A 56,767-nucleotide genomic window follows, 5' to 3' on the forward strand; every position below is an offset into this window, starting at 1 on the left:
GCGGAAATGTTCCAGGCCCCAAAGGTTGGTCTGTCTTGGGGCTGTCGGGGGGGAACAACGGACAGCCATTGGCGACGACGGCCACCCAGGGGCCCCCGCCCCCTCCCCCCCCACCGTGGTCATCGTTAGCCGCCAGTGGCTGTCATTGGTCCCCCTCAGACGGCCCGAGGACGGCCCAGCTGTGAGGCCCGGCAGTTTTACAGCGGGCCACTCCCAGCCTGCCCGACCTGGCAAGAAGAGCAACGGGGTAGCCACCGGGGGACACCTGGGCAAATCACGCACCACGCAGCCCTCCCAACCTGTTACGTCGACCGACACGATTCGCCAGCTTTCGCCACCCCCGCGGGGCGCTGACCAGGCACTGAAGGCGAACGCCACCCCTCGCGCCATGCCTTCACCATGGGTTTTCGCCACGGTTTTGGATCATGAAGCTGGTTCCGATGCTTGAAGGTATTGAAGACTTGGGGTTTCCTCGTCATGGAGCCGAAAGGCGCCCACAACGCATGGATGCCTGGCTCCGGGCAGCTCCCCGGAGCCAGGCTCACATGCGGGTTACGGGCGGGCCCGGCCGACTAAGCACCGGTCGGGCTCGCCTACCGCCCAACCAACCGTCCGGGACTCCTCCGGTGCATCACACAAAGCGTTCGATGCACCCCGCGATGGCAGTGACCGCAGTCAGCAACAAGGCCACAAGCTGAACCCAGTCCGGTAACTGGCTGCGCCTGCGACATCGTGCTCGCCGTGTCGATCGCTCCATCTGATCCGATCTCCCATCTCTCAGTGAACCCAACAGAGTTGGGGCCCGCCTGGTGCAAGCGGGCGATCGAGGAGAGAGATGTCGAACCCTCAGCACGTTAACCGGCGCGCCAGTGGCGCAGGTGCCGGTTCAAGGGTGGCGAATGCTGGCGAACAGCTCCACACCAAGTGCCCGAGCCGGACGGCAACGACGACTTCGCTGCCAGTGCCGGGGCCTCCCCCTGAGTGGTGGACACGCTAATACTGGATCTGCTTGATCCGGAGGAAGCGAGAAGACCGCCGATGGCGATGAAGGACTACTCGGACGAGTTCAAGGCCGATGCCGTGGCCCTGTACGAGTCCACGCCCGGGGCGACATACAAGAGCATCGCCGCAGACCTGGGCATCAACCGGGCCACCCTGCGGGAGTGGGTGCTGCGGGACCGCGAACGCCGCGGTGTCACCGCAGCGGCTGCAAAGCCGGCCGTCCAGCCGGGGGCAGCGGTGCTGTCCGACGATCCGGACGCGCGGATCAGACAGCTCGAGGCGAGAGTGGCCGAGCTCGAGGCGAGCGAGCGGAAGCTCGCTACCGAGCGGGACATCCTCCGCAAGGCGGCCACGTATTTCGCCGGAGAGACGAACTGGTGAGGAGCCGCTTCCAGTTCGTCGACGACCACCGGGACACCTACGAGGTGAAGCGGCTCTGCCAGGTCCTGGACGTGAACCGGTCCGGCTACTACAAGTGGCTCGCCGGTGCCGAGGCACGGGCTGCCCGGGTGCCATGTAGGCCGGGGTGCCGATCAGGACGCCGCTGATGGTGATGTCATGCCGTTCGTCGCTGCTCTTGGTGATGTCGAAGTCGACCACCTAGCCTGGCCGTTGGGGCGGACGATGATGTTGAACGGCTTGATGTGGTGGGTCAGACCTGCCGCGTGCGCGGTGCCCAGGGCATCGGCGATGCAGACCGCCGTGCGAAGGGCATCAGGCAGAGGCAGCCAGCCGTCCTTCAGCACAACGCTGAGGGGCTTGCCGCGAAGCAACTCCATCACCAGGTGGCGTGTAACTGTCCGTCGTACATCGCGGAGCCGAAGTCGTGCACGGTGACGATGGGCGGATGGGACAGGCCGCCTGCGACTGCGGCTTCGCGGGCGAAGCGGGCCGCCGGTCGGTCGTGGTCCGCGCTGCCGTCGCCAGTGAGGACCTTGACCGCCACCAGCCGGTCGAACCTCGGGTCGTGTGCTCGTGTGCTTGCCAGACCTGCCCGAACCCGCCCGCACCGATCGGTTCGATCAGCGGGTAGCGGCCGTCCAGCACGGTCCCTGCCTGCACGACTCCCCCTCCTCGGCACGCACCGCGACGCACGGTGTACCAGGCGTGTACCCGTCACGCTACGCCGGGACAACCACCAGTAACAGGGGGAGCTGATCACCCAGTGGAAGCGGCGGCAGACGCGCGGACGGCTACATCGTGCCTCGCCTCACATCCGTACGGGTGCGGCACTTCCGGTTCCGCCGCAGGCGCCGGAACCTGTCGCGACCGGACCAACGAGGCCAATATGGACCACCTCGGTACATTCTCAACGATAAAAATCTGACCTACCGAACAAATGGAAAGTTGACGCTTTATGAACGTCGCTGATATTTTCGGCTCGGGTCTGCAGCCCCTTAGCTGCACGGGGGAGGGGGGTTGGGATAGATGTCTACTCATCGCAAGCACCTGTCTCGTGCTTACCAGAAAGAGGGACAGGGGAAAGATGAAGCGCACCGCACGCATTTCCATGGTTGCCGGTACGGCCGCAGTAATCACTCTGGCGTTGGCTCCTATCGCCGAGGCCAACTGGAGCAGCTCCATAACTGCCGCCAGCGTGGGCTTCGAGTCTCGCCGCTGGTCGGACGAGCTGTACTCGCAGGTTCTTTTCACCGGCTGCACCACGGACGGCTCGAAGAGCACCGACGTGCAGATGTGGAACGACATCTCGCTCCAGCCTGACGAGTCCTACGACAATAAGACCTTCACGGCTTGCTTCAACGGAAGCACCAGTAACGGCGAGTGGACGGACCTGCCGTCCGGCATGCGGGACTACTACTTCAAGATCATGAAGATCGGCGGTTCCACCTTCGGCCCACAGCTGAGCGTACGCTCGGTCTCGGTGGACACCACCAAGGCCGACGGCTGACATTCCAGCCCTGAGGGGTGCCCCGATGGGGCACCCCCTTTCGGTCGACAAGTGGTTCGGTGAAACTCAATGAAATTCAGTACCGCCCTGCGCAGCGGCAGTGTGCGGTGGGCTGCAGCTGTCGTTCTCCTACTGACATTCCTTTACTACGCGGTAGGAGAAACAGCTCCGCTCTCCAGTTACTACCATTACGCGCCGAGTATCGTCGCTGAGCCGCTGAAGACTTTGTACGCCTTGGCTTACGCGGTGGCCGCCGCGCTTTCCTGCTGGGAGAGCGGGCGTTTGAAAAGTGCACGAGTCTGGGCGCTGGCTCCGGCCCGTTCACGCTACCGGATAGCAGCCAATGTCCTGTGTCCGGTCATCGTCCTCTCCTGGCTGGTCATCCTTCTCCCGCCGGGGATCTCGCTGATACGGTCGGCGACGATGCCCACTCTCGACAGCCTGCGGCTGCCGATCTCCGCGATGGTGCTGTGTGTGGCACATGCGGTCCTGGGTTTCACCGTCGGCCACCGGGTGCCTCGCGTCATCGCCACACCGATCCTTGCCGTAGCGGACTGGATCCTCGTCGCATTCACCAGAGCTGTGCTGCCCTATTGGCCTCGTCATGTCTCAGGACAGTTCGGCAGCATCGGTTTCGGAGAGGTTCCCAGCCTCATCACGACGGTGGTGCCCGTACTGCTGGCGGGTGGCATCGCCGCAGGGTTACTCATCCTCTGGTTGCCGTACGGGTGGCGCGCAGTCCGGGTGGCCGTCGCGGCCGCGGTAGCCGTGAGCGGCGTTCTCGGGGCCTATCGCACCACCGCAGACTGGTCGGCCACGCCGCCTATCACAGCAGGCCACGTGAGGATGAAGTGCGCGGGCAGCGCGCCGCGTATGTGCGTACCGGAGTTCAACGCCCGCTATCTGGAGCAGACCCAGCGTGACACCGAGAAAGCTCTAGGCGTACTGCGTGCAGTCGGGGCCACGTCCGCACAGCCGAATCTGATCACTGACAGTTACGCGGATGGACGTCTGCAGAAGCCCTCCACAGACGCCGTATGGCGCATGGTGCTGACCCGGCCTATGCAGAGCGGTGACGCCGTATACCAAGTCGTGGTGCGCGCCCTGCATTTCCGCTGCAAGCAGGTCGACGCCCGCGCCGCCCACTCCGCCTGGCTGTGGGCGGCGACGAAGACCGGCCAGGAGAAGGCATACCAGAAGCGGCGGAATCTGGAGGGCCTGGACCCCGTGGCCCGGAAACTGGAGAAGCAGGTCCGGTCCGATGTCACCCGCGTCCTGGCCGAACCGCAGGACCAGCAAGCCCAGTGGATCAAGGGAACCCTCGATTCATGCGAGGCGAGGACATCGTGAGGTGGTGGTTCAAGGCCCGCCGGGGGCGCACACTGCTTCCCCTCGCCATGGCCGTTTTCGTCGCCGTGCTCTACGCGGTTCAGGACACTACGGTGCTCTTGCCTTCTGTCACCGGTAGTCCCAGGGTCGCGCTCTCCTTGTTCGTCCCAGTGCCCTTGCTCGCCCTCGTGATGGCGATGCTCGAATCACGGCTTCCTGCGGCCGAGGCCTCAGGAGTACGGTCCATGACACGGCTCGACAACCTCCTGGTCACCGCGACCATGGCCGCGGCGGTGCTGTGCAGCGCTCTCATCGCCGCGGTGCACGGGGCGGCCGCAGCCACGACCGGGGGCCGCAACGCCTTGTTCCTGACCGGTCTGATGCTGATCGGACGGTCGTGGGCCGGTCAAGCGGCGGTGATGGTCCCCGTGGGATGGCTGGTCACCGTCGTGGTCGTCGGGTTCCGCGGCAACGTTCCACGCCTCTGGACCGTCATCGCGCTCCCCGCTGACAGCCTGTTCGCGGCAGCGGCCTCCCTGGTGATGTTCGCCATCGGCCTCGCCGCCCAGATCCGCACGTCGAGGAAGACAGCGTGACACTCGAAATCAGCAACTGCACCTACGGTTACAGGCGCTGGAAGCAGCCCGTTCTACGGGACTTCTCCTACGTCCTGCCGGACGGTCTCACTGTCCTGCTGGGTCCCAACGGCGCCGGCAAGTCCACCCTGCTGAAACTCGCGGCCTCGGTAACCAGCCCCCAGAAGGGACACGTGGCGCTAGACGGTGCTCCGGCGGGCACCACGGCGTACCGGCGGGCCGTCGCCTGGATGCCTCAGGACATCGTGCCCATGCCGACGCTCACAGCCCGTGAGTACGTGGCATACATCGGCTGGCTCAAGGGCATGAACCGCACCGATGCCTGGAAGCAAGCCCGCAAGGCTCTGACGCGCGTCGATCTGGCCGACAAGACCGACACGCGCACAAACCGGCTCTCCGGCGGCCAGCTGCGGCGCGTCGGTGTCGCCGGGGCACTCGTGCACGGCGCGCGCGTTCTCCTCCTGGACGAGCCCACCGCCGGCATGGATCCCTACCAGCGCCGTGTCTTTCGTGACATCCTGCGCGGGCTGACCGGTGACGTACGGGTTCTGCTGTCCACGCACGACGTGGCCGACCTTGCCGAAGAGGCCGATCATGTCACGGTCATGTACAGCGGAAAGATCCTCCATCACGGGGACACGGGCACGTTCTTGTCCCACACCCCGCCCGGAACCCTTGAGGGCCGCGCCGCCGAAGCGGCGTACACCGCCCTGCTGACAAGCCGCGGCGTCACCGCCTGACTGCGGACGTGCTGTCGGGACCGCCTCGCTGCAACCGGAGTCCGTCGCTGCACCGGCCCGGCGGGCGGGGCCGTCTGCGGGATCGGATCGGCGGCCGCCGTGGCGGGACCGGCCTTCACGGGGGAGGGCGCCAGGACGTGCAGGGCGCGGACATTCGCGCCTTGCACCTTCGCGTTGGCGGCCGCGATCAGCTTCGGTGCGATCCAGCGCAGTTTCGTGCCGTACGCGGGAGCGTCGGGAGCGACGTCCAGGCGGGCCGGTGTCCGCGTCGAAGCCAACGGCCTGGACGTGCCCGGCGAGCGGCCCGAAATCGACTGTTAGCGTTCAACCAACGAGCGCTTGACCACTGTCTTGTAAACGCGGGCGTGATCGTCGGCATGTTCGCCAAGGTCACCACGCCTGTAGCAGCAGCCCAGGTGAACGTCCACTTTCCCGATCCGGCGTAACCCCCTACCAGAACTACGGTCGGCCCGTCGGTACTTACCCCTGCTGCGTGGCGACTCCATGCGTTGACCACACGATTGCGTAGAGCCTCGCTGTCCACGTCGTCTGTACCTTCGCGGATGCTGCTCAACGCTCTACTTACTGCGTCCGGCTGGTTGGGAAACTGTCGCTCACTCGAAGCGGGAGCCGGTACGGAATCCACAGGGGCATCCTCTCCGGGCAGAGCTTTACGGAAGCCAAGTTGGGCCTCATTGCGACGATACAGTCGGCAGTACGCCCGGCGGTAATGCGGACCGGGATACACCGAACCCTTTTCGTGGCCCCAGATCGTCTGGAAGTTCGCGGCGATATTGAAGCCGTGCCGCTCCGCGATTTCGCGGAGCTTCTCCCCCGTGTCTTCCAGAGTGAGCCCTATCTCCTCGCGGTGCATCCGCAGGAGATCCGGCTTCCAGTCTGGATGCTTCCGAGCCATCTGCCCCTCCTAGATAGCTAGTCGGAGCCGCGAGTGTAGCGGCCCGACTAGGGCTGTAGAAATTCGTGATAGCGCATGTGTAAGCGGATGTATAAAACTGCTTGGACTTTCTCAGGTAGCGGGACGTGATACCGATTTTCATGCCGTGGCGGTGAACTTGAGGCACATCTCCTCGCTGGCGGCCGCTGGCATCATCCCGGCGCGGAAGCCAGGCAAGCGGTACGCGTCGGCCCCCGAACACGGCATGCACGCGCTCAGGCACTTCTACGCCTCCGTGCTGCTGGACGCCGGCGAGAACATCCGGGCCCTGAGTCAGTACCTCGGTCACAGCGATCCGGGGTTCACGCTCCGGACGTACACGCACCTGATGCCCAGCAGCGAGGGACGGACCCGAAAGGCCGTCGACAGCCTCTTTCCGGCGTCCACGCCACAAGATCACGGCCCAGAGACGGCCCAAGCCGCCTGATCCGGCCCCGGCCAGAGGCAAACGCCCTGGTCGGGGGCAAGGCAGACTGGATTACGCGGACTTCATCTACTTCTGGCCCATCTACACCGGCACGGCGATCCCGATCGACGACTGGCGTTCACGGATGTGGCTGGATACCTGGGTCTGAGAAGCGGGAAACACCCTCCCCACCCGTCACTCCCCCGGCTTAGAGTGCAACCGCTCACGGGGAGGAGTGCGCCATGCGCAAGGGGGTCAAGGCTGCCGTCGTCGGCGGTGTGTTCGCGGTGATGGTGGGGGGCGCCGGGTACGGCGCCTACAACGTGGTGACCGCCGTCAGCGGGGACGGCGGTGTCGGCGGGCCCGCGCCCGTGAAGACCGGGAAGCCGAGCGGGGACGAGGTCGAGGAGACCACGGAGAAATTCTTCGCCGCCTGGGAGAAGGGCGACGCGTCCGAGGCGGCGAGGTACACGAACGACGCGGGCGGCGCCGAGCCGCTGCTGGCCGCCTACCGCGACGACGCCCACCTCACCAGGGTGCGGATCAGGCCGGGCACGCCGTCCGGGACCACCGTCCCGTACTCGGTCGAGGCGACGGTGTCGTACCGGGGCAGGAGCAAGCCCCTGTCGTACGACTCGGAGCTGACCGTCGTGCGCGGGGTGACGACCGGCAGGGCGCTGGTCGGCTGGAAGCCGTCCGTCGTCCACCCCGACCTGGTGGAGGGCGACACGCTGGTGACGGGAGAGGCGGCGAGCCCGCCGATCCAGGCCGTGGACCGGAACAACGTCGTCCTGACCAAGGCCCGGTACCCGTCCCTCGGCCCGATCCTGGACGCCCTGCGCGGCAGGTACGGCGACAAGGCGGGCGGCACGCCCGGCATCGAGCTGTCGGTCCGTCACGCGGACGGGAACGCGGGCGCCAAGACGCTGGTGACACTCGCCGAGGGCAGGGCGGGCAGACTGCGCACCACGCTCAGCGCGAGCGCGCAGGCGGCGGCCGAGCGGGCCGTCCAGCGGTACCCCGAGTCGTCCGTGGTCGCGGTGAAGCCCAGCACGGGTGAGGTGCTGGCGGTCGCGAACCACCGCAAGGACGCCTTCAACGCGGCGTTCGAGGGCCGCCTCGCCCCCGGCTCCACCATGAAGATCGTCACCGCGGCGATGCTCATCGACAACGGCGTCACCTCGATGAACGGCCCGGCGCCGTGCACGGACACCGCGGTCTGGCAGAGCCAGACCTTCCACAACCTCACGGGCATGGCACCCAACGAGAAGGCCACGCTCGCGAACAGCTTCATGCGGTCGTGCAACACCGCCTTCGTGAAGCTCGTCGACGAGGAGCCGCTCACCGACGCGTCGCTGACCGCCGAGGCCGAGGAACGGTTCGGACTCGGCCGGGACAACTGGAAGACGGGGATCACCTCCTTCGACGGCAGGATCCCCGCGTCCGGCGGCCCGGACCGCGCGGCCAACGCGATCGGCCAGGGCGACGTCCAGATGAGCCCGCTGGGCATGGCGTCGGTCACCGCGACCGCCGTCACGGGCACCTTCCGCCAGCCCTACCTGGTGTCGCCGAAGCTCGACGACCGCCCGATCGCCACCGCCCGCGGCCTGCGGAGCGGGACCGTGGCACAGCTGAAGCAGATGATGCGGCTCACCGCCACCCAGGGCACGGGCGCCCGCGCGATGGCGAACCTCGGCGGGGACATCGGGGCCAAGACCGGTTCCGCCGAGGTCGACGGCCAGTCGAGGGCCAACAGCTGGTTCACCGGCTTCCGGGGCGACATGGCGGCCGCCGCGATGACCGAGGGCGGCGGCCACGGAGGGGACGCGGCCGGTCCGATCGTCGCGGATGTGCTAAGAACGAGCGGCTGAAGTCACCCCGGCCGCCCCGGGAACCCGGGGTGGTGCCTTTCGTCGGGCACGCGTGGCACCGGGGCCAGGGGAACCAGCAAAGGATCTGCAGCTGTGGGCAAGAGAGGGCGCGCCGCCGAGCGCGGCAGGACGAGACCCGCCGTGATCGGCGGGCTGATCGCCGTGGTCGTCGCGGGCGGGGGGTTCGGCGCCTACAGCCTCTTCGGCCCGGACGGGGACGGCGGGTCCACGACCGCCGACCAGAAACCCGTGAGGACGGGTCCCCTGTCGGCGGCCGAAGTACGCACGGCCGCCACGCGGTTCCTCACCGCCTGGCAGCAGGGCCGGCCGGCGAAGGCCGCCGCCGTCACCGACGACACCGCCGCCGCGAAGGCCGCCCTCACCGGCTACCGGGCGGACGCCCGGATCACCGGCGTGACGCTGACGCCCGGCAGGCGGACGGGCACCACCGTCCCGTTCTCCGTCCGGGCCACCGTGACCTACCAGGGGAAGAGCAAACCGCTCGCGTACGACGCGAAGCTGACCGTCGTCCGGCGGGCCGAGGACGGCGTCCCGCTCGTCGGCTGGCGGCCCTCCGTCGTGCACCCGGATCTGCGGGACGGCGACCGGCTGGTCACCGGCGAGTCCGGCACGCCCCCCATCAGGGCGCTCGACGCGGACGGCGGCGAGCTGACCGCCGCGAAGTACCCGTCGCTCGGCTCGGTGCTGGACGGACTGCGCGAGAAGTACGGCAAGAAGGCCGGCGGCCGGGCGGGCGTCGAGCTGAGGGTGGTCCGCAAGGCAGCGAGGAAGGGCGCCGACAAGGACCCCGACAAGACGCTGCTGGCGCTGAGCGAGGGCACGCCGGGGACGGTGCGCACGACGCTCAGTCCGGCCCTCCAGGCCGTTGCCGAGCAGCAGGTGGCGACGAGGTCCCGGGCGTCGGCGGTGGTCGTGCGCCCCTCGACGGGTGAGATCCTGGCCGTCGCGAACTCGGGCCACGGCTTCAACACGGCCTTCCAGGGCTCGCTGGCCCCCGGCTCCACGATGAAGATCATCACGTCGTCGCTGCTGATCGACAAGGGCCTGGCGTCGGCCGAGAAGCGGCACCCGTGCCCCAAGTACGTGACGTACGGCGGCTGGAAGTTCCAGAACGACGACAAGTTCCAGATCAAGAACGGCACGTTCAAGGCGAGCTTCGCGCGGTCCTGCAACACCGCCTTCATCTCGCAGGCGAAGAAGCTGGACGCCGACGACCTGACCCGGCAGGCCCAGCAGGTCTTCGGGCTCGGCATGGACAACTGGTCCATCGGCGTACCGTCCTTCGACGGCTCGGTGCCGGTGCAGAGCGCCGCCTCCATGGCGGCCTCGCTGATCGGCCAGGGCGGGGTGCGCATGAACCCGCTCAACATGGCTTCCGTGGTCGCCACCGCCAGGACGGGCACCTTCCACCAGCCGTACCTGGTGTCCCCTTCGGTGGACGGCCGCACCCTGGCGAAGGCCTCCCGCTCGCTGTCCCCCGGCACCCGGGCCCAGCTGCGCGAGCTGCTGCGCTACACGGCCGCCGCCGGTACCGCCGCCGAGGCCATGTCCGGGCTCGGACCCGACTTCGGCGCCAAGACCGGCTCCGCGGAGGTCGACGGCCAGAAGAAGCCCAACGGCTGGTTCACGGCCTGGAAGGGCGACCTGGCGGCCGCGGGTGTGGTGCAGGCGGGCGGTCACGGCGGCGACTCCGCGGGACCGGTCGTGGCGGCCCTGCTGCGCGCCGGAAGCTGACGCCCGCTTCCCCGAGAGCGGGTCGCGCCGGCTGACGTCCGCTCCCCGGAAACGGGTCGCGTGTCCCGTACACCGACCACTACGGTGCCGTCCATGACTGCCGCCGGAGAGCACGCCGCCCACCCCCGATTCGCCGAGGCCCTGCGGGAGACGGGCCTCGGGGACCTGCTGCCGCGGGTCCGCCGGTTCCCGGAAGCGACCCGCACGGCGGCCGAGGCCGCCGCCGCGATCGGCTGCGACCTGAGCCAGATCTGCAAGTCGCTGATCTTCGCGGCGGACGGGGTCCCGGTCCTGGTGCTGATGGACGGCGCGTCCCGGGTGGACCTGGAACTCGTACGGCGGGAACTGGGCGCGCGGAAGGTCACCCGGGCGCGGGCGGACGCGGTGCGGGAGACGACGGGGTACGCGATCGGCGGGGTCCCGCCCTTCGGCCACCGTACGAGGACCCGGGTGCTGGCGGACCGTTCCCTGCTCGGCCACGACACGGTGTGGGCCGCGGCCGGTACGCCGTACGCCGTCTTCCCGATGTCCCCCGAGGACCTCGTCGCCCACGCGGGCGCCAGGCTGGTGGACGTGCGGGAGCAGGACGCGCAGGAGCAGGACGTGCCTGAACGGAGTACGGGCGGTGGTGACGCACCCGCGGCAGACGTGGGCGAGCGGGGTGCGGGCGGTGACGCACCCGCGGCGGGCGTGGGTGAGCGGGCTCTGTGACGCCGCTGGTCGCCGCGGCCGTCCTGCTCGCCGCCGTGACGCACGCCGGCTGGAACGCGCTCGCCCACCGCATCACGGACAAGCTGGTCGGCTTCACCCTGATCGCGGGCGGCGGGACGCTCCTCGGCCTGGCCGCGACCCCGTTCGTCCCGTTCCCGGCGGCCGGCGCCTGGCCGTGTCTGATCGCCTCGGCCGCCATCCACGTCGTGTACTACGTGCTGCTGATGCGCTCGTTCCGGCTCGGTGACTTCGGTCAGGCGTACCCGATCGCCCGCGGGACCGCCCCGCTCGTGGTGACCGTGCTGGCGGCCGTCTTCGCCCACGAGGTCCCGGACCGGTGGGCGGCGGCGGGCATCGCCCTGTCCTGCGCGGGGCTGATGGGCGTCGCCCTGTGGGGTCTGCACGGGCGGCGGCCCGACTGGGCGGCCATCGGGGCCGCGCTGGCCACCGGCCTGTCGATCGCCGCGTACAGCGTCGTCGACGGGCTCGGGGTCCGCGCCTCCGGCTCCTCCCTCGGCTACACCGCCTGGCTGATGGCCGTGGAGGGCTGGGCGATCCCGGCGTACGCGGTGTACCGCTGGCGGGGCGGGACGATAGCGCTGCTGCGTCCCTGCGCGGCCGTCGGCCTGCTCGGCGCCGCGCTGTCCGTCTCGGCGTACGGCCTGGTCCTGTGGGCCCAGACCCGGGCGGCCCTGGCACCGATCGCGGCGCTGCGGGAGTCCTCGGTCATCGTCGGCGCGGCCATCGGCGCGATCTTCTTCAAGGAGCGTTTCGGAGCGCCCCGCGTGGCGGCGGCGGGCCTGCTGGTGGCGGGCATCGGCCTGATGCTGCACGCGAGTTGAGGAGGCACCGCCCGGGAGGGGACACCGCCCGGGAGGGGAAGCAGCTTTCCGGCGTCAGCCGGAGATCGCCGCCCGCACCCCCCGTACCAGCGCCTGTGCCCGCGGATCCGCCGTCACCGTCTTGCGGAAGCCGTTCGTGACATAGCCGAAGGCGATGCCCGACTCGGGGTCGGCGAAGCCGAGGGGGCCGCCCCGGCCGGGGTGGCCGAAGGAACCGGCGCCGAGCAGTGGGGACGCCGTGCCGTGCAGCATGCAGCCGAGACCGAAACGGGTGTTGACCACCAGCACGCGGTCCGGCCCCGCGGACTCCTGCGCACGGGCCAGTTCGACGGTGGCCGGCGTGAACAGCCGCGCGCGGCCGTCCACTTCACCGATGAGGCAGGCGTAGAAGCGGGCCAGCGCCTCCGCCGTGGCGATCCCGTTGGAGGCGGGCAGCGCGGCCGCCCGGTACGCCGGGTCGTTGTCGTCGGGGTGCGGGCTGATCGCGGCGAAGGCGCGGCTGGTCAGGGAGGACGGGTCGGCGTACGCCTCGGTGACGGACCGCTTCGGGCGCAGCCGCAGACTGCTCGCCGTCTGCGGGGGTGTCACCTTCCCCGAGCGCCCCACGCGGTGCCGCTGCGCGTCCGGCAGCCCGACCCACAGGTCGGCGCCGAGCGGTCCTGCGATCTCGTCCGCGATCCACTCGCCGACGCCCCGCCCGGTGATCCTTCGCACCAGCTCGGCGACCAGCCAGCCGTAGGTGTGGGCGTGATAGCCGTGGTCCGTCCCGGGCTCCCACGCGGGGGCCTGCGCGGCGACCGCCGCGGCCGTACGCCTCGGATCCGCGGCCTCCGCGGGCGTCAGCGGGCGGTCGACCACCGGCACGCCCGCCCGGTGCGACAGCACGTGCCGGACGAGCACCGCCTCCTTGCCCCGGGCCTTGAACCCGGGCCAGTACGCGCCGACCGGAGCGTCCAGGTCCAGCTGCCCGCGCTGGTGCAGCAGCAGGAGCACGGCGGCGGCGACGCCCTTCGTCGCGGAGTGCACGACGTGCGCGGTGCCCTGCTCCCAGGGCTCGGTGCCGTCCACGTCCCGCGTGCCGCCCCACAGGTCGACGACCTTGCGCCCGTGGCGGTACACGGCCACCGCGGCGCCCCGCTCGCCGAGCACGTCGAAGTTGCGTACGAACGCCTCCCTGACCGGCTCGAAACCGTCGGCCACTGTGCCGTTCACGTCCACGCCCGCCACTCCCGTCCGTTCACCGAGCAGACACCAGAACACCCTCCGAGGGAACAGTTGTTGACTGCCCCCGATTCCGGTGCCCGCGCTATCCGAGCAGGATCGTGACCTCGATGTTGCCCCGGGTGGCGTTGGAGTACGGGCAGACCTGGTGGGCCTCGTCCACGAGACGCGCGGCGAGTTCCCGGTCGACGACGGGCAGGGAGACGCTCAGGGCGACGGCGAGGCCGTAACCCTGGTGCGCGTTGGGGCCGATGCCGACCTTCGCGGCGACCGTGGAGCCGGTCAGGTCGTATCCCGCGCGCCGGCCGACGAGCACGAGCGCGTTGTGGAAGCAGGCGCTGTACCCGGCCGCGAACAGCTGCTCCGGGTTGGTGCCGGCGCCGTCCCCGCCGAGCGCGGGCGGCATCGCCACCCGCAGCTCCAGCCGGCCGTCCTGACTGGTCACCCAGCCGTCCCGGCCGCCGTGCGCGGTGGCCTCGGCGACGTACATGATCTTCGTCGGACGTGTGTCGACAGCGGCCCCGTCCGTCATGGCCGGCCCTCCAGGGAAACAGGTGTGCGCAAGTACATCGCGCACAAGGTATCCACCCGGGGTGGAGTCCCGGTCACCCGGGGGTGGCGACCGCCGGTAACCCGGACGCGGGTCACGACCGGAGTCCCGGGGCGGGGTCCCGGCGCAGTCCCCACCGCGGTTCCCGGCCGCAGCCCCCACCGGAACCACGGACCGGAACTCCGGTCCGCCGGCATTCGCGCCCCGGCTCGATCACCCGGCTTCGATCCCCCGGCTCGGATCTACCCCGGCTTCGATCGCCCGGCACCTGGCGCCCCCTCAGCACGCGCGCTTCCCCGCGCCCTGCGCCCCCTCAGCGCCCGCGCTCCCCCGCGCCCTCCGCCCGCTCGGCGAGCCGCCACAGCTCCTCCCGCAGCCGGGCCACCTCGTCCCCGCTCAGCCCGGTCGCCGCCAGCAGCGCCTGCGGCACGCTCTCCGCACGCTCGCGCAGTTCCTCGCCCCGCCCGGTCGGCGCGACGAGCACGGTCCGCTCGTCGCGGGCCGAGCGCTCACGGCGCAGCAGCCCGGCCGCCTCCAGGCGCTTGAGGAGCGGTGACACCGTGCCGTAGTCGAGCCGCAGGGCGCCCGCGAGTTCCTTCACGGTCGTCTCGCCGCGCTCCCAGAGGACCAGCATGACCAGGTACTGCGGATAGGTGAGGCCGAGAGCCTCCAGGAGCGGGCGGTACGCGGCGGTCACCGCGCGCTGGGCCGCGTACAGCGCGAAGCACAACTGCTCGTCGAGCAGCAGCGACCCCGTCCGCGTGTCCGGGGTGCGCGGGACGTCCGGCACGTCCGGGGTGTGCGGAGCGTCCGGGAGGCCCGTCTCGTCGTTCGTCACGCGCCCATTGTCACGGAGCGGGGGTCGAAGCCGAAGGGGAGCTCCAGCCGGTGGCCCCGCATCAGTTCGTCGTCGGAGAGCAGCTCACCGGTCTTCCCGTCGGCCGCGATGACACCGTCGCTGAGGATCAGGGCCCGGGGGCACAGCTCCAGGGCGTAGGGCAGGTCGTGCGTGACCATGAACACGGTCACGTCCAACGACCGCAGGATGTCGGCGAGTTCGCGCCGGGAGGCCGGGTCCAGGTTGGACGAGGGCTCGTCCAGGACGAGGATCTCCGGCTCCATCGCGAGGACCGTCGCCACGGCCACCCGGCGGCGCTGGCCGAAGGAGAGGTGGTGCGGCGGGCGCTCGGCGAAGGACTCCATGCCGACCCGCTCCAGCGCCGTACGCACCCGTGCCTCCAGCTCCTCCCCGCGCAGCCCCGCCGCGGCGGGCCCGAAGGCCACGTCCTCGCGCACGGTCGGCATGAACAGCTGGTCGTCGGGGTCCTGGAAGACGATGCCCACCTTGCGCCGGATCTCCGCCATGTGCTTCCTGCCGACCGGGAGTCCGGCGACCGTGACGGTCCCGGCACCGCCGGACAGGATGCCGTTGAGGTGCAGCACGAGGGTGGTCTTGCCGGCGCCGTTCGGCCCGAGCAGCGCCACGCGCTCACCGCGCCCGATGGTGAAGTCGACGCCGAAGAGGGCCTGGTGGCCGTCGGGGTAGGCGAAGGCCAGCCCGGCCACGTCCAGGGAGGGCGGCGTCACGGCGGAGGGGGTCACAGGGTCCATCCAGACAGGGTCACAGAGTCCATCCCAGCAGACAGACGACGAGGGCGGCGAGGGGGAGGGTGAGGGCGTACGTCCACTGGGCCCGGGACGCGGTCACCTCGTCGATCACCGGCATCGAGCCGGCGTATCCGCGGCTCACCATGGCGAGGTGGACGCGCTCCCCGCGTTCGTAGGAGCGGATGAAGAGCGCGCCCGCCGACTTGGCGAGGACGCCCCACTGCCGGACGCCTCGGGCCTCGAAGCCGCGCGACTCCCGCGCGATGCGCATCCGCCGCATCTCGTCGGTGATGACGTCGCCGTAGCGGATCATGAAGGACGCGATCTGCACGAGCAGCGGCGGCAGCTTCAGGCGCTGGAGTCCGAGGAGCAGTTCGCGCAGCTCGGTCGTGGAGGCGAGGAGTACGGAGGCGGCGACGCCGAGGGTGCCCTTGGCGAGGACGTTCCAGGCGCCCCAGAGGCCGTTGACGCTCAGGGACAGGCCGAGCACGTCCACGCGCTCGCCCTCCGCCACGAACGGCATGAGCACGGCGAAGGCGACGAACGGGACCTCGATCAGCAGCCGCTTCAGCAGGAAGGGGGCGGGCACGCGCGCCTGGTACGCGACGCCCGCGAGGAGCACGGCGTACAGCGCGAACGCCCACATCGCCTCGCGGGGAGTGGAGACCACGACGACCACGAAGCCGAAGGCCGCCGCGAGCTTGGTGTGCGGCGGCAGGGCGTGCACGGGCGAGTGCCCGTGCCGGTACAGCTTGTGAGCGTGCCCCGTGCCCATGTCACACGCCTTCGGGGAGGGAGACCGGCGAGGTGTCGTCCGTACGGCGCCTGCGGACCGCCCAGAAGACCCCGGTGCCCGCGACGACGGTGACGCCGACGCCGATCACGCCCGCGAGGCCGCCCGAGACGCGGGCGTCGGAGACGTCCTTGACGCCGTAGTCGGCCAGCGGCGAGTCGGACGCGGCGTGCTCCTCGGCCTTCTTGTCGATGCCCTGGTCGTGGGCGATCTTCTCCAGGCCGTCGGGGCTGGCGGAGGCGTAGAAGCTGACGAACCCGGCGAGCACGACGGAGGCGGCCAGGCCTGCGGCCCACACCGCGCGCCGGGAGGTCCGGGCGGCCACCGGGACGGGGGCGGTGCCGGGGGCGTCGACCAGCTCGCCGTTCACGCGCAGCTTGAGGCGCTGCTGAAGGCCGCGCGCCCCGTACACGAGGTCGGGCCGTACGGCGATGACGGCGCCGACGGTGAGCGCGGTGATCGCCGCCTCGCCGATGCCGATGAGGAGGTGGACGCCGATCATGGCGGTGGCGACCTTGGTGATCGACACGTCGGTGGTGCCGCCGAGGGCGTAGATGAAGGTGAAGGCGACGGCGGCGCCGGGGACGGACAGCAGCGCGGCGACGAAGGCGGAGACGGTGATGGAGCGCCGCCTGCGCGGGAGCACCTTCACCAGCCCCCGGAAGACGGCGTACGCCACCACCGTGGTGACGATGGCCATGTCGGTGATGTTCACGCCGAGCGCGGTCAGGCCGCCGTCCGCGAAGAGGATGCCCTGCATGAGCAGCACGACGGAGACGCACAGGACCCCGGTGAAGGGGCCGACGAGTATCGCCGCCAGTGCGCCGCCGAGCAGATGTCCGCTGGTCCCGGCGGCGACCGGGAAATTCAGCATCTGTACGGCGAAGATGAACGCGGCGACGAGACCGGCGAGCGGCGCCGTCTTCTCGTCCAGCTCGCGGCGGGCCCCCTTGAGACTCACGGCGATGGCACCGGCGGCGATGACGCCGGTGACCGCGGAGACCGGGGCGTTGATGAATCCGTCTGGCACATGCACCGTTCGAGGATAGCGCCTTGTTGCGAACCGCTTGCAAGAGCGAGTGCTTCATGAATAGTCCGGGCGGCGGGGAACCGCTCCCAGGCCGGGTTCCGGTAGGTATGCGACATTGGAGGGGAAGCGGATCCACGACGCGGGTTTGCCGTTTCCTGCTCGGGTCACGCAGCGTGAGGAGCCGTCCGATGTCCGTCGTCGAACAGTACGCGCGAGTCCACATCGTCACGGAGTCCCAGGAGGGCGAGAACGCCGTCCCGGTCGTCCTGCGCTACGACCCCGAGACCGACCCCCGTGTCGTCCGGATCGGCCTCCCCGGCCCCCACGAGTGGCAGTTCTCCCGCGAACTGCTGGAACGCGGCCTGCGCACCCCGGTCCGCAGCGGCGACGTGGAGATCTGGCCCTGCGGCCGGGTCCAGGCGATCATGGAGTTCCACTCAGCGCGGGGCACGGCGGTCGTCCAGTTCGACACGAAGACCCTCACGCGCTTCCTCCGCCGCACGTATGCGGCGACGGCCACGCCGGTGGCGCACTGACGTCGGATCGCCCCGGCGCCCACCCGACACGCGCCCCGAGCTGCCGCTCAGTCGGCGGCGGCGAAGGCGTAGTGGAGGGTGGGCCGGGCGGCGGGTCCCAGGTGCAGCGGACGGGAACCCGCGATCTGTTCCGCTGCGTTGCGGCCGGCCTTCTCCACCGCGTCGGGTCCCAGGGTGAAGGTCAGAGGCGTCGCGGGTCCCTCGCGGTGCGGCCGGGTGGTGAGGTCGGCGGGAGCCGCTCGCACGTGGGTGAGCATCGACGTGAGGCCGTGCCTGGTGACGAGCGTGTCGGCGAGTCCGGTGAGCGCCCCGATGGGCGGACCCTGGTCGGAGGCGTACCCGACGGCAAGGGTGATGTGCTCCTCGATCCCGGCGGGTGTGTGTGCGACGCGCAGAGTGGCGATCGCCGGGTGGTCCGGCCGGCCCACGACGACCAGCCAAGTGGCGGCCGCCTTTCGGGCCCTGGCCCGGGCCAGTTCGGTCAACTGCGCCGCCGACCACGGCAGGTTGACGGGCTCGGCGGTGGACCAGCCGGCCGGTGCGGAACCGGTGAGGGTCCTCCACGCGGCTTCCAACGCGCCGCCGAGCCGTAGGTGTTCGTCGGCGGCGTGGGTGGTGCGGACGGACAGGAGCAGCTGCCGTTCGCCCTCCTCCTCCGGCACGGGTGCCCGGTCGAAGGCCGACGCGATCGGCGCGCTGCCGTCGGCTGTCCGGGCCGGGGTGAACTGTCCTTCGTGCCAGTGCGTCACGGCGCCGGTGAGCCCGTCGTAGTAGCCGCACTCGGGGTCACGTACGACCCAGCGGGCGGCCCCTCCGTTCAGCAGCATGCGTGCGGGCAGGGTGAGCCGGGCACCGGGCTCCGTGACGATCTGCAGCTCGCGTCCCGCGGCGGTGGCGGTGCGCAGGGCGTCGGTGAGCCAGGTCGTGGCCGCGACGAGGGGGCGGTCCTGGAGGACGACGGCTGCGCGGGCGGTGACGATGTCGGGAGCGGCCGGAGGGGCTTTTTGGCCGGCCGGTCCGTGGGTGACGCCCGCGAGGGTGCTGCCCGACGGGACCGTCACGACGCCGGTGTGGGCGACGCCCCGCGGCCAGGTGGTGCCGCCCAGCACGGCGGTCAGCCGCCCGGCGACGGATCCGGCCAGCCGTGCGGCCTCCTCGACGGCCGTGACCGCCCGTACCTCGGTCCACCAGAACGGAGCCTCGACGGCCAGGTCCGCACCGAGCAGCCGGGCGGCCTCGCCCGGCACCTGCACGAGGCACGGCGCCTCGACGGCCACGAGCGCCCGCCCGTCCGCCGCACACAGCCGGACAGCGGCCCCGCCCGCCACGCTCTCCACCCGCAACTCCGGCCCACCGGCATGCAACCCGGCGAGCAGCGTACGCAGATCCGGCATGACGGGCGTGAGAGCGATGACGTCGTGTGTCACTGGATCACCGGTCCTGCATGTGGGAAGCGCTCATGACTCCAATACCGGTCGCTGATCATTCACAGCCCGGGCACCCCTCAGAGCCTGCCGCTCAGGTCCGGGCCCAAACCGTCTTCGTAGGCGTCCGGAATGGCGAGACCGTTGGCCGTGGCCACGCCGAAATACGTCGGGTCCCCCAGTTCCGGAGACACACCCAGTACTGCGGTGAGTTCCTTCAGGGCGGTCGCAAGGCGCGGTGCGTTGCGTTGATGGACGTCGGGATGCGGGCGGCCCGAGAAGTCGTACCAGGCCCAGATGTCGTGATGGACGGCCAGCTCGGCCGAGAGACCTGTGGGAGCAGGAGAGACGGACAGATCGAGCAGCCTGGGTTCCCCGCGCCTCTTCCCTGCCGCATCGATCCAGATGCCCGAGCCGACGACATGGACGGTGTCGATCTCTGCTTCGGGAAAGGCGACCGGGCGACTTCCGCGAAGCCGCTCCGCAAGGGTCGGATCGCTCAGGGGCGTCGGGAGTTCCAGAGTGCTCTTGACTCCGATGGCACCGACGTCCATGACGTACCACCGGTATTCGAGGCTGGTCGGGGCGAGCAGCTCCAGGCGGTCGAGCACTTCGCTCATGCGCGCGGCCGTCGCCAGCGCCGACTCCAGACCGGGTGCGGCGATCTCGTCGAGATCCCAGAACCAGGAACCGCACTCCCTCGGTGCACGCATCAAGATTGACAAGGTAGATCCTTACGGGAATGTGTGTCCGTCCGGCGGGACAGTGACCGAGCCATCGGTGAAGCGCAGAAGGAAGGTACCTCCACACTTCCGGGCCTGAAATTCTGCTTCATTGAACATCACGGGCGTGAGACTCCCCATCGGCTGATGCACGTCCAGAATGGCCACTCGATGACCAATGCCTTCGTGCACCAGTTGCGATGCCGCCTTCCTGGCAGCGCTCTTGATGCCCTTGATGTTGTCGACGTCCTTGAGCTGATAGCCGTAATCGACGGACCCGTCGGGATGCCGTGTGTAGACGTCGAGGTCGAAGGTCGCCGTGTCCAGCTCGACTCCTACACGGCCGACCCCTCGGCCCTGCAGGTCCGTGGCGAGCCGCATGGCCATGTGCGCGGCGGGAACCATGCCTTTGGGATCACCCTTGGACGGCCCCTTCTTGCACATGTCCAGCAGATGGTCGTAGCCCTCGATACCGCGCAGGTGCCCTTGGGAAAGCATCTTGGCGACACCGGCGCCGTAGGGATCCTTGCGCAGGGAACGCAGCACAGCGGCCTGATCCCGTGCGTCCATTTTCGCGCGGCCGAGTTCTGCGAGGACGGCCGATTCCTGCTCCGGCTGCATCTGGCCGGTATAGGAGTGGGCAACGTCTTCAGCGTTCCCGACGTACTTCGCCGGATCGATGTCAGGCGGACCGTCCGCATGCTCGCCGGGAGACGGTTGCCCCTCCCAAGGAAGGTCCGCACCGGCACCGCCCTGGTTGCCATGCGAGGCATCGTGCGGGGGCCTCTCGGGCGGACCGGCGTCGCCGTCGGCGGGTGAACTCCGCGAACCTCCGGGCTGCGAATTCTCCGAAGTTCCGTGCGTTCCCGCGTCCGATCGATGCGGCCCCGGGTCGCGGTTTTCCCCAGGACCGCTCCGAGGCACGTCATGCGCCGGCGGCCGATGATCGCCACCTCCGAGCGGTGTGTCGTGGGCAGCCCGTGGAGGCAGGTTCTCGCCCGCGTGGGCCTTGGCCTCCGGGGTCCGGGCTCCCGCGCCGACCAGGTCCCGAGGGTGCGCGGTCTCGACTCTCGGGGTGCGGGCCGCAGCCGACGGTTCGTGCGGGGCCGGGGTGGTGTCCGTGACACCCCTGCGACCGGGAATGAACTCGCCGTCCGAGACGCGCAGCTGCGAACCGTCGGACAGGTGGATGACGCTGTGCGCCGCGTCCGAGGCCCCGGCCACGTCCGTGGCGGCCCGGATGCCGGACGTCAGCTCGGAGACCCTGGGAAGGACACGTGCCGCCGCACCGACCGCCTTCGTCGCCGCGCCGATCGGGTCGAGGACCTCCCCACCTTGGCCAGACCACCCGCGATGCGCGCTCCCGCTCCCGCCCGTCCCGCCGCGCCACCCGCCCTCGACGCCATGCCCAAGGGTCCCGCCCCGAGCGTGAGACCGTTGAAGACAACCGTGCCGGCAGCCTTCGCCGGGTTCGTCGCCCAGTCGTCCCACCCGACGAAGGACTTGGCGAACTCCTTCGCGTACGGCCTGTTCTCGTCCAGCAGCCGGTCCATCCCCGGACTGATGTCGCCCCGTTCGTTCAGCGGGTCCAGCGCGTAGCCGCCGAGGCCGATGAAGACCCTTCCGAGACCGTCCCGCGTCGCGTCGCCCTCCTCCCCCGGGCTGAAGAGGTTCACCAGCCCCTCCACCGCGCCCACGGCGTTGTCGTAGATGCTGACGCCGAATTCCCTCAGGTGGTAGTCCATCCCGAAAGGCAGTGACGTGTGGTGGGCCGGGCTGCCCCAGGGGAGCGTGTCGGCATCCCCCAGCTGGTCCGCGCTGAAGCCGTAGGCGTGCTTCTGCTGGGGGCTTCCGTCATTGATGTGCCACCGCGTGCCGTCGACCGTGGCCGCGATCCGGTCCGCGCACGCCACCTCGGCCTTCTGGAAAGCCGCGACGGCCGCGTTCACGCCGTCCCAGATCGCCTGGTGCTCGTCGACCTTGTCCTGGTCGCTCGTCCAGTCCCGAAAGGCACCCTGATCGCCCTTGACCGACTCGACGAACACCGCCGCCTGCCCCCGCAGCGACTCCAGCCGCTTGACGATCTCGGCGACTTCGACCACGTAGTCGGTCAGCGCGCCCGCCACCGTCTCCAGGTCGTCGGCGAAGGAGCCCGCCGTCTCTTCCACGGCCTGTGTCGTCGCAAACAGCTGCCCGGCCTCGGGCGCCCTGTACGACGCATCGAGATGCTGAAAGCGTGCGTTCACGTCACTGCCGTGCTCGCGGATGGCATGAGCCGCCTGGCACATCAGGCCGATCTCGCGCTGGAGTTCGACCAGATCGCCGGTGAAGGTCGGTATCTTCTCGGGGCTGATCACTCGGCGCCGCCCGCCTTCTTGTGAGCCGCCTCCAGCAACGCGGTCACGTCCGGCGCCAGCATCGCCTGGCGCTGCGCGTTCCACGCCTGCTCCAGGTTCCCGGCTACGTAGGCGTTGGTCGCCTCCACCGCTCCGTTTGCCGAATTGCTCGCACGTAACGGCAAAAAGGCAACGTCCGCCTCGGTCCCTTCGACGAACTGCCCGAGCGCCACCGCCACCAGGCCGGCCGCCTGGTCGCCGGCCGCTTGCTCACCGCCGAACGCAAGGGTGCCCGCCGACTCCATGGCGCCTTGCAGGCTCTGCCCGTACAGCGCAATGCCCGCGTTCATGCCGTCGGCGGAGTCCCGCACCTTGGAGATCACCGACTGCACCCCCGCGGGCACGATGTCCCACCCCGTCACGCCAACCCCCGTGCGTCCCCCGTGCGTTCAGAAGCTTCATGTGTATCAGGGCGACATTGCACTCGCAATGCATATCCGGCCAACGCGGGACGGCCACCGGACTACGCGCCGGACACGTACCCCAAGAACTCCGCCCAGGCCGCCCGGTCCACGGTGACGCGGGGCCCCGGGGGGTTCTTCGAGTCGCGGATGTGGATCGTCCCCGGGGTCGCGGCTATCTCGACACACTCGCTACTGTTGCTGCTGTCGCTGTGACTGCTCTTGCTCCACGTCAGCTCGGGATCGTCCCCGGCAGTGAGCTCAAGGGTCATGTCTCTCCCAGTACTTGCTCGATGAGGGCCGCCGACTCTGGGGGAGTGAGAGCTTGCGCCCGGATCATGCCATGACGCAGCTCCAGGATCCGGAGCTGCCTCGGCTCGACAACCGGACGGCCGCTGAACGCCCCCTCGGAACGCCCCACCGCCGAGCCGTCCTCGAACTTCAGCACCTGGGTCTCCCCCTGCATCCCCGCGTGCTCCTCGCGGTCCGTCGGCATCACCTGAACGGTAACGTTCCTCAACTGCGCTACTTCCAGCAGGCGTTCGAGCTGGCGGCGCAGCACCATTCTCCCCCCGAGCGGGCGCCTGAGCGTCACTTCCTCCTGGACGAAGACGAGCGCGGGAGCCGGATCCCGGTCGAAGATTGACTGGCGTGCCATGCGGGCCGCGACCGCCCGCTCCACCTCGTCACGCGAGTAAGCGGGCTGCCGCATCTCGAAGAGGGCGCGAGCATAGTCCTGCGTCTGCAGCAGGCCGTGGAGGTTGTGGTCCCCGTAGGCCACGAGCTCGACCGCCCGCTCCTCCAGCATCTTCAGTTCCCGTACCTTCTTCGGGTACCGCGCCTTCTCCATGTCCTCGCGGAACGCCCTGATGCGGCCGCCCGCGTTCAGGACCTCGTCGGCGCGGTCCAGGAACTCCGGGCGGGGAATGCGCGCCCCGCGTTCCACCTTGCGGACCAGGTCCTCGCCGTATCCGACGGCCTCTCCCAACTCGGCCGCCCGCAGGCCCGCCGCCTCGCGCCAGAGTCTGATCTGGCGCCCCGTCGCCTCCACCACCGGGGCGATCTCGTCCTCCGGACCGACATCCCACCCGGGTTCGTCCACACCCTCGCCGCTCATGACCACCGCCCTTCCACGCGCAGCCGTACCCGTACATCCCCGGGACAGCCGGGACAGACCGGGACAGCGGCCGGACAGTCACCGTACGTACGGGCGCGATCACCGCTCAGCGTAGCCAGCGTCCGCCACGCTGAGTGACGTGAATCAAGAGACCAGCGGGCCCCGGCCGCAACTTGCCCGCCATTTCCGCACCTTCAGCGTGCTGCTGTCCCCCACACCCCGCGGCGCCCGCCTGGCCCGGCTGCTCGCGGTGGAGCAACTGCGGATCTGGGGGGTGCCTTTGGAGGCAGCGGGCCACATCGTCGCGGAGCTTGCGGCCAACGCGGTGCGCCACGGCCGAGTCCCGGGCCGTGACTTCCGGCTGACCCTCCTCGTGGTGGGCGGCACGCTCCGTATCGAGGTGACGGACACGCGCAGTGACCGTCTCCCCGTGCTCCCCCAAGAGGCCCCCGCGGACGCCGAGTCGGGCCGCGGCCTGCTGCTAGTGGACGCGCTCGCCGACCGCTGGGGCGTCACCCCGGGCCCGCCCCCGCGCAAGACCGTCTGGGCGGAGATCCCGCTCGCCGGGGCGGACGTGCTCCCCGGTCACGGCGACGGCCGTCGGTGAGGGCCCCCGAAGGGGACCTCACCGACGGCCGGTAGGCGGAGCGGCGGGCCGGGTCAGACCCGGACCAGCTCCCTGTCCTCGTCGCCGTCCTTCGGGCGGCCGGCGTCATGGGCGCGCAGCCCCTCGCCCTCGACGTCGACGTTCGGGAGCGCCCGGTCCAGCCACGTCGGCAGCCACCAGGCCCGCTTGCCGAGCAGGGCGAGCACGGCCGGGACGATCGCCATGCGGACCACGAACGCGTCGAAGAAGACGGCGATGGCGAGGCCGAAGCCGATCATCTTGATCATCGCCTCGCTGGAGCCGATGAAGCCGGAGAAGACGGCGATCATGATGACGGCGGCGGCGGTGACCACCCGGGCGCCGTGCCGGAACCCGGTCACGATCGCCTGGCCGGGCCGCTCCCCGTGGACGTACGCCTCACGCATCCGGGTCACGAGGAAGACCTCGTAGTCCATCGCGAGGCCGAAGACCACGCCGACCATGAAGATCGGCATCATCGACATGATCGGGCCGGTCTCCTCGACGCCGATCAGACCGGCCAGCCAGCCCCACTGGAAGACCGCGACGACGGCGCCGAGCGCGGCCATCACCGAGAGCAGGAAGCCGAGGGCGGCCTTCAGCGGGACCAGGATCGAGCGGAACACCACGATCAGCAGCAGGAAGGCCAGGCCGACCACCAGGGCCAGGTACGGGACCAGCGCGTCGTTGAGTTTCTGCGAGAAGTCGATGTTCATGGCCGTGGAGCCGGTGACCAGGACGGTCGCGCCGGAGTCGGCCTTGATGGAACCGCCCGCGTCGCGGATCTCGTGGACCAGGTCCTCGGTGCGCACGGAGGACGGTTTGGAGTCCGGGACGACGCTGATCATGGCCGTGTCGCCGGCCTTGTTGAAGGTCGCCGGGGTGACGGAGACGACGTCGTCGAGCTTCTTCACGGTGCCGGACACCGTGCTGACGGCGCCCTTGGGGTCGTCGCTCGACCTGGCGTCGACCACGACCATCAGCGGGCCGTTGAAGCCGGGGCCGAAGCCCTCGGACAGCAGGTCGTAGGCGCGGCGCTGCGTGGTGGACGTCGGCTGCGAGCCGTCGTCCGGCAGGCCCAGTTCCAGCGAGGCCGCGGGGACGGCGGCGGCACCCAGGCCGACGACGCCGAGGAGCAGGACGGCGAGGGGGCGGCGTACGACGAAGCGTGCCCAGCGGGTGCCCATGTTGGGCCGCTCGCCGGCCGCGGCGTCCCGGGCCTTCTGCCGGCCGCCGCCCAGCAGCCTGCTCTTCCGTCCGGCGGGCTGCACCTTTCGGCCCGCGTAGCCGAGCAGCGCCGGGATCATGGTGAGGGCGATGAGGACCGCGACGGCGACCGTGCCGGCCGCCGCGACGCCCATCTTGGTGAGCATCGGGATGTTGACGACGGCGAGGCCCACGAGGGCGATGACGACGGTCAGGCCGGCGAAGACGACGGCCGAGCCCGCGGTGCCGACGGCCCGTCCGGCGGCCTCCTCGCGTTCCCGGCCCTCGGCGAGTTCGGCGCGGTAGCGGGAGACGATGAAGAGGGCGTAGTCGATGCCGACGGCGAGGCCGATCATCATCGCGAGCGTGGAGGTGGTGGAACCGAGGTCGAGGGCCTTGGCGAGGGCGGCGATGGTGGAGACGCCGATGCCGACGCCGATGAGCGCGGTGAGCAGCGGCAGACCGGCCGCGATCAGCGACCCGAAGGTGATCACCAGGACGACCGCGGCGATCGCGATGCCGATGATCTCGGTGGATCCGGTCTCGGGCACGGCCTGGAGGGCGTCACCGCCGACCTCGACGGTGAGCCCGGATGCCCGGGCGTCCTTCGCGGCGTCCTTCAGGGCGTCCTTGGAGACGTCCTTCAGTTCCATGCCGGAGACCTCGTACGACACCTGGGTGTACGCGACGGTGCCGTCCTCGCTGACGGCCTTGGCCTTGAAGGGGTCGGTGACGGAGGTGACCTCGGAGCCGTCGCCGAGTTCCCGGACGGCCTTCTTGACGGCGGCCTTGTTCGCCGGGTCCGCCATCTTCTCGCCGTCGGGTGCCTTGAAGACGACGCGTGCGGTCGCCCCGTCGGCACTCATTCCGGGGAAACGATCCTCCAGCAGGTCGAAGGCCTTCTGCGCCTCCGTGCCCGGGATGGAGAAGGAACTGGAGCCCGCCGTGGGCGCCGAGGCGGCGCCGACACCGGCGAGCGTGAGCAGGGCCACCCAGATCAGGGCGACGAAGTGCCGTCGCCGGAAGGCGAGACGGCCGAGCTTGTAGAGGAACGTGGCCACGAAGGCGTACTCCCGGTCAGGTCGTGGACGACAGAGGGCTGGTGCGCTCGCCCGGTGGGGCACGGGGAACGGCGGGGCGGATCAGCCCGACGACGTGAGCGGTCGCGTCAGGTGGGACGGGTGGGACAGGTGTCGGGGAACAGCGGGGACTCGAGTGGGGGTCGAGGGGTCAGGCGCCGAGAGCGGGGAGGACCACGGCGTCGATGTACGAGGTGATGAAGGCCTGCGTGGGCGGCAGCTCGTCGATCATGGTGCGCGCCGCGAAGGCGCCGATCAGCATGTGCATCACGTAGTCCATCGCGGGGTTGTCCGGACGGACCTCGCCGCGGTCGACGGCGCGCCGCAGCACCCTGCGCATGTCTTCCATCTCGGGTTCGACGAGATACTCGCGGAACGCCTTGAGGAGTTCCGGGTTCCCGTGCGCCGCCATGGCCAGGCCCCGCATGAGCGCGGAGTCCTGCTCCATCCGGCAGTCGTCCTGCCGGTCGGCGAGCGCGTGGAAGTCACCGCGCAGGGAGCCGGTGTCCAGGCCGGCGGGCGCGAGCGGCGGCTTCTGGTGCCGCATCGCCTTCACGACCAGCTCGGCCTTGCCGCCCCACTGACGGTAGAGGGTGGCCTTGCTGGACCGGGTGCGGGCGGCGACGGCGTCCATGGTCAGGGCGTCGTAACCGACCTCCCGGAGCAGATCGAGCACGGCCGCGTACAGCTCGGCCTCGCGCTCGGGCGTGATCCGGCTGCGACGCGCCGTTGCGGCTTCGGCCATCCCGCTCACCTTCTCCTGCTGCGCTGTCGGACACCCGCTGCGGACGACACCGGTTCGTACGCCTCTGAAGATACCCCGGGACACAGCGAAACGAAACCGTTTCGTACGTGTCATCGGTCACCGTCTCGGACGCGCACCCGACTTGCCGGTGCCCCGGAGGCGGCAAAACATGGGGAGGTGAGCGACGCGTACGAGAAGGCGACCGCCGACGGGACCGCCCCCGGCTACCTGCGTTTCCCGCACCTCAGCGGTGGCCTGCTGTGCTTCGCCGCCGAGGACGACCTGTGGGTGGCCCCCCTCGAAGGGTCCGCACGCGCCTGGCGGCTCACCGTCGACCGCACCAAGGTCGGCCACCCGCGCTTCTCCCCCGACGGCCGCCACATCGCCTACACGAGCTGGCGCAGTCTCGTCCCCGAGATCCATCTGGCCCCGGTCGGCGGCGGCCCCGGCCGGCGGCTCACCTACTGGGGCAGCGCGGACACCCGGGTCTGCGGCTGGGCGCCGCCCGACAAGGACGGCAACTGCCACATCCTCGCCGTCGCCTCGCACGGCCAGCCCTTCTCGTACTTCACCTGGGCCTACAGCGTCGCCACCGACGGCGACCCGGGCGGGCGGCTGCCCTGGGGCCCGGTCTCCGACATCCAGGTCGCCGACCTCGACGGCGAGCGCAGGACCCTGCTGCTCACCGGCACCCCGCCGCACGAACCGGCCGCGTGGAAGCGCTACCGGGGCGGCGCGACCGGGCGGCTGTGGCTGCACGGGCAGCGGCTCCTCGCCGGCCTGGAGGGGCACCTGCACTCGCCGATGTTCGTCGGCGGACGCATCGCCTTCCTCTCCGACCACGAGGGCATCGGCAACCTCTACTCCTGCGCGTACGACGGCTCCGGCCTGCGCCGGCACACCGACCACGACGCGTTCTACGCCCGGCACGCGGCGAGCGACGGCACCCGGGTCGTCTACCAGTGCGCGGGCGACCTGTGGCTCGTCGACGACCTCGCCGCCGGCTCGGTGCCGCGCCGGCTCGACGTCCGCCTCGGCGGGCCGCGCGCGGGCCGGCGCAAGTACCAGGTGCCCGCGGCCCAGCACGTCGACGGCATCTCCGTGGACGAGACGGGCCGCGCCAGCGCCGTCGTCGTACGCGGCAGCCTGTACTGGCTCACCCACCGCGACGGCCCCGCGCGCACCATCGCGGACACCCCGGGGGTACGCGTCCGGCTCCCCGAGATGCTCGGCTCCGGCGGCCAGGTCGCCTACGTCACCGACGCGGACGGCGAGGACGCCGTCGAGATCGCCCACCTGCCGCGCGCCACCGGCGACCGGGCACCGCGCCGGCCCGCCGCCGGCGACCTGGGCCGCGTACTGGAACTGGTGTCGGACCCGCGGGGCGAGCGCCTCGCCGTCGCCTCGCACGACGGGCGGGTGCTGCTGATCGACGCGACGGAGGAGCCCGGGGACACCGCCGCGGCCGGGGCGGGCGGGGTCGTCGAGCTGATCAGGTCCGACAACGGACCCGTGCGGGACCTGGCGTTCTCGCCGGACGGGTGCTGGCTGACCTGGTCGCACCCGGGGATCGGCCGGTCGCTGCGGCAGATCAAGCTGGCGCGGATCAAGGACGGCCTGGTCGTCGACGTGACCAACGGCCGCTTCGAGGACGAGAACCCGGTGTTCACCCGGGACGGCCGCTATCTGGCGTTCCTGTCCTGGCGCGGCTTCGACCCGGTCTACGACGTGCACACCGGCGACCTGTCCTTCCCGCTGGGCTGCCGCCCCTACCTCGTGCCCCTCTCCTCCGCGACCCCCTCCCCCTTCGCCCTGAACCCGGACGGGCGACCGGTCGCCGGCGGTCTCGACCCGGTCGGGGACGGTCCCGACGACGGCGGCACGGCGACCGTGGAGATCGAGGGGCTGGAGAGCCGGGTCACCCCCTTCCCGGTCACCGCCTCCAAGTACTCGGCGCTGCACCCGGTCGCGGGCGGCGGCCTGGTCTGGCTGCGCTGGCCGATCTCCGGGGCGCTCGGCGAGACCTTCGCCAACCCGGACGACACCACCGGCCGGCCCACCCTGGAGTACTTCAGCATCGCCAAGGCGAAGAAGTCCGAACTCGTCGGCCACCTTGACTTCTTCGCGGTCAGCGGCGACGGCAGCCGCCTCGTCGTGGCCGACGAGGACGACCTTCGGGCCGTCCCCGCCACCGAGTCCGGCGACGCCGACTCCACGGTCTGGATCGACCTGCGCCGGATCCTGCACGAGGTGGACCCGCCCGCCGAATGGCGCCAGGCGTACGCGGAGGCGGGCCGCATCATCCGCGCGTACTTCTGGGACCCCGGCATGTGCGGCATCGACTGGGACGCGGTCCTCGCGCAGTACCGGCCCCTGGTCGAACGGGTCGCCTCCCCCGACGAGTTCGCCGACCTGCTGCGCGAGGTGCTCGGCGAGCTGGCCACCTCGCACGCCTACGTCACCGCCGCCCGCCGCAACGAGGGCCCGGCGCACTACCAGCGCCGGCAGGGCCTGCTGGGCGCCAACTTCGTCCGCCGGGAGGGCCGGTGGACCCTCAAGCGCATCCTGCCCGGTGACTCCTCCGACTCCAAGGCCCGCTCACCGCTGGCCGGTTCGGGCATCCGGGAGGGCGCGGTGCTCACCCACGTGGACGGCCGCCCGGTGGACCCGGTGGCGGGCCCGTATCCGCTGCTGGCGGGAGCGGGCGGTACGACGGTGGAGCTGACGTTCACCCCGGCGGAGGGCGGCGGGCGTCCGCGCCGGGTGGCGGTCGTCCCGCTCACCGACGAACGGCCGCTGCGCTACCAGGACTGGGTGGCCAAACGGCGCGAGGTGGTGCGGGAGGCCGGCGGCGGCCGCTGCGGCTATCTGCACATCCCGGACATGGGCGGCTCGGGCTGGGCCCAGTTCAACCGCGACCTGCGCATGGAGGTGTCGCGGCCCGCGCTCATCGTCGACGTGCGCGGCAACGCGGGCGGCCACATCAGTGAACTGGTCGTCGAGACGCTGACCCGCAGGATCCTCGGCTGGGACCTCACCCGCGACGCCAGGCCGGTCTCGTACGCGTCGAACGCGCCGCGGGGTCCGGTGGTCGCCCTCGCGGACGAGGCCACCTCCTCGGACGGCGACATGATCACGGCGGCGTTCAAGCTGCTGAAGCTGGGGCCGGTCGTCGGCCAGCGCACCTGGGGCGGAGTCGTCGGCATGACCGGCCGGCACCGTCTCGGCGACGGCACGGTCATCACGGTCCCGATGAACGCCGCCTGGTTCGACGCCTACGGCTGGTCGGTCGAGAACCACGGCGTCCGTCCCGACCTGGAGATCCCGCGGACGCCGCTGGACTGGGCCGAGGGCCGCCACGCCCAGCTGGACGACGCGGTGCAGCTGGCCCTGGAGCTGCTGGCCGGCCGCCCGGCCGCGTCCCCGCCCGACCTCTCGGACGTCCCGGACCGCGCACGGCCCCCACTGCCCCCGCGCAGCACGGGATGAGGTTCACGCCGAAAGGGTGCCCCCCTGTACGGAGGGCACCCCATTCCGGCCAAGGCCGGGCGCAGCGTCAGACGTCGTAGTCGTCGTCGAGGCGCTCCCGCGCGTCCTGCGGAGTGCGCTCACGCTCGGGACCCTGCGGGGCCCGGTCGCGCTCCTGCGGCGAACGCTCGCTCGCCTCGTCGCGCCGCTCGCCGAACTTCTTCTTCGCCTGCTGCTGCAGCTGCTCGGACTTGTCCTGGAACTGGTCCTTCATGCCCATGGAATTCACTCCCGTAGTGGGTGAGGGGATCGGGGCACGACCAGAGTTGCACGTGGGAACAGAGCGCGCATTTCGATCAGTTACTCACGGTGAGGTGGTCCGGCGTTCGTCCTCGTCCGCCGCGCCGCCCGCGCCCACGAGGCCCTTGGAGACGCTGGTCAGCCGCGGTTCGAAGCGCCGCATCTCCCGCTGCCCCACGGTCCCGATGACGGCCGGGAGATACCCGCGGATGCCCTGCATGCCCCGCAGCCACCACTGCGCGTACACATGGCTGGACCGCCGCTCGATACCGGAGACGAGCCGGTCCACCGCGGGGCCCAGCGGATACGTCTTGTTGGAGGGCCACGGCAGCCGCTGGCGCAGCTCGCGCATCACGTCGTCCTGGTCGGCGCCCCGCACCATGTCCGTGTCGGTCCACGAGAGGTAGCCCACCCCGACCCGGACACCCTTGTGGCCGACCTCGGCGCGCAGGCAGTGCGCGTACGCCTCCACACCCGACTTGGACGCGCAGTACGCGGACATCATGGGCGCGGGGGTGATCGCGGCCAGGGACGCTATCTGGAGCAGATAGCCGCGGCTCTGCGTCAGCACCGGCAGGAAGGCCCGCGCCGTCACCGCCGAGCCGATCAGGTTGACCTCGATGACGCGCCGCCAGGCGACGGGGTCGGAGTCCACGAAGGGGCCGCCGGTCGCGACACCGGCGTTGGCGACGACGATGTCGACCTTCCCGAAGCGCTGCTTGACCTCCTGGGCGACCCGCGCCATCGCCTCGTGGTCGGTGACGTCCGCGTACCAGTGGTCGCTGTCGCCGTGCAGCCGCTCCGAGACCTGCTTGAGCGCGTCCGCCTCCAGGCCGACGAGTGCGATCTTCGCGCCGCGTGCGGAGAGTTTGCGGGCGAGGAGTTCCCCGACGCCCCGCGCGGCTCCCGTGACGACCGCGACCTGTCCTTCCAGGCTCGTCCTGCTCATGCGCCCGCCTCCTTCAACTCGTCGTGACCGGGCACCTGTTCCCGCGTCTCGGGCTGCCCGTACGTGGTGACCAGCTCCCGGATCCGCGCGGTCACCAGATCCGGGGCCTCGATGGGGGTCATGTGCCCGAGCCCGGGAAGCTCCGTGACGCCGACGCACTCGGGCAGTGCGGCCACCAGGGCACGCGCGTGCACGGCGGGCGTCAGCCGGTCCGCCGTGCCGACCAGGACCGCGGTGGGCACCCGCAACTCCCGTACGCCGTGGTCCAGATCGAGCAGGTCGAGCACCTGCGACCAGGAGTGCCGCACCCGGCGCGGACACGCGTGCACGATCCGCGCGCACGCCTCGACCATCAGCGGCGACGAACCGGGGCCCATGGTCCCGTACTTCAGGATCCGCCTCGCGAGCGGCGAGACCGGGCCGAGCGGTGCCCGCGAGCCGAGCACCGACTTGGTGAGCCGGGTCCGCAGCCGTCCGGCGCGCATCGGGATCAGCAGCGACTCCGCGACCAGTCGCGAACTGCCCGTGCTGCACAGCAGGGCGGCCGCCGCGTGTGCCCGGAAGGCGGCGCGCCCGGACGCCGCCATCAGCGTCATCCCGCCCATGGAGTGACCCGCGAACATGGCCTTCTCGCCGGGTGCGAGCGTCGCCGCGATCACCGCCTCCAGGTCGTCGGCGAGCCCGTCGACGCTGCACGCGGGGCTCGCGGGGCTGCGCCCGTGGCCGCGTTGGTCGTAGGCGATGACCCGGTGGTCGACCGCGAGATCGCGTATCTGCGCGGCCCAGAAGGCGGTCGAGCAGGTCCAGCCGTGCACGAGGACGACGGCGGGCGCGCCCTCGGGTCCGTGCACCTCGACGTGCAGCCGGGCGCCGTCGGCGGAGTCCACGGTCAGCACCCGCGCGGGCACGGGCGGCGCGTAGGGCCCACTGGCCACGTGCATCAGTCGGCTCACGCCTGTACCTCGGTCTTCTCGTGTGCGGGAGACGTGCCGGGGGCCGGGGCCCGCAGCACCTCGTACTCGGCGAGGTCGACGCGCCGCGTGGCGCTGCGGAACTCGGTCGTCGTACCGGGCCAGATGGTGGTGTTGCGGCCGTTCGCGTCGAGGTACCAGCTGTTGCAGCCGCCGGTGTTCCAGACGGTGCGCCGCATGCGTTCCTGGACCCGGTGGTTCCAGGCGTCGACCGCGCCGGGGCGGGCTTCGAGCGCCACCCGGCCGCCGAGGACGTCCAACTGCCGTACGAAGTCGGCCAGGTAGTTCAGCTGGGACTCGATCATGAGGATCATGCTCGAGTTCCCGAGGCCGGTGTTGGGGCCGATGATCGTCATCCAGTTGGGGAAGCCGGCCGCGGTGGCGCCGCGCAGCGACTGCATGCCGCCCTTCCAGGTCTCGGCGAGCGTACGGCCGTCCGCGCCGACGACCCGCTCGGCGATCGGCATGTCCGTCACGTGGAACCCGGTGCCGAAGACGATGGCGTCCGCCTCGGCGGTGGTGCCGTCGGCGGCCACCAGGGTGGAGCCGTCGATGCGGGCCAGGCCGGAGGCCACCACGTCCACATTGGGCCGGGCGAGCGCCGGGTAGTAGGTGCTGGAGAGCAGGATGCGCTTGCAGCCGATGCGGTAGTCGGGGGTCAGTCTGGCCCGCAGCTCCGGGTCCTTGACGGCGCGGGCGATGTTCCGCTTGGCCAGCCGCTCGACCAGGCCCAGTTCCTCGGGCCGCTTGGTGAAGGCCTGGACCTGCAACTCCCGGATGCCCCACAGCAGTCCGCGCCGGGCCTTCGTGGTGAACGGCAGCTGCCGGTGCAGCCAGCGCTCGGCCCCGCTGATCGCCCGGTCCATCCGCGGCATCACCCACGGCGGGGTGCGCTGGAAGAGGGTCAGCCGTTCCACCTCGGGCTGGATGGACGGCACGATCTGGATGGCGGAGGCGCCCGTGCCGATCATGGCGACGCGCTTGCCGCGCAGGTCGTAGTCGTGGTCCCAGCGGGCGGAGTGGAAGACCTTGCCGGGGAAGGTGTCGATGCCGGGCACGTCCGGGATTTTGGGGTCGGACAGCGGCCCGGTGGCGGAGACCACGAGGTCGGCGGTGAGGGTCCCGCTCGCCGTCTCGATCTCCCAGTGCAGCTTCTCCGCGTCCCAGCGCATCACCTTCACCTCGGAGTCGAAGCGCAGGTGCGGGCGCAGGCCGAAGAGGTCGGTGACGTGCTCCAGATAGGCGCGGATGTGGTCCTGGCCGGAGAAGGTGCGCGGCCACTCGGGGTTGGGCGCGAAGGAGAACGAGTAGAGGTGGGACGGTACGTCGCACGCGCACCCGGGGTAGCTGTTGTCCCGCCAGGTGCCTCCGACGCTGCCGGCCCGCTCCAGGACGACGAAGTCGGTCACACCCTCACGGCGCAGCCGCACGGCGGCTCCGAGACCTCCGAACCCGGAGCCGACCACCGCCACCCGTACATGCTCGTGCTCGGTCATCCCGACGCCTCCCTGCTCCGCGCGACCATGCCAGTGAACACTGGCGCAATGGGGAGACTAGAGGAGCTTCGTACTCATGGGTAGGGGTCCGGGCCGGGAAAGTTACCGCGGGTACGACATAGGGTGCCGTCGTGGCTGACGGATCAGGGAAACGGGACCTCGGGACACCGGCACAGGCCGGCGCACCCGAACCGGGCCGGCGCGAGTACCGCATGGAGGAGCTGGCGGAGCGGGCCGGCATCACCGTGCGCACCCTGCGTTTCTACCGCGAGCGCAAGCTGATCCCGCCACCGCGCCGCGAGGGCCGCATCGCCTGGTACGACGAGTCCCACCTGGCCCGGCTGCGCACGATCTCGGCGCTGCTGGAGCGCGGTCACACCCTGAACGGCATCGCCGAGCTGGCCGAGGCCTTCGACAACGGCCGGGACGTCGGCGAGCTGCTGGGCCTCGGCGAACCCAGCGAGGAGACCCCGGTCCGCCTCTCCCCCGAGGAGCTGGCCGACGTCTTCGCCGGCCAGGCCACCCCGGAGAACCTCGCCGCCGCCCTGGACCTCGGCTATCTCGGCACCGACGGCACGGACATCGTGCACATCAGCCGGCGGCTCCTCGACGTGTCCGCGGCCCTGGTCCGCGAGGGCGTCCCGCTCGCGGACGTGCTGGCCGCCGGCCGCCGCGTACGGGAGCACACCGAGGCGCTGGCCCGCCTGTTCACCGAACTCGTCCTGACCGAGGACCGCACACCGGAGGACCTCCAGCGACTGCGCCCCCTGGCGAAGAGCGTGGTGGAGGCGGAACTGTCCATGGCCCTGGACCGCCGCCTGCGACACCCGGGCGACGCATCCTGACGCACCCCGGGCACGCCTACAGGTCGTAGACCACCGTCACGGGAGCGTGGTCCGACCAACGCTCCTCGTGGGTCGCCGCCCGCTCCACGAAGCCCTTGACGGCCTTGCCGGCGAGCCCCGGCGTCGCGACCTGGAGATCGATCCTCCACCCCGAGTCGTTGTCGAAGGCCCGCCCCCGGTACGACCACCACGTGTAGGGCCCCTCCACCCCGGGGTGCAGCGCGCGCACCACGTCGACGTACCCCGCACCCTCACTGAGGACCCGGCCGAGCCACTCCCGCTCCTCCGGCAGGAACCCGGAGTTCTTGCGGTTGCCGCGCCAGTTCTTCAGATCGGCCTCCTGGTGGGCGATGTTCCAGTCGCCGCAGACGACGACCTCGCGCCCGTCGGCGGCGGCCCGCTCGCGCAGCCCCGCCAGGTGGCCGAGGAACTCCCCCATGAACCGCGTCTTCTCGTCCTGCCGCTCGGTCCCGACCTCGCCGGAGGGCAGGTAGAGGCTGGCCACGGTGACACCGGGCAGGTCGGCCTCGACGTAGCGCCCGCTGGAGTCGAACTCCGCGGACCCGAACCCGGTCCTGACCCGGTCGGGCTCACGCCGCGTGTAGAGGGACACCCCGGCCCGCCCCTTGGCGGCGGCGGGCGCGTGCACGACGTGCCATCCCTCGGGCGCCCGTACGGCGTCGGGGAGCTGCGCAGGTTCGGCCCGCACCTCCTGGAGGCACACGACGTCGGCGGAGGTCCCGGCGAGCCACTCCACGAAGCCCTTCCTGGCGGCGGCGCGGAGCCCGTTCACGTTCACAGAGGTAACAGTCAGCACCCGGGCACGATACTTAATCCGTCAGCCCGTCCCGACGCATGAATGTACGATACTCCGCATGCATATCCGCACGGTCCCGTACGACCACCCCGACGCCGTGAAGCTCAACGACCAGGTGCAGCTCGAATACGCCGAGCGCTACGGCGACGGGGGCGACGTCACCCCGCTCGACCCGTCGATGTTCCAGCCGCCGTCCGGCCTGTACCTGGTCGCGTACGACGAGCGGGACCGGCCGGTGGCCACGGGTGGCTGGCGCACCCAGGACGAGAACGACGAGGGCTACTCGGACGGCGACGCCGAGCTGAAGCGGATGTACGTGGTCGCGGAGGCCCGCGGCCTCGGCCTCGCCCGGCGCATCCTGTCGGCCCTGGAGGACGACGCCCGCGCGGCGGGCCGCACCCGCATGGTCCTGGAGACCGGCACCAAGCAGCCGGAGGCCATCGCCCTGTACACCTCCAGCGGCTACGAGCCCTGCGCCAAGTTCGGCCTGTACCGCCACGAGCCCCTGAGCCGCTGCTTCGCCAAGCCGCTGTAGGACCGCGGAACGCGCGAGAACCCCGCCGGACGAATCCGACGGGGTTCTCAATTGCAGTGGACCTGAGGGGATTTGAACCCCTGGCCCCCTCGATGCGAACGAGGTGCGCTACCGGACTGCGCCACAGGCCCTTGCAACGAGTGAAACTCTAGCATCCCCGTCCGGGTGCTTGGAAATCCGTTCCTGGCTGGTCACCAGGGCCCCGGACGGCCGGCGCTCGTCACTCGTTGGCCGCCCGCGGCCGGTCGCCGTCCTCGTACTGGTCGAAGAGCGGGGTGCGCCCCCGCTCGCGGGCACGGCGGGCGGACGCGGCCCGGCGGGCGTCGCAGCGGCCGTCGTCGTCGGCCGCGTCGGGCCGCTCCTCGGCGGCGGGCTCCGCCTCCGGCGCGCTCGGCTCCGCGGCGCTGGACCGCGCCGAGCTCCACGCGTCCGGAGCGCCGAGGTCGACACTGGGCGTGGCCCGCGGGGCGACCGGCGCGGTGACGTACGTCGGGAGCGGGACCGGCACCGGATCCCAGCTGTCGCCGTGTCCGGGCCGCCGCTGCCGCTCGCGCTGCTGGTCGACCCACTCCGCGTGGTCGGTCTGCTCCACCAGGGCGCGGCGGTCGGCCGCGAGGGCGGACAGGCCGGGGTCGGCCTCCGGTTCGGGCGAGTCGTCCGGCTCGTCGGCGCCGGGGTCCACGGGAGTCCGCCCGCGGGGCTGCCGCTCGCGCAGCCGCCGCGCCGCCGCCTCGGCCAGCTGCCGGTCCATCGTGTACGTGAACCGCCGCCGCTCCTGGGCCCGCAGATAGGCGATGTATCCGCTCAGCAGGACCGCGGGCACTCCGGGCGCCCACAGGAAGGCCAGCCCGCCGACCGCCGCGACGATCGCGCCGAGAGTGAAGGCGAGGAAGAGCATGACGGTCGTACGCCGCCGGCGCGCGAGCACCTTCGTGCGCCGGGCACGCGCTGCGGCCTCCGCCGAGGCGGCCCGCCGCGCGGCCGTCCCGGACTGCTCCGGCTCTGCCGAAGCGGACGCGCCGGAGGAGGTGTGGGCGGGCCGGCCGGAGTGACCGGACCTGGCGGACTGCCGGGGCACGGGTCTGTCGGCGGGGCGGGACGCGGATCTGTCGGCCGCCTGGCCCGGGGATCTGTCGGCGGACGGCGCCGCCGTCTCGTGCCGGTCCTGGGACTCCGCCGGGACCTGTGCCTGTGCCTGTGCCTGTGCCTGGGGACGGTGCCGCTCCTGCGCCCGGGACCGCGGCTGCGCCGGAGCCTGCGGCTCGGTCGGCGGCACGGCGAAGGCCCGGACGTCCACCGATTCGGTGACACCGTCCGGTCCGGCGCTGGGCTCCTCCTCGTCGGCGGAGCGCGCCTGCAGGTCCTTGGCGTACCGGCGCTCCATCGCCGCCCGTCCGGACAGCAGCCGGATGGCGGTGCTGAAGCGTTCCGTCGGACGGGCCTCGTTCAGCTCGTCCTGCCTACGGAGCCACATCGGCACCAAGTAGGCGGCCCAGGCCCCGACAATGACTGCGTAGATGAGGCCGCTGCTGCTCACGCCTCACACGGTAGAGGGGTTTGCGTGAGGCCATCTGCCAATTGCGCCGGTGTGTCGCACGATCCGGCTGATATTTCGAGCTTTTTTTGTGACGGATCCGATCAGCAGCCCGCCGACAGCGCCGAATTAACGCTCTCAGGTGATCCCCGCCGATCAATTTCGAACACCTATTTCATTTTCCGGCGGCGCCGGGCTGTGAACCGGTCAGGCCCGCTTTCACAGCGTCACGCCGTGTTCCGCGGCGTGTGCGGGGACTGGTCCTCCGGGGTGTTCCGACGTGGCTGGTGCGCACGTCCGCGCTGCCAGCGGGCGAGCAGACCCTCGGACGCCTCCTCGGCAGTGAGGGCGAAGACGAGGTGGTCGCGCCAGGCGCCGTCGATGTGGAGATAACGCGGCCGGAGACCTTCCGCACGGAATCCGAGTTTCTCCACGACCCTGCGGCTCGGCCCGTTCTCGGGGCGAATACAGACTTCGATGCGGTGCAGTCCGACCGTTCGGAAGCAGTGGTCGGACGCCAGTGCGACGGCCGTCGGCATCACGCCGCGTCCCGCGACCGCCTCGTCCACCCAGTACCCCACATGCCCGGAACACATGGAGCCCCAGGTGATCCCCGCGACCGTCAACTGCCCGACGAGGCGTCCCTGGTACTCGATCACGAAGGGCAGCATCCGGCCCGCGTTGGCCTCGGCCCGCAGGTGCCGGACCATCTGCCGGTACGTCGGCCGGAGCGCCGTCGGACCGCTCGGCGTGGGCGGCGGGATCGTCGCCTCCCAGGGCCGCAGCCAGTCGCGGTTGCGCCGGTTGACCTCGCGCCAGGCCCGCTGGTCGCGCAGCTTTATCGGCCGCAGGACGACATCGCCGTCCCGCAGCTCGACGGGCCAGGATGGGCTGTTCAGCTCGCACCCCCACTGCCGCTGGGTCCCGGGTGGTCGCCGCCGCGGATCTGGTCGACGGCGTGGGCCAGAAGGGGCTCCAGTACGGCCAGGCCGTCCCGGACCCCGCCGGTGGAGCCCGGCAGGTTGACGATCAGCGTCCGTCCCGCGACTCCCGCGAGCCCCCGGGACAGCGCCGCCGTCGGCACCTTCTGTCTTCCGAACGCTCTGATGGCCTCCGGAATGCCCGGGATCTCGTGGTCGAGGACGCGCCGGGTGGCCTCGGGGGTCCGGTCGGTGGGCGAGATGCCCGTGCCGCCGGTGGTGACGACGAGGTCGTACCCGGCCTCGACGGCGCTGCGCAGGGCGGCCTCGACGGGGTCCCCGTCCGGGACGACCCGCGGACCGTCCGCCCGGAACCCGAACGAGGCGAGCGCCTCGGCGATCAGCGGGCCGCCCCGGTCCTCGTAGACCCCGGCGGCGGCCCGGTTGGAGGCGGTGACGACGAGCGCGCGGTACGGCTGAGAGGTCATGCCCGGCTCCAGTCGCCCGACTTGCCGCCCGTCTTCACCTCGACGCGCACGTCCGTGATGACGGCTCCCTTGTCGACCGCCTTGACCATGTCCACCACGGTGAGCGCCGCCACGCTGACCGCGGTCAGCGCTTCCATCTCGACGCCCGTACGGTCCGTGGTCCGCACCGTGGCGAGGATCTCCACGGCGTCGTCCGCGACGGACAGGTCGAGCTCGACCCCCGACACCGCCAGCGGGTGGCAGAGCGGGATCAGGTCCGGGGTGCGTTTGGCGCCCATGATGCCGGCGATGCGCGCGGTCGCGAGGGCGTCGCCCTTGGGGACCCCCTCGCCGCGCAGCAGCTCGACCACCCGGGGCGAGACCAGGACGCGGCCGCTGGCGCGGGCGGTGCGCGCGGTCACGTCCTTCCCGGATACGTCGACCATGCGGGCGGCGCCCGCCTCGTCGATGTGCGTCAGTCGGTCCTGCGTACTCATCTGCTGTGGCGCTCCCGGTCAGGGCCCTTCGCGGTGCGGCGCGTGGCCTGTTGTGCGCGACACGGTACCGCCAACTCGGGGTGCCGGGCGGAAGCGGACCTCCCGGGCCCGGCCGCCCGTGCGCGCGGGGCCCTCCCCGGTCCCGCCGCCGGTGCGCGCAGGACCCCCGCCGGCCCGGCCCGCCGGTGCGATGCGGGTCCCCCGGAGAGCCGGTCACGCGCGCGGGCGGATCCCCCGGCGGGCGGGCCCGGCGCTCAGCCCAGCAGGACGACCTCGACGTCGGCGCCGGGCTCGACCGAGGTGGTGTCCTCGGGGACCACGATCAGCGCGTCCGCGTGCGCGAGGGCGGCGACCAGGTGGGATCCGGCACCGCCGACGGGCTTCACCTTCCCGTCCGCGTACGCCCCGCGCAGGAACTGGCGGCGGCCCTTCGGGGAGGTGAGCGCCTTGTCCGTGTCGAGGACGGCCCTGGCGGTCGGGCGGTGGATGTCCTTCAGGCCCATCAGGGTGCGGATCGCGGGGCGGGCGAACACCTCGAAGGAGACGTACGACGACACGGGGTTGCCCGGCAGCGCGAGCAGCGGGGTGTGCTCGGGGCCGATGGAACCGAAGCCCTGCGGTTTGCCCGGCTGCATGGCGAGCTTGCGGAAGTCGATCCCGCCGCCCTCCTCGTCCTCGTCGCCGACCGAGGACAGGGCTTCCTTGACGACGTCGTACGCGCCGACGCTGACGCCGCCCGTCGTGACCACCAGGTCCGCCCGGATGAGCTGGTCCTCGATGGTGGTGCGGAGCGTCTCGGCGTCGTCGGCGACCGCGCCCACGCGGTAGGCGATCGCTCCGGCGTCCCGGGCCGCGGCGCACAGGGCGAAGCTGTTGGAGTCGTAGATCTGACCGCTGCCCAGTTCCTCGCCGGGCTGGACCAGTTCGCTTCCGGTGGACAGGACGACCACGCGGGGACGCGGGCGCACACGCACCGTGCCCCGGCCGATCGCGGCGAGCAGGGCGATCTGCGGCGGGCCCAGGATCGTGCCCGCCTCCAGGGCCCGGTCACCCGCCCGTACGTCACTGCCCTGGGCGCGCACGTGCGCGCGGGCCGGGGCCGGGCGGTGGACGTGCACCTGGCCGCCTGCGCCCTCGGGTGCCGAACTGTGGGCGCGCATCCCGGAGACGGCGCCCTCGCCGAGACCGCCGTCGGTCCACTCCACCGGGACGACAGTCTCGGCACCGGGCGGCAGCGGGGCGCCGGTCATGATGCGGGCGGCCTCACCGGGACCCACGTACAGCTGCCGGGCCTGGCCGGCGGCCACGTCACCGACGACCGTCAGCGCGGCCGGGAACTCCTCGCTCGCGCCCGCGACATCGGCGACCCGGACCGCGTACCCGTCCATCGAGCTGTTGTCGAAGGGCGGCAGCGAGACGGGCACCGTGACGTCCTCGACCAGGACACAGCCCTGGGCGTCGAGGAGTTGCAGCTCGATGGGCTCCAGCGGGCGGACGGTCGCGAGGATGTCCTCCAGGTGCTCCGTCACCGACCAGAGGTGGTCCTGGCCGGTGGCACGGGTCGCGGCGCTGCTCACGTCGTCACATCTCCTCGGCTACATAACTGCGAAGCCAGGCCCGGAAGTCCGGTCCCAGATCTTCACGTTCGCATGCGAGTCTGACAATGGCACGCAGATAGTCGCCGCGGTCCCCGGTGTCATAGCGGCGGCCCTTGAAGACCACGCCGTGCACCGGGCCGCCGACCTTCTCGTCCGTGGCCAGCTGCTGGAGGGCGTCGGTGAGCTGGATCTCGCCGCCGCGGCCCGGCTCGGTCTTGCGCAGTATGCCGAAGATGTGCGGGTCGAGGACGTAGCGGCCGATGACCGCGTAGTTGCTGGGGGCGTCCGCCCGGTCGGGCTTCTCGACCAGGCCGGTCACCTCGACCAGGTCGCTCTCACCGGTCGGCGCGACGGCGGCGCAGCCGTAGAGGTGGATCTGCTCGGGCGCGACCTCCATGAGCGCGATGACGCTGCCGCCGTGCTGCTCCTGGACCTCGACCATGCGCGCGAGGAGCGGGTCGCGCGGGTCGATCAGGTCGTCGCCGAGCAGGACGGCGAAGGGCTCGTGGCCGACGTGCGGGGCCGCGCACAGGACGGCGTGACCGAGTCCCTTGGGGTCGCCCTGGCGCACGTAGTGCATCGTCGCGAGGTCGCTGGACTCCTGGACCTTGGCGAGCCGTCCGGCGTCGCCCTTCTTCTGGAGGGCCGACTCCAGTTCGTAGTTGCGGTCGAAGTGGTCCTCGAGGGGGCGCTTGTTGCGGCCCGTGATCATGAGGACGTCGTCCAGCCCCGCCGACACGGCCTCTTCGACCACGTACTGGATCGCGGGCTTGTCGACGACCGGCAGCATCTCCTTGGGAGTGGCCTTCGTGGCCGGCAGGAACCGGGTGCCGAGGCCTGCTGCGGGGATGACAGCCTTGGTGATCCTGCGGTGCGACTCAGTCATGCCCGCAACCATATCCGGTGGCTATGTGCGCAATCTGTGGCTCCGGTTAATTCGTTCTCATATGAGCACATTACGAAGGGTACGGGAGCCACCTGTGAGTCACCTGGGACGCGAAGCCGAGCCTGCCAAGAGAAAGTTGCGGCAAGAGCTCCTCTCGGTGAGAAGCGGGTTGACGGCGGATGACGTGCGGGAGACAGCCGCGGCTCTCGCGGCGCGGGCGCTGGAACTGCCGGAGCTGGCGCGCGCCGGCACGGTGGCGGCGTACGTCTCCGTGGGGAGTGAGCCGGGCACTCCCGCACTCCTCGACGCGCTCCGCGCGCGCGGAGCGCGCGTGCTCCTGCCGGTCCTGCTGCCCGACAACGACCTCGACTGGGGGGAGTACACCGGACAGGACGCGCTCGTCCGCGTCCGGCACGGCGGACGGATGGCCCTCCTGGAACCGGCGGGCGAGCGGCTCGGCCCGGACGCCGTCCGCGAGGCGGGAGCCGTCCTGCTGCCCGGCCTGGCGGTCGACGGGCGCGGGATGCGCCTGGGGCGCGGCGGCGGCTCGTACGACCGCGTGCTGGCCCGCCTGGAGCGTGCGGGGGTTGATCCGGCGCTGGTGGTGCTCCTGTACGACACGGAGGTCGTCGAGCGGGTGCCCGAGGAGCCCCACGACCGGCCGGTGCACGCGGTGGTGACCCCGTCGGCGGTGCGGCGCTTCCGCTGACGCCTGCCACGGCCCGCCCCCGCCCGGGAGACGGAACGGCCCTCCACGCACGGGTGGAGGGCCGTTCCGGGATCTGCGACGGTGTCAGGGCTTGAGCAGCAGCGTGTCGCTCGTGCTCCTGCCGACCGCCTTGTCCGAGAAGGACCAGGGCAGCAGCTCACCCTTGGCCCACTTGCCCGTCTGGTCGGTGTAGTGGGCGCTGTAGGCGTGCCCCGAGGCACCGGACAGGTTGATCCACTTGGACTTGTCGAGGTCCCCGAGGTTCACCACCATCCGCATCGACGGGACCCAGACGACTCCGTAGCCGCCGGCCGCGTTCCAGCCGGTGGCGTTCACCGTCGCCTCGCCGCCGCTGAGCTTCCACGGGCCCCGGTTGAGCATGTACTGCACGACGCGGGGGCCCTCGGTGCCGAGGGTCTGGTTCTTCAGGAACAGGCGGTGCAGCCGGCCCCAGCTCCAGGTGTCGATGTCCTTGCCGAGCTTGGCGGTCAGCTCCCAGCGGGCGTCCTGAAGGGCCCGCGCGAACAGCTCGTCACGGGTGTCGGTCCCCTTGTCCAGGCGCGTCCTGGGCGCCGACCACCAGTCGTTGTCCTCGTCGTCGATGATCTTGCGGATCACCTCGAACCAGCGGTCGCCGCCGTCCGGCTGCGCCTGGTCCGCGTCGCGCTGGCCGCACTCGCGCACCGTCTGGTCCCCGTCGGCGGGGCCGGTCGTGTCGACCCGGTCGACGTACAGGCACTGGCCCTTGACCCGCAGTTCCTTGGGCAGCTTGTTGCCGAAGGCGAGCTTGAGGATGTTGCGCCACGTCGCGTTGAAGTAGGCGGCGGCCGCCGAGTCGGCGTCCTGGGTGTAGTCCCAGCCCTCCAGGAGCTTCTGGGCCTCGCGCACGTCCTTGTCCGCGACGTCGATCTTGAGCAGCCTGGGCACCAGCAGCTTGGCGATCTCACTGCTGTTGTCGAGCTGCATCTGGCGCATGTCGTCGGTCGAGATCTTGCCGCCGCCCTTGATCTTCGACTCGATCAGGTCGGTGATGCGCTGGCTGCGCGAGCCGTAGCCCCAGTCCGTGGTGAGCGTGTAGGGGTACTTGTCCTCGTCGACGACGGCCTGGTTCGCCGTCACGATGTAACCGCGCTTCGGGTTGTACTCGAAGGGCAGCTCGGACTGCTTGATGAAGCCCGTCCAGCGGTACTTGGCCTCCCAGCCCGGCGCGGGCAGCGAGCCGTCGCCCGCACCGCGCGTGGGGATCCTGCCGGGCAGCTGGTAGCCGATGTTGCCCTCGGTGTCGGCGTAGACCAGGTTCTGCGAGGGCACGTCGAAGGACTGCGACGCCTTGCGGAAGCTGCTCCAGTCGGCGGCCTTGTCCATCTCGAAGACGGCGTCCATGGAGTTGCCCGGCTGCAGCGCGGTCCAGCGCAGCGAGACGCCGTAGCCGTCACCGCGGTCGGGCGCCGCGCTGTCGACGGTGGCCTTCCTGCCGACCTTCACGAGTTCGTCGTTGCGGTCGGACAGCAGCGGGCCGTTGTTGGTCGACCGGACGACGATCGTCTTGTCCGCGCCGCCCGCCACCACGATCCGCTCCTTGCGGGTGGCGAAGGGCACCACCTTGCCGTCGTACTGGTAGCCGTCCCCGGTGAGCTTCTCCAGGTAGAGGTCGGTGACGTCCACGCCGGAGTTGGTCATGCCCCAGGCGATGTCCCGGTTGTGGCCGATGACGACGCCGGGCATCCCCGCGAACGTGTAGCCGGAGACGTCGTACTGGCACTTCTCGCCGACGCTGCGGCAGTGCAGGCCCATCTGGTACCAGACCGACGGCAGCGAGGCCGACAGGTGCGGGTCGTTGGCGAGCAGGGGCTTGCCGGTGATGGTGTGGTCCCCGTCGACGACCCACGAGTTGGAGCCGATGCCGTTGCCGTTCACCCCGACGGCCGTGGGGACGTCCTCCAGCACCTTGTAGAGCCCCGACAGCTGGCTCTGCAGACCGTCGGGCGCCGCGGTGTCCCCGGCCAGCCCGGAGCCCGCCGCGGTGCCCGCCGTGCCGGTGCCGGTGCCGGTGCCCGCAGCGCCCTGGCCGTACGTCTTGGTGATCGCGTCGTACTGGCCCTCCTGGACGATCGCCTTGTTCCGGCTGTACGGGTAGTCCGGGTACAGGTCGGCGATCTGCTTCGGACCGAGCCGGCTGGTCATCAGGGAGCGGTCGATCTCGTCCTGCATGTTGCCGCGCAGGTCCCAGGCCATCGCCTTGAGCCAGGCCACCGAGTCGACCGGCGTCCACTCCTGCGGCTTGTAGTCGTTCTCGAATCCCAGGGCCGCGTACTCCAGGGAGAGGTCCGCGCCGTCCTTGCCCTTCAGGTAGGCGTTGACCCCCTTGGCGTAGGCACGCAGGTACTTCTTCGTGGCGGCCGACAGCTTGGTGTCGTACTCCTTCTTCGCCACCCGGTCCCAGCCGAGGGTGCGCAGGAACTCGTCGTTCTCGACCTGGCCCTTGCCGAACATCTCGGACAGGCGCCCCGAGGTCATGTGACGGCGCACGTCCATCTCGTAGAACCGGTCCTGCGCCTGGACGTAGCCCTGCGCCATGAACAGGTCCTCGTCGGAGGAGGCGTAGACCTGCGGGATGCCGTAGCCGTCCCGCTTGACGTCCACGGGACCCGACAGTCCGTCGAGGTGGATCGATCCCTTGGTCTGCGGGAAGGAGGCCCGGACGGTGCTGATGCTCCAGTACGCGCCGTAGGCGACGCCTCCGACGAGGGCCAGAACCAGAACGATGAGCATCAGACGGGCTCTGCGCCCCTTCTTCCTGCCGGACTTGCCGGGCTTTTGGCCGGAAGAGGCGGTGGTGTTGGGGGGCATCGCTGTCCTTGCTGTCCTAACGCGAGCGGCAGGGCGGGCTGTGCTTTTGACTGAGCGCAGGAGCAACCATAGGCGCAGGGCCCACCGCGCCTTGACGCGGAGTCGGGAACCCGAGAGCACGGGCGTTCGATCTTGCCCCTAGAAGTGTCAAGAAAAAGTCAAGACTTAGGTAAGGTAATGAAGTACTTGGGTCCGTAGTACGTGAGCCCGCGCCCGAGCGCGCGGGCCAAAGAAGGGAACGGCCGCTGACTGTCCACCACCTCAACCAGCTCCTGCTCGTCTGCTCGCTCGTTCTGCTCATCGCGGTGGCAGCGGTCCGCATCTCGTCGCGCAGCGGGCTCCCCAGCCTGCTCGTCTACCTCGGCATCGGCGTCGCCATGGGCCAGGACGGCATCGGCGGCATCGGCTTCAACAACGCCGAACTGACCCAGGTCATCGGGTACGCGGCGCTCGTCGTGATCCTGGCCGAGGGCGGCCTCGGCACGAAGTGGAAGGAGGTCGGACCGGTTCTCCCGGCCGCCTCCTCACTGGCCCTTGGCGGCGTCGCGGTCAGTGTGGGGGTCACGGCCGCGGCCGCCCACTACCTGATCGACCTGGAGTGGCGGCAGGCGCTCATCGTCGGGGCGGTGGTGTCCTCGACGGACGCGGCGGCGGTCTTCTCGGTCCTGCGCAAAATCCCCCTCCCCGCGCGCGTGACGGGTGTTCTTGAGGCGGAGTCCGGGTTCAACGACGCCCCGGTGGTCATCCTGGTCGTCGCCTTCTCCACGGCCGGCCCGGTGGAGCACTGGTACGCGCTCCTCGGCGAGATAGCCCTCGAACTGACCATCGGCGCCGCCGTCGGTCTCGCGGTCGGCTGGCTGGGCGCCTGGGGCCTGCGGCACGTGGCCCTGCCGGCCTCCGGCCTGTACCCGATCGCCGTCATGGCGATCGCGGTCACGGCGTACGCGGCCGGCGCGCTCGCCCACGGCAGCGGCTTCCTCGCCGTGTACCTCGCGTCCGTGCTGCTCGGCAACGCCAAGCTGCCGCACTGGCCCGCCACGCGCGGCTTCGCCGAGGGGCTCGGCTGGATCGCCCAGATCGGCATGTTCGTCCTGCTCGGCCTGCTGGTCACCCCGCACGAGATGGGCGACGACATCTGGCCGGCGCTCGTCATAGGCCTGGTGCTCACCGCGGTCGCCCGCCCGCTCAGCGTCTTCGCCAGCCTGCTGCCGTTCCGCATGCCGTGGCAGGAACAGACGCTGATCGCCTGGGCCGGGCTGCGCGGCGCCGTGCCGATCATCCTGGCGACGATCCCGATGGTGAGCGGCATCGAGGAAAGCCGCCGGATCTTCAACATCGTCTTCGTCCTGGTCGTCGTCTACACCCTCATCCAGGGCCCCACGCTGCCGTGGCTGGCCCGGAAGCTGCGCCTGGGCGCCTCCACCGAGGCCGCCGACCTCGGGATCGAATCGGCCCCCCTGGAGCGGCTGCGCGGGCATCTGCTGTCCGTGGCGATCCCCCCGCGGTCCCGGATGCACGGCGTCGAGATCAACGAGCTGAGGCTGCCGCCGGGCGCCGCGGTCACCCTCGTGGTGCGCGAGGGCACCTCCTTCGTGCCGCTGCCCACGACCACCCTGCGGTACGGCGACGAGCTGCTCGTGGTGGCCACGGACCCGGTCCGCGACGCGGCCGAGCGGCGGCTGCGCGCGGTGGCGCAGGGCGGCAAGCTGGCGGGGTGGCTGGGCACGGCCGCCGAGGGAACGGAACACCGCGCGGGGCACTGAGGACGCCTACTCCCGTACGGCGGGAACGGGCAGTCTTCCACAAAGGGGACGTCTCGCATTCGCAGGCCGACGCCGGGACGGTGCTCGTTTTCACAGGCGCCACAGGACTGCACCCCTGTACGATGAAGGCACACCTTGATCGAACCAACTCTGCCTGACGCAGAGCTGGCGCGACCGTATGGCGGCCGTGACGTCCTTCAGCCGGGGACGCCGGTATCTACCGCAGTTCCGCGCAAGAGGACAGCTCTCGGCGCCCCCGCACGGGCGCGCTACCAGGCGGCAGAAAGGCACGGGCCGTGGCATCCACGGTCACCTCCCGCCCCGGATACGGACAGCTGCTGCGCACCCGCGGCGCCTGGACGTTCCTGCTCCCCGGCTTCGCCGCGCGCCAGCCGTTCGCGATGCTCACCCTCTCCATCGTGCTGCTCGTCCAGCACACCACCGGCTCGTACGGGGCGGCGGGCGCCGTCGCCGCGGCCACCGGCGTCTCCATGGCGCTGTTCGCGCCCTACAGCGGCCGCCTCGCCGACCGCTACGGCCAGCGCGCCGTGCTGCTGCCCGGCGTCCTCGTGCACACACTGTCGGGCCTGTCCCTCACGGCGCTCGCCCTGACGGACGCCCCCCTGTGGGCGCTGTTCGTGGCGGCCCTGCCGACCGGCGCCTCGGTGCCCCAGGTCGGCCCCATGGTGCGGGCCCGCTGGGGCGTGAAGCTCCAGGACTCCCCCCTGATGACGACCGCGGCGGCCTTCGAGTCCGTCACGGACGAGCTGACCTTCGTCCTCGGCCCGCTGCTCGCGACCGCCCTGTGCACCGCCGTGAACCCCGCTGCGGGCCTGCTGACCGAGGCCGCCCTCACCCTGATCGGCGGGCTGCTGTTCGCGGCGCAGAAGAGCACCCAGCCCGCCGTCGCCGCCCGCGGTGAGGGGCACCCGCGCGTGCAGCACGTCTCCGCGCTGGGCATCCCCGGAGTGCGCGTCCTGATCGTGGCCTTCCTCGGCATCGGCTCCGTCTTCGGCGGCATGCAGGTCTCACTCGCCGCGTTCAGCGAGTCGATCGGCGAGCCCGGCCTGAACGGCGTCCTGTACGGGGTCTTCGCCGCGGGCAACATGCTCTCCGGTGTCGTGTGCGGCGCCGTCGCCTGGAAGATCACTCCGCAACGGCGTCTCCTCCTCGGTTACGCGGCGCTCGCGCTGACCGCCTCCGGCCTGTGGGCCGCCCAGTCGGTGGTCGTCCTCGCCGGACTGGGTCTGCTGGTCGGCATGTGCATCGCGCCCGCCCTGATCACCGGCTACACGCTGGTCGAGGCACTGGTGCCGGCGGGTGCCCGCACCGAGGCGTTCACCTGGCTCACCGGCGCGGTCGCGCTCGGCCAGGCCGCGGCCGTCACGGTCGCCGGGCAGCTGGAGGACCGCCTCTGGGACGGCGCCGGTTTCCTGGTGCCGATGGCCGGAACCGTACTGGCTCTGGTGACCCTGCTGGCACTGCGTTCACGCCTGTCCCAGCGGCCCCGCAGCCGCACGGTCGCACGTGGCGTCGGTCACCGCACGCCGGTGACGGTGGACTGAACCCGAGGAATGCGTCACTATGGACCGTCGTTAGCACTCATTGAGTGAGAGTGCCAGGAGGAAGACAAGTGCCGACCTACCAGTACCAGTGCACCGAGTGCGGCGAGGGCCTCGAGGCGGTGCAGAAGTTCACCGACGACGCCCTGACCGTCTGCCCGAACTGCGATGGCCGCCTGAAGAAGGTGTTCTCCGCGGTCGGTATCGTCTTCAAGGGCTCCGGGTTCTACCGCAATGACAGCCGCGGTTCCTCGTCGAGCAGCAGCCCGGCGCCTGCGAAGACGTCGAGCTCGTCGTCCGACGCGAAGTCGACGTCCTCGTCGGACTCGAAGTCGTCGTCGAGCTCCTCGTCGTCCGGCTCCGCGTCGAGCTCCTCGTCGAGCGGTTCCTCGTCGGCCGGCAGCACCGCGGCCTGAGGCCTTTCCCGCAGGACCCTGTCGTCGTCGACGGCAGGGTCTTCGGCCTGTCCGGGCCCGGTTAGGGTGCCGTCATGGCGAACACGGAGAACGCACAAAACCCGGCGGCGGCGCAGCGCCCGGCACGGACACGGCCGCCCCGCACGGCCGAGATCGGCGTGATCGGCGGCTCGGGTCTCTACTCGTTCCTCGACGACGTGACCGAGATACAGGTCGACACCCCGTACGGGCCGCCCAGCGACTCGCTCTTCCTCGGCGAGGTGGCCGGCCGGCGGGTCGCGTTCCTCCCGCGTCACGGGCGCGGCCACCATCTGCCGCCGCACCGCATCAACTACCGCGCCAATCTCTGGGCCCTGCGCTCCGTCGGCGTGCGCCAGGTGCTCGGCCCCTGCGCGGTCGGCGGGCTGCGCCCCGAGTACGGGCCGGGGACCCTGCTCGTGCCCGATCAGCTGGCCGACCGCACGAAGACCCGGACGCAGACGTACTTCGACGGGCTGCCGCTGCCCGGGGGCGACATGCCGAACGTCGTGCACGTGTCGCTGGCCGACCCGTACTGCCCCGTCGGACGCCAGGCCGCGCTGGCCGCCGCACGCGGGCGGGACTGGGAGGCGGTGGACGGGGGCACGCTCGTGGTCGTCGAGGGGCCGCGGTTCTCGACCCGGGCCGAGTCCCTCTGGCACCGGGCGCAGGGCTGGTCGGTGGTGGGCATGACCGGCCACCCCGAGGCCGCGCTCGCCCGCGAACTGGAGCTCTGCTACACGTCGTTGACCCTCGTCACGGACCTGGACGCGGGCGCCGAGACCGGGGAGGGCGTCTCGCACGAGGACGTCCTGAAGGTCTTCGCGGCGAACGTGGACCGGCTGCGCGGTGTGCTCTTCGACGCGGTCGCGGCACTCCCGGCGAACGAGACGCGGGACTGCCTGTGCATGACGGCCCTGGGCGGGATGGACCCGGGGTTCGAGCTGCCCTGAGCGGGTGCGGGGCGGGCCACCACGATCCGTCCTTGCTCGGCCGCTTTGTCGGTTCCCCTGCGGGCGGGGCGCCCGCGGAACTGCTCGTTTTGCGGGGGCGCCTGCGGAACTGGTCGTTCGGGTGTGGGACGTCTGCGGAACTGCTCGTTCGAGTGTGGGACGCCTGCGGAACTGCTCGTTCGAGTGTGGGACGCCTGCGGAACTGCTCGTTCGAGTGTGGGACGCCTGCGGAACTGCTCGTTCGAGTGTGGGACGTCTGCGGAACTGGTCGTTCGGGTGAGGGAGTTGTCCACAACCCGTCGGTAGTCCACGGGCTCCGGCGGGCTTCGCCGTGAGGCCTCATCGTGGGGATCGCAAGCCGATCCCTCGTGGCAGGTGGTGGCACCCATGGCACAGCTCTCCCCTCTCTCCCGTCCGTCGGGCACGGACACGCCTCCCCGGTGCGAGGTGCCGCTCTTCGCTCCCGTGCGTGTCCGCGGCGTCCGCTCGCGGGTACGGCGTCTGTTCCGGCACCGGAAGCGGGCCGTGGCCGCGGGCCTCGCGGTCACGGCCGTCGCGCTCGTGACGACCGGCCCCCATGACGCCGAGCGCCCCCGGGGGCATCCGACGGCGGCCTCCCCACCTGCGCCGGCGTCCGCTCCCTTACACGTGCGGCCCGTGACCGCGAGGGTCACGGCCCCGGTTCGGATCGCCGACGGGGCCACGGTGCGGCTGCTGCGCCCGGGCGACCGCGTCGACGTGGTCGCGGCGGACAGCGGCGGCCGGGCGCGGGTCGTGGCGGCCGGGGCGCGGGTCACCGAGGTGCCGGACGCCGAGGCCACCGAGGCCGGGGCACTGGTCGTCCTGTCGGTCCCGCGGGCCACGGCCACCCGGCTGGCCGGTGCCGGCACGACCGCACGGCTGGCGGTGACGCTGTGCTGACCGGCGAGAAGGCGTTCGGCGGAGCAGGGGTTCCGACCTGCGCCACCGCGCCAGGTCCCACGATCGAGCTACCGCACTGGACAGGCCCGGCGCACCCTGACGTAGGTTGCGGAGCTGTTTGTTCCACACCATGTGCAGAGGGGCCTCTCGGTGAGCGAGAAGAAGAAGCCTGGCGTTCTGGAGGGCTTCAAGGCCTTTCTGATGCGGGGGAACGTCATCGACCTGGCCGTCGCGGTGGTCATCGGCGCCGCCTTCACCAACGTCGTCAATTCAGTGGTGAAGGGGATCATCAACCCGCTGGTGGGCGCCTTCGGCACGAAGGACCTCGACAGGTACCACTCGTGCCTGAAGTCGCCCTGCGCGACGGCCAAGGACGGCTCGGTCACGAGCGGCATCCCCATCCTGTGGGGCACGGTGCTCAGCGCGACGCTCAGCTTCGTGATCACCGGAGCCGTCGTGTACTTCCTGATGGTCCTGCCCATGTCCAAGTACCTGGCCCGGCAGGAGGCCCGCCGGAAGGCGAGGGAGGACACGCACGAGGTCATGGAGGTGACCGAGCTGGAGGTGCTCAAGGAGATCCGCGACGCCCTGGTGGCACAGCGCGGCTCGGGCCACGACCAGAACTAGGACCGGGGACGGGAGCAGGGGCAGAACGGGAGGCAGCACCAGGACCAGGCCCTGGGCCGGGACCGGGGGCGGGACCGGCGGCGGGCCCGGAGCGCGGGGCGGCGGCTCAGATGTGGTGCGGTGGCTTCTCGTCGAGGAAGCGCTTCAGGTCGGCCGCGCTGTCGCCGCCACTGGGCCGCTCGCCCCACCCTCGGTCCGTGTCGTCCGAGGACTGCCGGTCCAGCGGATCGTCGAAGACCAGCGCGGCCTTGGGGTCGCGCGGCTCGGGTGCGGGGCGGGTACTCATGCCTCCAGAGTACGTGCCTCGGGCACGCGGGTCCCTGGGTCGCACGGCTCGGGACGGCGACGGCCCGAACGCTCGTGAACGCTTTCACAAGAATTTGCGGCGCGTTTCTGCTGTGCTTGGCCTCATGAACACCAGTACCGCTTCCGCATCCGGCCGGGCGGCACGACCGGCCGCCCACCGGCCGCTGCGCAGAATGACCGCCCGGGGCCGCGACGAGTCGCACCGGGTCGCGTCGCCCCTGGAGCTCTTCTTCGACCTGTGCTTCGTGGTGGCCATCGCCCAGGCCGGCATCCAGTTGGTCCACGCGGTGGCCGAGGGGCACGCGGGCGAAGGCCTCCTGAACTACGCGATGATCTTCTTCGCGATCTGGTGGGCCTGGATGAACTTCTCCTGGTTCGCCTCGGCGTACGACAACGACGACGTGCTCTACCGGGTCGTCACGCTGGTCCAGATCGCCGGTGTCCTGGTGCTCGCGGCCGGGGTGTCCAAGGCGTTCGACGACCACGACTTCCTGCTCGTCTGGCTCGGTTACGCGATCATGCGGGTCGCGATGACCACGCAGTGGCTGCGCGCTGCACGCTCGGCCCGGGGCCCCGAGAGAACCATGGCGCTGCGGTACGCGGCCGGTGTGCTGCTGTGCCAGGTCGGCTGGCTGGGGCTGCTGCTCCTGCCGGAGCCGGCCCGGCCCTGGGTGTTCCTGGTGATGGCGATCGCCGAACTGTGCGTCCCGCTGTACGCGGAGAGGGAAGTCAGCACGTCCTGGCATCCGCGCCACATCTCCGAGCGGTACGGCCTGTTCACCATCATCGTGCTCGGCGAGACGATCGCCGCGGCCACAATCGCCGTGAAGTCGGGCGTCGACGAGCACGAGGCCCTGGGTGAGCTGCTGCCGATCGCGGTGGGCGGACTGCTGGTGGTGTTCTCGGCGTGGTGGGTCTACTTCGTGGTGCCGATCCACGGCCATCTGCGGACCAGCGCCCAGGCGTTCGTGTGGGGATACGGCCACTACCTCATCTTCGCGTCCGCCGCCGCGATCGGTGCCGGTCTTGAGGTCGCCGTCGAGCAGGCGGTCGGCGAGGCGCACATCTCGACGCTGGCCGCGTCCGCGGCGGTGACGCTGCCCACGGCGCTGTTCCTCCTGACGGTGTGGGCGCTGCACGCCCGCTACTTCAAGGTGGGCATCGCCCAGCAACTCGTCCTGCCCGTCTCCGCGCTGCTCGTCATCATGTGCACGTTCCTCGGCCACTGGGCGGTGCTCGCGACGGGCATCGTGACGGCGCTGACAGTGGCGGTCGGGGTGGCACTGACGGCGCGGACGGCGGGCCGGGAAAGAACGACGGCCGAAGCGGAGCAGCGGGGAGCGGACACGTCGCGGGACACCGACGGAACGCCGGAAGGCACCGAAGGAACGCCGGAAGGCACCGAAGGAACTGCGAAGGGCACCGGAGGTGCGTCGAGGGGCACTGAAGGAAGACTGGGGGCATGACACTTGACGCTCTGACGGATGTCGCGGGTCTGCGGGTGGGTCACGCGACGCTCACCGGCGACGGAAGACTCACCGGCACCACGGTGGTACTTGCTCCGCCGGGGGGTGCGGTCGCGGCCGTGGACGTGCGCGGCGGCGGGCCCGGCACCAAGGAGACCGACGCCCTGGACCCGCGCAACCTGGTGCAGAAGGTCGAAGCGATCGTGCTGACCGGCGGCAGCGCGTACGGACTGGACTCCGCGTCGGGCGTGATGGCCTGGCTGGAGGAGCAGGGGCGCGGGGTGCGTGTCGGTCCCGACCCGGCGCACGTGGTGCCGGTCGTGCCCGCCGCCTGCGTCTTCGACCTGGGCCGCGGTGGCGACTTCGGGGCGCGGCCGGACGCGGCCACCGGGCGGGCCGCGGTGGAGGCCGCCGCGGCGAGCGGGCCGGGGGCCCCGGTGCGGGAGGGCTGCGTGGGCGCCGGGACGGGGGCGACGGTCGGGCCGGTCAAGGGCGGCGTCGGCACGGCGAGCACCGTGCTCGCCTCGGGCATCACGGTGGCCGCGCTGGTCGTGGCCAACGCGGCGGGTTCGGCCGTGGAGCCGGAGACGGGGGCGCTGTACGGGGAGTTGCTGACCGGACGTGTGGCGTACCCGCCGGCCGAGGTGCACGCGGCGGCCTCGCTGCGCCTGGCCGAGGCCGCCGCGAGGAACGCCCCTCCCCCGCTGAGCACGACCCTGGCCGTCGTGGCCACCGACGCCGAACTCACGCGCGCGCAGGCCCAGAAACTGGCGGGCACCGCGCATGACGGCATCGCGCGCGCCGTCCGGCCGGTGCATCTGCTCAACGACGGGGACACGGTCTTCGCACTGGCCACGGGAGAGAGGCCGCTCGCCACCGGGCAGCCCCTCGCGCTGAACGAGGTGCTGGCGGCGGGGGCGGACGTGGTGACGCGGGCGATCGTCCGTGCGGTGCGTGCGGCCGGCCCGGTGGACGGGCCGGGCGGGACGTGGCCGTCGTACGGGGAGCTCTACGGGGACCGGTAGCGGAGGCAGGTGGCGGGAGGCCCAGAATCACCAGCGCCGTCTGCCACACCTACACCGCCGCCGGCGTCCGCTGGTCCGGTGGCGGGGTGCCAACGGGGTGACCGGCGGCCCGCCCGCGCTCCTGTCGAACGAGGCGTCGCCCGCCGGAAGTCCTGACGGATCTTCCGCCGGAGCCGCTGCCGCCCGAACCGCATGACGGACATCGCCGCCGCGGTCCTCACCCTGGAGGGGCAACGCTGAAAAGGCTCATTGTCTTGGTTCTGTCACGTGATGGCCCCGAGCGCGGTCGGCGGGAACCCTTCGCGGCGTGCGGCGCTCTTTCTCCACGCAACGGAGCGGACCACCCACATCCCACGAACCTGGAGCAGCCCGTGACAACGCCCGACATATCGACGCGGCGCGCAGCGGGGGCCTGTGCCGCCCTGATGGTCGGCGCCCTCACCCTCACCGCCTGCGGTGGAAACGCCAACGCGGACAACAAGGACGGCAAGAACGGCGGGAGTTCGGCGAAATCGTCCACGGCGAGGATCGTCATCTCGGCCAAGGACGGTTCGACGAGCGCGTCGATCAACGCGACCGGGGTCAAGGTCAGCGACGGCAGGCTGACCGACGTGAAGATGACGGTGGCCGGGACCGGGACCGCGGTGCCCGGCTCGCTCTCCGGCAGCGGCAAGGCGTGGAAGCCGAAGGAACAGCTGGAGCGCGGGACGAAGTACCGGATCTCCGCGAAGGCGAAGGACGGCAACGGCCGTACGGCGGCGGCCAATTCCATTTTCACCACCGTCTCCACGGACAACAGCTTCATCGGCACGTACACGCCCGACAGCGGTGCCACGGTCGGGGCCGGCATGCCGGTCTCCTTCACCTTCGACAAGGCGATCAGCGACAAGAAGGCCGTGCAGTCGCACATCACGGTGCGGTCCACCAGCGGGCAGCGGGTCGTGGGGCACTGGTTCGGGGCGCAGCGGCTGGACTTCCGGCCGGAGGAGTACTGGAAGGCCGGCTCCAAGGTCACCATGAAGATCGACCTGGACGGCGTGGAGGGCGCGAACGGCGTCTACGGCGTGCAGGACAAGACCGTCACCTTCACGGTCGGCCGCTCGCAGGTCTCCACGGTGGACGTCGCGACGCAGAGGATGACGGTGGTGCGCGACGGCAAGACCCTCAAGACGATCCCGATCTCGTCGGGCAGCCCGCAGAACACCACGTACAACGGCCAGATGGTGATCTCCGAGAAGTTCCGGCAGACGCGGATGAACGGGGCGACGGTCGGTCACGGCGGGGAGTACGACATCGCGG

The 56,767-nt window shown here is 71.1% G+C and carries 53 protein-coding genes, 1 tRNA gene and 3 pseudogenes (1 of these 57 running past the window's edge); 26 read left to right on the forward strand and 31 right to left on the reverse strand.

All coding sequences use genetic code 11. The features are described from left to right. Nucleotides 1–1,038 precede the first annotated feature (1,038 nt). Nucleotides 1,039–1,383 (forward strand): transposase, encoded by a 345-nt coding sequence (locus tag AC069T_RS05430; protein ID WP_478781464.1) that lies wholly within the window; start codon nt 1,039–1,041, stop codon nt 1,381–1,383. Between the two features lie 152 nt (nt 1,384–1,535). Here AC069T_RS05430 and AC069T_RS05435 read toward each other — a convergent pair whose 3' ends face one another. Next, the gene (locus AC069T_RS05435; RefSeq protein WP_478781465.1) at nt 1,536–1,784 is read right to left on the reverse strand and encodes a hypothetical protein; all 249 of its coding nucleotides are present in this window, start codon (nt 1,782–1,784) and stop codon (nt 1,536–1,538) included. After that, nucleotides 1,781–1,948: a hypothetical protein gene (locus tag AC069T_RS05440; protein WP_478781466.1), complete on the reverse strand. Its 168-nt coding sequence runs from the start codon at nt 1,946–1,948 to the stop codon at nt 1,781–1,783. Before AC069T_RS05440 ends, AC069T_RS05435 begins: the two co-directional genes overlap by 4 nt. Nucleotides 1,949–2,488: 540 nt before the next feature. Here AC069T_RS05440 and AC069T_RS05445 point away from each other — a divergent pair. The 9 genes and pseudogenes from AC069T_RS05445 to AC069T_RS05485 all read left to right on the forward strand — a co-directional run bounded on the left by AC069T_RS05445 (nt 2,489) and on the right by AC069T_RS05485 (nt 12,116). After that, complete coding sequence (locus tag AC069T_RS05445; protein WP_478781467.1) at nt 2,489–2,911, forward strand: hypothetical protein; 423 nt, start codon at nt 2,489–2,491, stop codon at nt 2,909–2,911. Nucleotides 2,912–2,980: 69 nt separating this feature from the next. After that, nucleotides 2,981–4,261, forward strand: a complete 1,281-nt coding sequence (locus AC069T_RS05450) for a hypothetical protein (RefSeq protein WP_478781468.1) — start codon at nt 2,981–2,983, stop codon at nt 4,259–4,261. Nucleotides 4,262–4,485: 224 nt separating this feature from the next. Continuing rightward, entirely contained in the window at nt 4,486–4,836 is a 351-nt protein-coding gene (locus tag AC069T_RS05455) for a hypothetical protein (RefSeq protein ID WP_478781469.1), read from the forward strand. Next, the gene (locus tag AC069T_RS05460; protein ID WP_478781470.1) at nt 4,833–5,576 is read left to right on the forward strand and encodes an ATP-binding cassette domain-containing protein; all 744 of its coding nucleotides are present in this window, start codon (nt 4,833–4,835) and stop codon (nt 5,574–5,576) included. Before AC069T_RS05455 ends, AC069T_RS05460 begins: the two co-directional genes overlap by 4 nt. Before the next feature lie 1,088 nt (nt 5,577–6,664). Then, nucleotides 6,665–6,958, forward strand: a pseudogene (locus AC069T_RS05465) (tyrosine-type recombinase/integrase); the annotation flags it as partial. A gap of 221 nt (nt 6,959–7,179) precedes the next feature. Further along, the gene (locus tag AC069T_RS05470) at nt 7,180–8,808 is read left to right on the forward strand and encodes a penicillin-binding transpeptidase domain-containing protein (protein ID WP_478781471.1); all 1,629 of its coding nucleotides are present in this window, start codon (nt 7,180–7,182) and stop codon (nt 8,806–8,808) included. A gap of 93 nt (nt 8,809–8,901) precedes the next feature. After that, a complete protein-coding gene (locus AC069T_RS05475) occupies nt 8,902–10,563 on the forward strand; it encodes a penicillin-binding transpeptidase domain-containing protein (protein ID WP_478781472.1) in 1,662 nt (553 codons plus the stop codon). A gap of 93 nt (nt 10,564–10,656) precedes the next feature. After that, nucleotides 10,657–11,154, forward strand: a pseudogene (locus tag AC069T_RS05480) (YbaK/EbsC family protein); the annotation flags it as partial. A gap of 116 nt (nt 11,155–11,270) precedes the next feature. Next, a complete protein-coding gene (locus tag AC069T_RS05485; protein ID WP_478781473.1) occupies nt 11,271–12,116 on the forward strand; it encodes an EamA family transporter in 846 nt (281 codons plus the stop codon). Between the two features lie 54 nt (nt 12,117–12,170). Here AC069T_RS05485 and AC069T_RS05490 read toward each other — a convergent pair whose 3' ends face one another. The 6 genes from AC069T_RS05490 to AC069T_RS05515 all read right to left on the reverse strand — a co-directional run bounded on the left by AC069T_RS05490 (nt 12,171) and on the right by AC069T_RS05515 (nt 17,324). Beyond that, a complete protein-coding gene (locus AC069T_RS05490; protein ID WP_478781641.1) occupies nt 12,171–13,334 on the reverse strand; it encodes a serine hydrolase domain-containing protein in 1,164 nt (387 codons plus the stop codon). Between the two features lie 88 nt (nt 13,335–13,422). Next, a complete protein-coding gene (locus AC069T_RS05495; RefSeq protein WP_478781474.1) occupies nt 13,423–13,869 on the reverse strand; it encodes an organic hydroperoxide resistance protein in 447 nt (148 codons plus the stop codon). A gap of 331 nt (nt 13,870–14,200) precedes the next feature. After that, entirely contained in the window at nt 14,201–14,677 is a 477-nt protein-coding gene (locus AC069T_RS05500; protein ID WP_478781642.1) for a MarR family winged helix-turn-helix transcriptional regulator, read from the reverse strand. Nucleotides 14,678–14,721: 44 nt separating this feature from the next. Next, the gene (locus tag AC069T_RS05505) at nt 14,722–15,498 is read right to left on the reverse strand and encodes an energy-coupling factor ABC transporter ATP-binding protein (protein ID WP_478781475.1); all 777 of its coding nucleotides are present in this window, start codon (nt 15,496–15,498) and stop codon (nt 14,722–14,724) included. Nucleotides 15,499–15,508: 10 nt separating this feature from the next. After that, nucleotides 15,509–16,270, reverse strand: coding sequence for a cobalt ECF transporter T component CbiQ (gene cbiQ / locus AC069T_RS05510; RefSeq protein WP_478781476.1), 762 nt, complete (start codon nt 16,268–16,270; stop codon nt 15,509–15,511). A gap of 1 nt (nt 16,271) precedes the next feature. Continuing rightward, nucleotides 16,272–17,324, reverse strand: coding sequence for an energy-coupling factor ABC transporter permease (locus AC069T_RS05515; RefSeq protein ID WP_478781477.1), 1,053 nt, complete (start codon nt 17,322–17,324; stop codon nt 16,272–16,274). A gap of 182 nt (nt 17,325–17,506) precedes the next feature. Between AC069T_RS05515 and AC069T_RS05520 the strand changes: the two genes are divergently transcribed. Next, nucleotides 17,507–17,854, forward strand: a complete 348-nt coding sequence (locus AC069T_RS05520) for an SsgA family sporulation/cell division regulator (protein ID WP_478781478.1) — start codon at nt 17,507–17,509, stop codon at nt 17,852–17,854. Nucleotides 17,855–17,901: 47 nt separating this feature from the next. On the opposite strand, the gene AC069T_RS05525 is transcribed toward AC069T_RS05520, so the two are convergent. From AC069T_RS05525 to AC069T_RS05555, 7 genes are all read right to left on the reverse strand, one after another. Continuing rightward, entirely contained in the window at nt 17,902–19,281 is a 1,380-nt protein-coding gene (locus AC069T_RS05525) for a DUF6177 family protein (RefSeq protein WP_478781479.1), read from the reverse strand. A 77-nt stretch (nt 19,282–19,358) separates the two neighbouring features. Continuing rightward, nucleotides 19,359–19,991: a hypothetical protein gene (locus tag AC069T_RS05530; protein ID WP_478781643.1), complete on the reverse strand. Its 633-nt coding sequence runs from the start codon at nt 19,989–19,991 to the stop codon at nt 19,359–19,361. Between the two features lie 21 nt (nt 19,992–20,012). Next, nucleotides 20,013–20,621, reverse strand: coding sequence for a hypothetical protein (locus AC069T_RS05535; RefSeq protein ID WP_478781480.1), 609 nt, complete (start codon nt 20,619–20,621; stop codon nt 20,013–20,015). 629 nt (nt 20,622–21,250) lie between these two features. Next, on the reverse strand, nt 21,251–22,357 hold the full coding sequence (locus tag AC069T_RS05540; RefSeq protein ID WP_478781481.1) for a hypothetical protein: 1,107 nt from the start codon (nt 22,355–22,357) through the stop codon (nt 21,251–21,253). Next, the gene (locus tag AC069T_RS05545; RefSeq protein WP_478781482.1) at nt 22,354–22,758 is read right to left on the reverse strand and encodes a DUF6507 family protein; all 405 of its coding nucleotides are present in this window, start codon (nt 22,756–22,758) and stop codon (nt 22,354–22,356) included. The genes AC069T_RS05540 and AC069T_RS05545 overlap by 4 nt, the downstream gene beginning before the upstream one ends. A 101-nt stretch (nt 22,759–22,859) precedes the next feature. Beyond that, entirely contained in the window at nt 22,860–23,069 is a 210-nt protein-coding gene (locus AC069T_RS05550; protein ID WP_478781483.1) for a DUF397 domain-containing protein, read from the reverse strand. Then, nucleotides 23,066–23,914, reverse strand: a complete 849-nt coding sequence (locus AC069T_RS05555) for a helix-turn-helix domain-containing protein (protein WP_478781484.1) — start codon at nt 23,912–23,914, stop codon at nt 23,066–23,068. The genes AC069T_RS05550 and AC069T_RS05555 overlap by 4 nt, the downstream gene beginning before the upstream one ends. 139 nt (nt 23,915–24,053) lie before the next feature. Here AC069T_RS05555 and AC069T_RS05560 point away from each other — a divergent pair, with 139 nt between their 5' ends. After that, nucleotides 24,054–24,521 carry an ATP-binding protein gene (locus tag AC069T_RS05560; RefSeq protein ID WP_478781485.1) on the forward strand — a complete coding sequence of 156 codons (468 nt, stop codon included), beginning with the start codon at nt 24,054–24,056 and terminating at the stop codon, nt 24,519–24,521. A 53-nt stretch (nt 24,522–24,574) separates the two neighbouring features. Here AC069T_RS05560 and AC069T_RS05565 read toward each other — a convergent pair whose 3' ends face one another. Both AC069T_RS05565 and AC069T_RS05570 read right to left on the reverse strand, forming a co-directional pair. Next, nucleotides 24,575–26,806, reverse strand: a complete 2,232-nt coding sequence (locus AC069T_RS05565; protein ID WP_478781486.1) for an MMPL family transporter — start codon at nt 26,804–26,806, stop codon at nt 24,575–24,577. Nucleotides 26,807–26,975: 169 nt separating this feature from the next. Beyond that, nucleotides 26,976–27,569: a TetR/AcrR family transcriptional regulator gene (locus AC069T_RS05570; protein ID WP_478781487.1), complete on the reverse strand. Its 594-nt coding sequence runs from the start codon at nt 27,567–27,569 to the stop codon at nt 26,976–26,978. A gap of 177 nt (nt 27,570–27,746) precedes the next feature. On the opposite strand from AC069T_RS05570, the gene AC069T_RS05575 reads away from it, so the two are divergent. After that, nucleotides 27,747–31,058: a S41 family peptidase gene (locus tag AC069T_RS05575; protein WP_478781488.1), complete on the forward strand. Its 3,312-nt coding sequence runs from the start codon at nt 27,747–27,749 to the stop codon at nt 31,056–31,058. A 67-nt stretch (nt 31,059–31,125) separates the two neighbouring features. On the opposite strand, the gene AC069T_RS05580 is transcribed toward AC069T_RS05575, so the two are convergent. The 4 genes from AC069T_RS05580 to AC069T_RS05595 form a co-directional block, all read right to left on the reverse strand. Continuing rightward, nucleotides 31,126–31,317 (reverse strand): hypothetical protein, encoded by a 192-nt coding sequence (locus tag AC069T_RS05580; RefSeq protein WP_478781489.1) that lies wholly within the window; start codon nt 31,315–31,317, stop codon nt 31,126–31,128. 84 nt (nt 31,318–31,401) lie between these two features. Beyond that, complete coding sequence (locus AC069T_RS05585) at nt 31,402–32,286, reverse strand: SDR family oxidoreductase (protein ID WP_478781490.1); 885 nt, start codon at nt 32,284–32,286, stop codon at nt 31,402–31,404. Beyond that, on the reverse strand, nt 32,283–33,239 hold the full coding sequence (locus AC069T_RS05590) for an alpha/beta fold hydrolase (protein WP_478781491.1): 957 nt from the start codon (nt 33,237–33,239) through the stop codon (nt 32,283–32,285). Before AC069T_RS05590 ends, AC069T_RS05585 begins: the two co-directional genes overlap by 4 nt. Next, nucleotides 33,236–34,753 carry a flavin-containing monooxygenase gene (locus tag AC069T_RS05595; protein WP_478781492.1) on the reverse strand — a complete coding sequence of 506 codons (1,518 nt, stop codon included), beginning with the start codon at nt 34,751–34,753 and terminating at the stop codon, nt 33,236–33,238. The genes AC069T_RS05590 and AC069T_RS05595 overlap by 4 nt, the downstream gene beginning before the upstream one ends. A 212-nt stretch (nt 34,754–34,965) precedes the next feature. On the opposite strand from AC069T_RS05595, the gene AC069T_RS05600 reads away from it, so the two are divergent. Further along, nucleotides 34,966–35,598, forward strand: coding sequence for a MerR family transcriptional regulator (locus tag AC069T_RS05600; protein ID WP_478781644.1), 633 nt, complete (start codon nt 34,966–34,968; stop codon nt 35,596–35,598). A 16-nt stretch (nt 35,599–35,614) separates the two neighbouring features. On the opposite strand, the gene AC069T_RS05605 is transcribed toward AC069T_RS05600, so the two are convergent. Further along, entirely contained in the window at nt 35,615–36,415 is an 801-nt protein-coding gene (locus tag AC069T_RS05605) for an exodeoxyribonuclease III (RefSeq protein ID WP_478781493.1), read from the reverse strand. Between the two features lie 58 nt (nt 36,416–36,473). Here AC069T_RS05605 and AC069T_RS05610 point away from each other — a divergent pair, with 58 nt between their 5' ends. Beyond that, nucleotides 36,474–36,950: a GNAT family N-acetyltransferase gene (locus AC069T_RS05610; RefSeq protein ID WP_478781494.1), complete on the forward strand. Its 477-nt coding sequence runs from the start codon at nt 36,474–36,476 to the stop codon at nt 36,948–36,950. Nucleotides 36,951–37,007: 57 nt separating this feature from the next. On the opposite strand, the gene AC069T_RS05615 is transcribed toward AC069T_RS05610, so the two are convergent. The 7 genes from AC069T_RS05615 to galU all read right to left on the reverse strand — a co-directional run bounded on the left by AC069T_RS05615 (nt 37,008) and on the right by galU (nt 42,852). Next, nucleotides 37,008–37,081, reverse strand: a tRNA-Ala gene (locus AC069T_RS05615). Between the two features lie 89 nt (nt 37,082–37,170). Next, nucleotides 37,171–38,487 carry a divisome protein SepX/GlpR gene (gene sepX / locus AC069T_RS05620; RefSeq protein ID WP_478781495.1) on the reverse strand — a complete coding sequence of 439 codons (1,317 nt, stop codon included), beginning with the start codon at nt 38,485–38,487 and terminating at the stop codon, nt 37,171–37,173. Between the two features lie 224 nt (nt 38,488–38,711). Beyond that, nucleotides 38,712–39,383, reverse strand: a complete 672-nt coding sequence (locus AC069T_RS05625) for a GNAT family N-acetyltransferase (RefSeq protein WP_478781645.1) — start codon at nt 39,381–39,383, stop codon at nt 38,712–38,714. After that, the gene (locus tag AC069T_RS05630; protein WP_478781496.1) at nt 39,380–39,892 is read right to left on the reverse strand and encodes a MogA/MoaB family molybdenum cofactor biosynthesis protein; all 513 of its coding nucleotides are present in this window, start codon (nt 39,890–39,892) and stop codon (nt 39,380–39,382) included. The genes AC069T_RS05625 and AC069T_RS05630 overlap by 4 nt, the downstream gene beginning before the upstream one ends. Continuing rightward, a complete protein-coding gene (gene moaC / locus AC069T_RS05635; protein ID WP_358850037.1) occupies nt 39,889–40,368 on the reverse strand; it encodes a cyclic pyranopterin monophosphate synthase MoaC in 480 nt (159 codons plus the stop codon). The genes AC069T_RS05630 and moaC overlap by 4 nt, the downstream gene beginning before the upstream one ends. A 254-nt stretch (nt 40,369–40,622) precedes the next feature. Next, nucleotides 40,623–41,945, reverse strand: coding sequence for a molybdotransferase-like divisome protein Glp (gene glp, locus AC069T_RS05640; RefSeq protein ID WP_478781497.1), 1,323 nt, complete (start codon nt 41,943–41,945; stop codon nt 40,623–40,625). Between the two features lie 4 nt (nt 41,946–41,949). After that, the gene (gene galU, locus AC069T_RS05645) at nt 41,950–42,852 is read right to left on the reverse strand and encodes a UTP--glucose-1-phosphate uridylyltransferase GalU (protein ID WP_478781498.1); all 903 of its coding nucleotides are present in this window, start codon (nt 42,850–42,852) and stop codon (nt 41,950–41,952) included. Nucleotides 42,853–42,946: 94 nt separating this feature from the next. On the opposite strand from galU, the gene AC069T_RS05650 reads away from it, so the two are divergent. Then, nucleotides 42,947–43,561, forward strand: a complete 615-nt coding sequence (locus AC069T_RS05650) for a 5-formyltetrahydrofolate cyclo-ligase (protein WP_478781499.1) — start codon at nt 42,947–42,949, stop codon at nt 43,559–43,561. 84 nt (nt 43,562–43,645) lie between these two features. Here the strand turns inward: AC069T_RS05650 and AC069T_RS05655 are convergent, their stop codons facing one another. Further along, nucleotides 43,646–46,411: a penicillin acylase family protein gene (locus AC069T_RS05655; RefSeq protein WP_478781500.1), complete on the reverse strand. Its 2,766-nt coding sequence runs from the start codon at nt 46,409–46,411 to the stop codon at nt 43,646–43,648. A 245-nt stretch (nt 46,412–46,656) separates the two neighbouring features. Here AC069T_RS05655 and AC069T_RS05660 point away from each other — a divergent pair, with 245 nt between their 5' ends. The 6 genes from AC069T_RS05660 (at nt 46,657) to AC069T_RS05685 (ending at nt 52,671) form a co-directional block, all read left to right on the forward strand. Continuing rightward, nucleotides 46,657–48,174: a potassium/proton antiporter gene (locus AC069T_RS05660; protein ID WP_478781646.1), complete on the forward strand. Its 1,518-nt coding sequence runs from the start codon at nt 46,657–46,659 to the stop codon at nt 48,172–48,174. A gap of 296 nt (nt 48,175–48,470) precedes the next feature. Beyond that, complete coding sequence (locus AC069T_RS05665) at nt 48,471–49,739, forward strand: MFS transporter (protein WP_478781501.1); 1,269 nt, start codon at nt 48,471–48,473, stop codon at nt 49,737–49,739. Between the two features lie 68 nt (nt 49,740–49,807). Then, nucleotides 49,808–50,152, forward strand: coding sequence for an FmdB family zinc ribbon protein (locus tag AC069T_RS05670; protein ID WP_358850031.1), 345 nt, complete (start codon nt 49,808–49,810; stop codon nt 50,150–50,152). Between the two features lie 74 nt (nt 50,153–50,226). Then, a complete protein-coding gene (locus AC069T_RS05675; RefSeq protein WP_478781502.1) occupies nt 50,227–51,123 on the forward strand; it encodes an S-methyl-5'-thioadenosine phosphorylase in 897 nt (298 codons plus the stop codon). A 387-nt stretch (nt 51,124–51,510) separates the two neighbouring features. Continuing rightward, the gene (locus tag AC069T_RS05680; protein ID WP_478781503.1) at nt 51,511–52,044 is read left to right on the forward strand and encodes a hypothetical protein; all 534 of its coding nucleotides are present in this window, start codon (nt 51,511–51,513) and stop codon (nt 52,042–52,044) included. A gap of 150 nt (nt 52,045–52,194) precedes the next feature. Further along, entirely contained in the window at nt 52,195–52,671 is a 477-nt protein-coding gene (locus AC069T_RS05685; RefSeq protein WP_478781504.1) for a large conductance mechanosensitive channel protein MscL, read from the forward strand. Between the two features lie 106 nt (nt 52,672–52,777). Here AC069T_RS05685 and AC069T_RS05690 read toward each other — a convergent pair whose 3' ends face one another. Then, nucleotides 52,778–52,957: a hypothetical protein gene (locus tag AC069T_RS05690; RefSeq protein WP_478781505.1), complete on the reverse strand. Its 180-nt coding sequence runs from the start codon at nt 52,955–52,957 to the stop codon at nt 52,778–52,780. A 124-nt stretch (nt 52,958–53,081) separates the two neighbouring features. Between AC069T_RS05690 and AC069T_RS05695 the strand changes: the two genes are divergently transcribed. From AC069T_RS05695 to AC069T_RS05710, 4 genes and pseudogenes are all read left to right on the forward strand, one after another. Continuing rightward, nucleotides 53,082–54,443, forward strand: a complete 1,362-nt coding sequence (locus tag AC069T_RS05695) for a low temperature requirement protein A (RefSeq protein ID WP_478781506.1) — start codon at nt 53,082–53,084, stop codon at nt 54,441–54,443. After that, on the forward strand, nt 54,440–55,468 hold the full coding sequence (locus AC069T_RS05700; RefSeq protein ID WP_478781507.1) for a P1 family peptidase: 1,029 nt from the start codon (nt 54,440–54,442) through the stop codon (nt 55,466–55,468). The genes AC069T_RS05695 and AC069T_RS05700 overlap by 4 nt, the downstream gene beginning before the upstream one ends. Before the next feature lie 111 nt (nt 55,469–55,579). Further along, nucleotides 55,580–55,708, forward strand: a pseudogene (locus AC069T_RS05705) (IS5/IS1182 family transposase); the annotation flags it as partial. Between the two features lie 131 nt (nt 55,709–55,839). Continuing rightward, a protein-coding gene (locus AC069T_RS05710) for a L,D-transpeptidase (protein WP_478781508.1) crosses the window boundary here: on the forward strand, nt 55,840–56,767 show its 5' portion. 293 nt of this gene lie beyond the right edge of the window; the window shows 928 of its 1,221 coding nt (coding positions 1–928); its start codon is at nt 55,840–55,842; its stop codon lies off the right edge, out of view.

The sequence above is a fragment of the Streptomyces sp. NPDC043867 genome (assembly GCF_056435845.1).

What these genes read in the sequence shown, in the direction of transcription:
- AC069T_RS05430 (WP_478781464.1), top strand. Translation starts at nt 1,039, where the DNA reads ATGGCGATGAAGGACTACTCGGACGAGTTCAAGGCCGATGCCGTGGCC.
- AC069T_RS05445 (WP_478781467.1), top strand. Translation starts at nt 2,489, where the DNA reads ATGAAGCGCACCGCACGCATTTCCATGGTTGCCGGTACGGCCGCAGTA.
- AC069T_RS05450 (WP_478781468.1), top strand. Translation starts at nt 2,981, where the DNA reads ATGAAATTCAGTACCGCCCTGCGCAGCGGCAGTGTGCGGTGGGCTGCA.
- AC069T_RS05455 (WP_478781469.1), top strand. Translation starts at nt 4,486, where the DNA reads ATGACACGGCTCGACAACCTCCTGGTCACCGCGACCATGGCCGCGGCG.
- AC069T_RS05470 (WP_478781471.1), top strand. Translation starts at nt 7,180, where the DNA reads ATGCGCAAGGGGGTCAAGGCTGCCGTCGTCGGCGGTGTGTTCGCGGTG.
- AC069T_RS05495 (WP_478781474.1), bottom strand. Translation starts at nt 13,869, where the DNA reads ATGACGGACGGGGCCGCTGTCGACACACGTCCGACGAAGATCATGTAC.
- AC069T_RS05505 (WP_478781475.1), bottom strand. Translation starts at nt 15,498, where the DNA reads ATGGACCCTGTGACCCCCTCCGCCGTGACGCCGCCCTCCCTGGACGTG.
- cbiQ (WP_478781476.1), bottom strand. Translation starts at nt 16,270, where the DNA reads ATGGGCACGGGGCACGCTCACAAGCTGTACCGGCACGGGCACTCGCCC.
- AC069T_RS05520 (WP_478781478.1), top strand. Translation starts at nt 17,507, where the DNA reads ATGTCCGTCGTCGAACAGTACGCGCGAGTCCACATCGTCACGGAGTCC.
- AC069T_RS05530 (WP_478781643.1), bottom strand. Translation starts at nt 19,991, where the DNA reads ATGCGTGCACCGAGGGAGTGCGGTTCCTGGTTCTGGGATCTCGACGAG.
- AC069T_RS05535 (WP_478781480.1), bottom strand. Translation starts at nt 20,621, where the DNA reads ATGCAGCCGGAGCAGGAATCGGCCGTCCTCGCAGAACTCGGCCGCGCG.
- AC069T_RS05550 (WP_478781483.1), bottom strand. Translation starts at nt 23,069, where the DNA reads ATGACCCTTGAGCTCACTGCCGGGGACGATCCCGAGCTGACGTGGAGC.
- AC069T_RS05555 (WP_478781484.1), bottom strand. Translation starts at nt 23,914, where the DNA reads ATGAGCGGCGAGGGTGTGGACGAACCCGGGTGGGATGTCGGTCCGGAG.
- AC069T_RS05570 (WP_478781487.1), bottom strand. Translation starts at nt 27,569, where the DNA reads ATGGCCGAAGCCGCAACGGCGCGTCGCAGCCGGATCACGCCCGAGCGC.
- AC069T_RS05580 (WP_478781489.1), bottom strand. Translation starts at nt 31,317, where the DNA reads ATGGGCATGAAGGACCAGTTCCAGGACAAGTCCGAGCAGCTGCAGCAG.
- AC069T_RS05585 (WP_478781490.1), bottom strand. Translation starts at nt 32,286, where the DNA reads ATGAGCAGGACGAGCCTGGAAGGACAGGTCGCGGTCGTCACGGGAGCC.
- AC069T_RS05595 (WP_478781492.1), bottom strand. Translation starts at nt 34,753, where the DNA reads ATGACCGAGCACGAGCATGTACGGGTGGCGGTGGTCGGCTCCGGGTTC.
- AC069T_RS05600 (WP_478781644.1), top strand. Translation starts at nt 34,966, where the DNA reads ATGGAGGAGCTGGCGGAGCGGGCCGGCATCACCGTGCGCACCCTGCGT.
- AC069T_RS05610 (WP_478781494.1), top strand. Translation starts at nt 36,474, where the DNA reads ATGCATATCCGCACGGTCCCGTACGACCACCCCGACGCCGTGAAGCTC.
- AC069T_RS05630 (WP_478781496.1), bottom strand. Translation starts at nt 39,892, where the DNA reads ATGACCTCTCAGCCGTACCGCGCGCTCGTCGTCACCGCCTCCAACCGG.
- moaC (WP_358850037.1), bottom strand. Translation starts at nt 40,368, where the DNA reads ATGAGTACGCAGGACCGACTGACGCACATCGACGAGGCGGGCGCCGCC.
- galU (WP_478781498.1), bottom strand. Translation starts at nt 42,852, where the DNA reads ATGACTGAGTCGCACCGCAGGATCACCAAGGCTGTCATCCCCGCAGCA.
- AC069T_RS05655 (WP_478781500.1), bottom strand. Translation starts at nt 46,411, where the DNA reads ATGCCCCCCAACACCACCGCCTCTTCCGGCCAAAAGCCCGGCAAGTCC.
- AC069T_RS05675 (WP_478781502.1), top strand. Translation starts at nt 50,227, where the DNA reads ATGGCGAACACGGAGAACGCACAAAACCCGGCGGCGGCGCAGCGCCCG.
- AC069T_RS05680 (WP_478781503.1), top strand. Translation starts at nt 51,511, where the DNA reads ATGGCACAGCTCTCCCCTCTCTCCCGTCCGTCGGGCACGGACACGCCT.
- AC069T_RS05690 (WP_478781505.1), bottom strand. Translation starts at nt 52,957, where the DNA reads ATGAGTACCCGCCCCGCACCCGAGCCGCGCGACCCCAAGGCCGCGCTG.
- AC069T_RS05695 (WP_478781506.1), top strand. Translation starts at nt 53,082, where the DNA reads ATGAACACCAGTACCGCTTCCGCATCCGGCCGGGCGGCACGACCGGCC.
- AC069T_RS05700 (WP_478781507.1), top strand. Translation starts at nt 54,440, where the DNA reads ATGACACTTGACGCTCTGACGGATGTCGCGGGTCTGCGGGTGGGTCAC.